General features: G+C 62.3%; 47 protein-coding genes, 1 tRNA gene and 1 pseudogene. 25 read left to right on the plus strand and 24 right to left on the minus strand.

From position 1 onward, the window contains the following. The 4 genes from trpS to KBY85_RS08470 all read right to left on the minus strand — a co-directional run. Positions 1–969: tryptophan--tRNA ligase (gene trpS / locus KBY85_RS08455; RefSeq protein WP_254961064.1), on the minus strand; the 969-nt coding region annotated here is incomplete at its 3' end. A 5-nt stretch (positions 970–974) separates the two neighbouring features. Further along, complete coding sequence (locus tag KBY85_RS08460; RefSeq protein WP_254961065.1) at positions 975–1,517, minus strand: hypothetical protein; 543 nt, start codon at positions 1,515–1,517, stop codon at positions 975–977. A 4-nt stretch (positions 1,518–1,521) separates the two neighbouring features. Next, positions 1,522–2,064, minus strand: coding sequence for a hypothetical protein (locus KBY85_RS08465; RefSeq protein ID WP_254961066.1), 543 nt, complete (start codon positions 2,062–2,064; stop codon positions 1,522–1,524). Then, complete coding sequence (locus KBY85_RS08470) at positions 2,057–2,968, minus strand: cation diffusion facilitator family transporter (protein ID WP_254961120.1); 912 nt, start codon at positions 2,966–2,968, stop codon at positions 2,057–2,059. Before KBY85_RS08470 ends, KBY85_RS08465 begins: the two co-directional genes overlap by 8 nt. A gap of 135 nt (positions 2,969–3,103) precedes the next feature. Here KBY85_RS08470 and KBY85_RS08475 point away from each other — a divergent pair, with 135 nt between their 5' ends. Genes KBY85_RS08475 through KBY85_RS08485 form a run of 3 tightly spaced genes read left to right on the plus strand, consistent with a single transcriptional unit; the run spans position 3,104 to position 6,526 of the window. Next, positions 3,104–4,519, plus strand: coding sequence for a YcjF family protein (locus tag KBY85_RS08475; RefSeq protein WP_254961067.1), 1,416 nt, complete (start codon positions 3,104–3,106; stop codon positions 4,517–4,519). Then, on the plus strand, positions 4,516–5,316 hold the full coding sequence (gene zupT, locus KBY85_RS08480) for a zinc transporter ZupT (RefSeq protein WP_254961071.1): 801 nt from the start codon (positions 4,516–4,518) through the stop codon (positions 5,314–5,316). Before KBY85_RS08475 ends, zupT begins: the two co-directional genes overlap by 4 nt. Before the next feature lies 1 nt (position 5,317). Continuing rightward, positions 5,318–6,526: a DUF4336 domain-containing protein gene (locus tag KBY85_RS08485; RefSeq protein WP_254961072.1), complete on the plus strand. Its 1,209-nt coding sequence runs from the start codon at positions 5,318–5,320 to the stop codon at positions 6,524–6,526. A gap of 38 nt (positions 6,527–6,564) precedes the next feature. Here KBY85_RS08485 and KBY85_RS08490 read toward each other — a convergent pair whose 3' ends face one another. Together KBY85_RS08490 and lepB are read right to left on the minus strand one after the other, a co-directional pair. Continuing rightward, the gene (locus KBY85_RS08490) at positions 6,565–6,924 is read right to left on the minus strand and encodes a DUF760 domain-containing protein (RefSeq protein ID WP_254941274.1); all 360 of its coding nucleotides are present in this window, start codon (positions 6,922–6,924) and stop codon (positions 6,565–6,567) included. 30 nt (positions 6,925–6,954) lie between these two features. After that, complete coding sequence (gene lepB, locus KBY85_RS08495; RefSeq protein ID WP_254961121.1) at positions 6,955–7,530, minus strand: signal peptidase I; 576 nt, start codon at positions 7,528–7,530, stop codon at positions 6,955–6,957. Positions 7,531–7,607: 77 nt separating this feature from the next. Here lepB and menD point away from each other — a divergent pair, with 77 nt between their 5' ends. Genes menD through murF form a run of 6 tightly spaced genes read left to right on the plus strand, consistent with a single transcriptional unit; the run spans position 7,608 to position 14,556 of the window. After that, complete coding sequence (menD, locus tag KBY85_RS08500) at positions 7,608–9,416, plus strand: 2-succinyl-5-enolpyruvyl-6-hydroxy-3-cyclohexene-1-carboxylic-acid synthase (RefSeq protein ID WP_254961073.1); 1,809 nt, start codon at positions 7,608–7,610, stop codon at positions 9,414–9,416. Then, on the plus strand, positions 9,413–10,273 hold the full coding sequence (menB, locus tag KBY85_RS08505) for a 1,4-dihydroxy-2-naphthoyl-CoA synthase (protein ID WP_254961074.1): 861 nt from the start codon (positions 9,413–9,415) through the stop codon (positions 10,271–10,273). Before menD ends, menB begins: the two co-directional genes overlap by 4 nt. After that, a complete protein-coding gene (locus KBY85_RS08510; RefSeq protein WP_254961077.1) occupies positions 10,270–10,833 on the plus strand; it encodes a L,D-transpeptidase in 564 nt (187 codons plus the stop codon). Before menB ends, KBY85_RS08510 begins: the two co-directional genes overlap by 4 nt. Positions 10,834–10,873: 40 nt before the next feature. Next, on the plus strand, positions 10,874–12,346 hold the full coding sequence (glgA, locus tag KBY85_RS08515; RefSeq protein WP_315859523.1) for a glycogen synthase GlgA: 1,473 nt from the start codon (positions 10,874–10,876) through the stop codon (positions 12,344–12,346). A 10-nt stretch (positions 12,347–12,356) separates the two neighbouring features. Then, complete coding sequence (locus KBY85_RS08520) at positions 12,357–13,133, plus strand: hypothetical protein (RefSeq protein ID WP_254961079.1); 777 nt, start codon at positions 12,357–12,359, stop codon at positions 13,131–13,133. 28 nt (positions 13,134–13,161) lie between these two features. Next, positions 13,162–14,556 (plus strand): UDP-N-acetylmuramoyl-tripeptide--D-alanyl-D-alanine ligase, encoded by a 1,395-nt coding sequence (murF, locus tag KBY85_RS08525; protein WP_254961085.1) that lies wholly within the window; start codon positions 13,162–13,164, stop codon positions 14,554–14,556. A 114-nt stretch (positions 14,557–14,670) separates the two neighbouring features. Here murF and KBY85_RS08530 read toward each other — a convergent pair whose 3' ends face one another. Genes KBY85_RS08530 through KBY85_RS08550 form a run of 5 tightly spaced genes read right to left on the minus strand, consistent with a single transcriptional unit; the run spans position 14,671 to position 19,817 of the window. Beyond that, entirely contained in the window at positions 14,671–14,916 is a 246-nt protein-coding gene (locus KBY85_RS08530; protein WP_254961086.1) for a chlorophyll a/b-binding protein, read from the minus strand. Between the two features lie 25 nt (positions 14,917–14,941). Further along, a complete protein-coding gene (glmU, locus tag KBY85_RS08535; protein ID WP_254961088.1) occupies positions 14,942–16,315 on the minus strand; it encodes a bifunctional UDP-N-acetylglucosamine diphosphorylase/glucosamine-1-phosphate N-acetyltransferase GlmU in 1,374 nt (457 codons plus the stop codon). Between the two features lie 44 nt (positions 16,316–16,359). After that, the gene (aroA, locus tag KBY85_RS08540; RefSeq protein ID WP_254961089.1) at positions 16,360–17,751 is read right to left on the minus strand and encodes a 3-phosphoshikimate 1-carboxyvinyltransferase; all 1,392 of its coding nucleotides are present in this window, start codon (positions 17,749–17,751) and stop codon (positions 16,360–16,362) included. A 3-nt stretch (positions 17,752–17,754) separates the two neighbouring features. Further along, complete coding sequence (locus KBY85_RS08545; protein ID WP_254961090.1) at positions 17,755–18,240, minus strand: Rrf2 family transcriptional regulator; 486 nt, start codon at positions 18,238–18,240, stop codon at positions 17,755–17,757. Then, on the minus strand, positions 18,240–19,817 hold the full coding sequence (locus KBY85_RS08550) for a UbiD family decarboxylase (protein WP_254961092.1): 1,578 nt from the start codon (positions 19,815–19,817) through the stop codon (positions 18,240–18,242). Before KBY85_RS08550 ends, KBY85_RS08545 begins: the two co-directional genes overlap by 1 nt. Positions 19,818–19,869: 52 nt before the next feature. Between KBY85_RS08550 and KBY85_RS08555 the strand changes: the two genes are divergently transcribed. From KBY85_RS08555 to sds, 5 genes are all read left to right on the plus strand, one after another. Further along, a complete protein-coding gene (locus tag KBY85_RS08555; RefSeq protein ID WP_254961093.1) occupies positions 19,870–20,625 on the plus strand; it encodes a 2-phosphosulfolactate phosphatase family protein in 756 nt (251 codons plus the stop codon). A 65-nt stretch (positions 20,626–20,690) separates the two neighbouring features. Further along, positions 20,691–21,509 (plus strand): carbon-nitrogen hydrolase family protein, encoded by an 819-nt coding sequence (locus tag KBY85_RS08560; RefSeq protein ID WP_254961094.1) that lies wholly within the window; start codon positions 20,691–20,693, stop codon positions 21,507–21,509. An 8-nt stretch (positions 21,510–21,517) separates the two neighbouring features. Further along, a complete protein-coding gene (locus KBY85_RS08565) occupies positions 21,518–22,606 on the plus strand; it encodes an N-acetylmuramoyl-L-alanine amidase (RefSeq protein ID WP_254961095.1) in 1,089 nt (362 codons plus the stop codon). Next, on the plus strand, positions 22,603–23,427 hold the full coding sequence (murI, locus tag KBY85_RS08570; protein WP_254961096.1) for a glutamate racemase: 825 nt from the start codon (positions 22,603–22,605) through the stop codon (positions 23,425–23,427). Before KBY85_RS08565 ends, murI begins: the two co-directional genes overlap by 4 nt. A 23-nt stretch (positions 23,428–23,450) precedes the next feature. Next, a complete protein-coding gene (sds, locus tag KBY85_RS08575; protein WP_254961097.1) occupies positions 23,451–24,422 on the plus strand; it encodes a solanesyl diphosphate synthase in 972 nt (323 codons plus the stop codon). 14 nt (positions 24,423–24,436) lie between these two features. Here the strand turns inward: sds and KBY85_RS08580 are convergent, their stop codons facing one another. After that, complete coding sequence (locus KBY85_RS08580; protein ID WP_254961102.1) at positions 24,437–25,099, minus strand: HAD family phosphatase; 663 nt, start codon at positions 25,097–25,099, stop codon at positions 24,437–24,439. Positions 25,100–25,232: 133 nt separating this feature from the next. Here KBY85_RS08580 and acs point away from each other — a divergent pair, with 133 nt between their 5' ends. Beyond that, positions 25,233–27,215, plus strand: a complete 1,983-nt coding sequence (gene acs / locus KBY85_RS08585) for an acetate--CoA ligase (protein WP_254961104.1) — start codon at positions 25,233–25,235, stop codon at positions 27,213–27,215. On the opposite strand, the gene KBY85_RS08590 is transcribed toward acs, so the two are convergent. From KBY85_RS08590 to KBY85_RS08610, 5 genes and pseudogenes are all read right to left on the minus strand, one after another. Then, entirely contained in the window at positions 27,212–28,939 is a 1,728-nt protein-coding gene (locus KBY85_RS08590; protein ID WP_254961106.1) for a bifunctional diguanylate cyclase/phosphodiesterase, read from the minus strand. The two genes, acs and KBY85_RS08590, sit on opposite strands and share 4 nt — an antisense overlap. Beyond that, on the minus strand, positions 28,939–29,439 hold the full coding sequence (locus KBY85_RS08595; RefSeq protein WP_254961122.1) for an FIST C-terminal domain-containing protein: 501 nt from the start codon (positions 29,437–29,439) through the stop codon (positions 28,939–28,941). The genes KBY85_RS08590 and KBY85_RS08595 overlap by 1 nt, the downstream gene beginning before the upstream one ends. Beyond that, positions 29,440–30,114: pseudogene (locus tag KBY85_RS08600) on the minus strand (FIST signal transduction protein); the annotation flags it as partial. 77 nt (positions 30,115–30,191) lie between these two features. Continuing rightward, complete coding sequence (locus KBY85_RS08605; RefSeq protein WP_254961108.1) at positions 30,192–30,926, minus strand: DUF1350 family protein; 735 nt, start codon at positions 30,924–30,926, stop codon at positions 30,192–30,194. A gap of 2 nt (positions 30,927–30,928) precedes the next feature. Further along, positions 30,929–31,384, minus strand: a complete 456-nt coding sequence (locus tag KBY85_RS08610) for a peroxiredoxin (protein ID WP_254961109.1) — start codon at positions 31,382–31,384, stop codon at positions 30,929–30,931. Between the two features lie 124 nt (positions 31,385–31,508). Here KBY85_RS08610 and KBY85_RS08615 point away from each other — a divergent pair, with 124 nt between their 5' ends. After that, positions 31,509–32,363, plus strand: coding sequence for a 3'-5' exonuclease (locus KBY85_RS08615; RefSeq protein ID WP_254961110.1), 855 nt, complete (start codon positions 31,509–31,511; stop codon positions 32,361–32,363). A gap of 84 nt (positions 32,364–32,447) precedes the next feature. On the opposite strand, the gene KBY85_RS08620 is transcribed toward KBY85_RS08615, so the two are convergent. The 7 genes from KBY85_RS08620 to KBY85_RS08650 form a co-directional block, all read right to left on the minus strand. Then, a tRNA-Pro gene (locus KBY85_RS08620) sits at positions 32,448–32,521 on the minus strand. A gap of 11 nt (positions 32,522–32,532) precedes the next feature. Next, a complete protein-coding gene (locus KBY85_RS08625; RefSeq protein WP_254931489.1) occupies positions 32,533–32,874 on the minus strand; it encodes a hypothetical protein in 342 nt (113 codons plus the stop codon). Further along, entirely contained in the window at positions 32,871–33,053 is a 183-nt protein-coding gene (locus KBY85_RS08630) for a hypothetical protein (protein ID WP_254931488.1), read from the minus strand. Before KBY85_RS08630 ends, KBY85_RS08625 begins: the two co-directional genes overlap by 4 nt. 13 nt (positions 33,054–33,066) lie before the next feature. Beyond that, on the minus strand, positions 33,067–33,357 hold the full coding sequence (locus KBY85_RS08635; protein ID WP_254931487.1) for a hypothetical protein: 291 nt from the start codon (positions 33,355–33,357) through the stop codon (positions 33,067–33,069). 8 nt (positions 33,358–33,365) lie between these two features. After that, positions 33,366–34,064, minus strand: a complete 699-nt coding sequence (msrA, locus tag KBY85_RS08640; RefSeq protein ID WP_254961112.1) for a peptide-methionine (S)-S-oxide reductase MsrA — start codon at positions 34,062–34,064, stop codon at positions 33,366–33,368. A gap of 26 nt (positions 34,065–34,090) precedes the next feature. Continuing rightward, complete coding sequence (locus KBY85_RS08645) at positions 34,091–34,369, minus strand: hypothetical protein (protein ID WP_254961114.1); 279 nt, start codon at positions 34,367–34,369, stop codon at positions 34,091–34,093. A 91-nt stretch (positions 34,370–34,460) separates the two neighbouring features. After that, positions 34,461–36,242, minus strand: coding sequence for an ABC transporter ATP-binding protein (locus tag KBY85_RS08650; RefSeq protein WP_254931485.1), 1,782 nt, complete (start codon positions 36,240–36,242; stop codon positions 34,461–34,463). Between the two features lie 75 nt (positions 36,243–36,317). Between KBY85_RS08650 and KBY85_RS08655 the strand changes: the two genes are divergently transcribed. The 9 genes from KBY85_RS08655 to dnaE form a co-directional block, all read left to right on the plus strand. After that, positions 36,318–36,650, plus strand: a complete 333-nt coding sequence (locus KBY85_RS08655) for a DUF3288 family protein (protein ID WP_254961115.1) — start codon at positions 36,318–36,320, stop codon at positions 36,648–36,650. A gap of 105 nt (positions 36,651–36,755) precedes the next feature. Then, positions 36,756–37,799 (plus strand): anthranilate phosphoribosyltransferase, encoded by a 1,044-nt coding sequence (gene trpD, locus KBY85_RS08660; protein WP_254961117.1) that lies wholly within the window; start codon positions 36,756–36,758, stop codon positions 37,797–37,799. 22 nt (positions 37,800–37,821) lie between these two features. Then, positions 37,822–38,958: a glutamine-hydrolyzing carbamoyl-phosphate synthase small subunit gene (gene carA, locus KBY85_RS08665; protein ID WP_254931482.1), complete on the plus strand. Its 1,137-nt coding sequence runs from the start codon at positions 37,822–37,824 to the stop codon at positions 38,956–38,958. A gap of 95 nt (positions 38,959–39,053) precedes the next feature. Then, positions 39,054–39,398, plus strand: a complete 345-nt coding sequence (locus KBY85_RS08670; RefSeq protein ID WP_254931481.1) for an STAS domain-containing protein — start codon at positions 39,054–39,056, stop codon at positions 39,396–39,398. Positions 39,399–39,414: 16 nt separating this feature from the next. After that, a complete protein-coding gene (locus tag KBY85_RS08675) occupies positions 39,415–39,822 on the plus strand; it encodes a ribonuclease III domain-containing protein (RefSeq protein WP_106501987.1) in 408 nt (135 codons plus the stop codon). 15 nt (positions 39,823–39,837) lie between these two features. Beyond that, complete coding sequence (rlmB, locus tag KBY85_RS08680; protein WP_254931480.1) at positions 39,838–41,583, plus strand: 23S rRNA (guanosine(2251)-2'-O)-methyltransferase RlmB; 1,746 nt, start codon at positions 39,838–39,840, stop codon at positions 41,581–41,583. 61 nt (positions 41,584–41,644) lie between these two features. After that, positions 41,645–41,884, plus strand: coding sequence for a DUF1816 domain-containing protein (locus KBY85_RS08685; RefSeq protein WP_254931479.1), 240 nt, complete (start codon positions 41,645–41,647; stop codon positions 41,882–41,884). Between the two features lie 57 nt (positions 41,885–41,941). After that, positions 41,942–43,426, plus strand: coding sequence for an Asp-tRNA(Asn)/Glu-tRNA(Gln) amidotransferase subunit GatA (gatA, locus tag KBY85_RS08690; RefSeq protein ID WP_254961118.1), 1,485 nt, complete (start codon positions 41,942–41,944; stop codon positions 43,424–43,426). 113 nt (positions 43,427–43,539) lie between these two features. Then, positions 43,540–45,777 (plus strand): DNA polymerase III subunit alpha (gene dnaE / locus KBY85_RS08695; RefSeq protein ID WP_254961119.1); only part of this gene is annotated, 2,238 nt, incomplete at its 3' end.

Genomic DNA, 45,777 nt, shown 5'->3' on the forward strand with positions numbered 1-45,777 from the left:
GGTCGCAGCCTTGTGTTGGCCATTGCGAAGCACCTCTGCCACCGCGCCTGGCTGCTGCCGCCACTCCTGATAACGCTGCTGCACTGGCCTTAAGGCCTCTACGGCAGCTTCTGCCAGCAGGGGCTTAAAAGTGCCCCAGCCCATGGCGCCGCACTGCTCGGCTGCCTGCGAGCGGCTTTTGCCGGCCAGCAGGGCGTAGAGCCCCAGAAGGTTGTCTGCTTCTGGGCGCTCTGGATTACCGAATTCCAGTCCCATGGTGGGGTCGGTTTTGGCCCGTTTGATTTTTTTAACCACCAGTTCCGGCGGATCCAGCAAGCTGATCCGCGAGCCCTCGTTGGGGTCGCTTTTGCTCATCTTTGAGCTGCCATCAGTGAGGCTCATCACCCGGGCCCCTTCGCGCAGGATCAAGGGCTCGGGCACCTTGAGCACTGGAATTACCTCACCGTCTGGCTTGCGCTTGCCAAAACGGGCGTTGATGCGCTGCTGGGCAATGTCGCGTGCGAGTTCAAGGTGCTGCTTTTGGTCCTCCCCAACTGGCACCAGATCAGCGTCGTAGAGCAGGATGTCGGCAGCCATCAGCACCGGGTAATCCAATAGGCCCACAGACACCTGGTCTCCCTGTTTAATTGCCTTTTCCTTGAACTGGATCATCCGCTCCAGCCAATTGAGCGGGGTGGCGCAGTTGAGCAGCCAGGCAAGTTCGCAGTGGGCGCTCACGTGGCTCTGCACGAACACGGTTGAGCGATCGGGATCTATACCGCAGGCGAGATAGAGAGCTGCTGTTGAGAGCGTGTCCTCGGCGAGCTGGGCTGGCTGATGGGGAACTGTGATCGCATGAAGATCAACCACACAAAAAAAGGTGTCGTGGCTGCTCTGGAGATCAACCCAATTACGGATTGCGCCCAGCCAGTTGCCGAGGTGCAGAGCCCCAGTGGGTTGCACCCCAGACAGAACCCTCGGCCGTGCCATGGGACTCAGCTCGCGGTGCTCTCAGGATTTTCGGTGCTCTCAGAGTTGTCGGTACTCACAGTGCTCTCGGGGGCAAGCTCTTCGGCGGCCAGATCTTCGGCAGCAGCTTCGATCTGCTCGTCAGCGGCATCCTCTTCAGAGTTGGTCTCGATGGGCTCAGCCACGGGAGCAGGAGGCTTGCTTGGGCGAGCAAAGGGATCGATCCGAGGTGCCCGCTCCTGGCGGATCACCCGGCTCTCGCCACCCCCCGGCCGGCGCTCTGCGCGTGGGGCATCACCCCGTGGACCGGCCTGGGCCCTTTGCTGAGCGACTAGTTCGTCGAGCTTTCCATCCTCAAGCAGCTGGGCCACCGTGCGAATGGCGAAGCCCAGGGCAGCAACCGTGGAGCGCAGCGCGAAGCCCTCCTGAATGGCTCTGGCGGCACGCATCTCGTTGTCGCTGAGCCGGATGCGGAATCCGCCGGGTTCGCGGTTGCCTGGCGGGCGTCCGCCACCGGCACGCCCCCCCTGGTCATCGTGAGATTGAGAGGGGGTGGTTTCGTCGGCCATCGCCTCAGCCTGTGCAGTCAGAGGCAAGTGTGCCGCATCGGCTGGCCAAGGGGGGGGTGAGCCAGTGCAGCCGATGGGGCTCCCGCTGCCCGCTGCGGGCAAGCACGATCAGGGGCAGGGCCCGCACGGCCCCTGGTCGAAACTGGTTTCGATAGGTTTCCAGCAGCTCCAGATAGGCAGCAAAGGTCCAGCCGTGGTTGCCTCGCTCCTGGTGGCCCCAGAAGTGGCGCAGCGCCTCCTGGCAGGCCGGTTGACCGAATTCCTGCCAGCAGCGCAACTGGGCTGACCAGGCCGGCTGTCCGGCGGTGATCCAGGCCCGATAGCGCACCAGCTCCGGTGCTTCAGCACTGGCATCTGGCGGCAGCACCAGGGCGAGCTGCTCCAGTGATATGCGGCGCAGCCTCAGCCAGCAGCGCTCAAGCAGGGCCACCGGCAGGCTGCCAACCCAGATGGGAGCAGCCTGAAGTTCCACTCCCCATTCCAGCAGCTGGGCCTGCTGCCTGAGTGTCAACTGCGGGAGTGTCAATTGCGGTAGCTCCTCAGCCATGGGTGCCCTTAAAGGTGATCGCGGCGCTGGCGTATTCCCGGGGTTCGAGGTGGATCGTGCAGCGCACCCGACCAAACCGGGCCTCTAGGTGCTCTTCCACCAATTCGGTGATCCGGTGCGCGGTTGGCAGGTCATTGGCGTCCACCACCATGTGCATGTCGATAAACACCTGCTGGCCGAGCACTCCGCGGCTGGCGATGTCGTGGCAGTTGAGTACCCCTGCCACCTCCATCGCGACCTGGTGAATGGCCTCCGGGGCAATGGCGATCTGATCAACCAACTGGGGCAAGTTGGTGCGCAGCACCGACCAGCACACGCGCACCAGCAGCAAGCAAAGCGGAATCGCTAGGGCGACATCGAGCCAACTGAGGTTGAGCCACACCGCTCCTGCCAGGCCCACCAGCACCACCGCTGTTGTCCAGATGTCGCTGCTGGTGTGGGCCGCATCGGCCTTGAGCAGGGGACTGCCAAGCCTGCGCCCCTCGGCCCGCTCGTAGCTAGCCAACAGAATGTTGATTCCGAGCACGAGCAGCAGTATCAGTAGCTCCCGGCTATCCATTCGCAAGGGCTGTAGTCCAGTGCTCAGCCTCCCGATGGCGGCCTGCAGGATCTCAAAGGCAGTGAACAGGATGAAGGCTGCGATAGCCAGGGCCCCCACCGCTTCGTACTTGTGGTGCCCGTAGGGATGGTCCCTGTCGGGTTCGGGATCCGAAAGTCCATTTGTCACCAGTCCCAACAGGCTCGAAAATCCGTCAGTGGCACTGTGCATGGCATCCGCCAGCACTGCTAGCGAGCCACTCAAGAGGCCCAGCAGCAATTTCAACAGAGTCATGCTGATGTTGACGGCCAGGGCCACCAGCAGCACTCGCTTCACCTGTTCGCGGGTGTCCTGGCGACCCTCCATTAGGTTGTCTCTTACTCCTGGAGCTGGCAAGGCAAACCCCCGACTCGCGCCCAAGCTATTGGCATTTGCCGCCTGCGCAGCGTCTCAAGCTGAGCTAAAGATGCTTCAGCTTTTACAGCGCCGTTGACGCCGCCGGTGACCCTCCCCCAGCTCGCCGGGTTAGCCATGGTCTGCCAGGCCATGCCCACGACCCTCAAACCTTGGCTTCCGGCTATCGGCACCGGGGTTATCGGCTGGTTTGCCCTCGATGGGTTGCTGCGGTTAAGCCACCTGCCCATCGCCTCTGGTCTCACCTTGGCTGGCCTGGGCCTGGGTGCTTTGCTGCTGCGCCGCCGCCAACCCCGGGGGCCAGCCCCCACGGATGTGTCCGGCTGGCTGGGTCGCCTGGAGCAGCTTGAGGCTCAGTTTTTACGGTTGGCAGGGGAGCCAGCTCCAGCCCAGGCTGAGCTTGATAGCCGGTTGCGTAAGGACCAACTGGCAGCCCTGCGCCAGGAGCTGGACCGGCAGGGCTTGCAGTTGGCCCTGGTGGGTACCTGCCCTCCGGCTCTGGCTCTTCAACCAGATCTGATCGGGGCCCTGCGTGGTCCCGAGACACTTCAGCTTCACTGGGCCCATCCCTTGCCGGCCTGGAGTGCCGATTGGTCTTGGCCTGAAGTATTTGCTGCCTGCGACCTGCTGATCCACCATCTGCGCACTCCTCTCTCCGCCGCTGATCTGCGCTGGCTCGAGGCCCTGCCCGCCGCCCAGCCCGCCTGGCTGCTGGTGGATTGCCCCAGTGATGACCAGTCTCGCCAAGCTTTGAGCGCTGAATTGCGCTCCCAGCTTGGGCAGGAGCTTTCCAGCCGTCTGCTTTTTTGGGATGGCCTACCCACGACCCTTGTAGCCAGCATTTCGCCCCTAGCCCGGCACCTCGCCAGTGGCGGAGCGGAGCTGCGCCGCGGACGCCAGCTGCGTCGTCTTGAGCAATTGCACGGCCAGTGGCAGTGCAATCTCGAGCAGCTGCGGCGCCAGCACTTTCTGCCGCTGCAGCGGCGCACCCAATGGCTGGTGGCGGCCGGGGTGGTGGCGGCGCCCCTGCCGAGCCTTGATCTGCTGGTGCTTGCGGTGGCTAATGGCTTAATGCTGCGCGAAATGGCTCGCCTCTGGGATTGCCCTTGGACTTTTGAGCAACTGCAGGCCGCCGCTAGCGAACTGGCCAAGGCAGCCCTCGCCCAGGGGGTAGTGGAGTGGAGCAGCCAGCTTCTGACTGGCCTGGTCAAGTTGCATGGCGCCACCTGGCTGGTGGGGGGGGCGTTGCAGGCCCTCAGCGCCGCCTATCTCACCCGGGTTGTGGCCAGGTCCATGGCTGACATGTTGGCCCTCTCGGCGGGGGTGAGCGAGCCTGATCTCGCCGAGATAAAACGCCAGGCACCCTTGTTGGTGGCCCGGGCAGCGGCGGCTGAAAAACTCGACTGGCCTGCGTTTATCGAGCAGGGCCGGCAATGGCTTTGCAACCTGCCCCCTGCCAGCATGATTTGCTCAGATCTGATGGCAGCGGAGCGAACCCCTTGATTGACCTTGATCAGCGGTTGTTGTTTGCCTTTCTGCTCACCCTGGCAGCCGGCCTTTGCACCGGGCTTGGCAGTTTGCTTGGGCTGGTGTCGAGGCGGTTCAGCCCCAAGTTGCTCAGTTTGTCGTTGAGCTTTTCGGCTGGCGTGATGATTTTTGTCTCCTTTGTGGAGATATTTCCCAAGGCTAGGCAAGCGCTGGCCCTCGGGCTTGGAGCCACTACCGGCTATGGGGTAACTGTGCTGGCTTTTTTTGCTGGCATGGTGGTGATTGCCTTGATCGACAACGCCCTACCAAGCCATGATCTGACCCTTCCTGAGGCCAACTTTCCCAGGACCGAGTCGCAGACCTTGCTGCGCACAGGTTTGTTTTCGGCTCTAGCGATTGCCATCCACAATTTTCCAGAGGGTTTGGCCACCTTTGTTGGTGCCCTTTCAAGTCCAAGACTTGGCATCAGCATCGCCATTGCGATCGCCATCCACAACATTCCCGAGGGCCTGGCGATTTCAGCTCCTGTGTATTACGCCACTGGCAGCCGCCGCACTGCTTTTTGGGTGTCTTTCGCCTCGGGACTTGCCGAGCCCATCGGTGCAGTGGTGGGCTACGTCTTTTTAAAAACATTTCTCAGCGACACGGTAATGGGATTGATTTTTGCCAGCGTCGCCGGATTGATGGTTTACATCTGCTTCGATGAATTGCTGCCTGCCGCCCAGCGCACCGGGGCCCATCATCACGTGATGATTGCTGGCCTCACGGCAGGAATGCTGGTGATGAGTGTCAGCTTGGTGCTGCTGGCCTGAGGTGAACCAGCTCCCCAGCCGAGATCCAGCTGCGCCCGGCGCAGATCAGAGCTGGCCCTGGTGGCCCCTGTTGCCGCTCTACCCCTACGGCCGCCGCCGCACCTTGGTGCGCGAATTAATCCCTGACCAGATCTGGAGTTTCGAGCAGCTCCAGGGCGTGTTTTACGTGGCAGTGCCGATCCGGATGACGGTGGTGCGTTTGCGGGCTGGGCTGTTGCTTTATGCCCCCGTGCCCCCCACTGGAGAGGTGCGGGCAGCGCTTGCCGAGCTGGAACACCGCTACGGGCCCGTTTGCACGATCGTGCTGCCCACCAGCTCTGGCCTCGAGCACAAGCTGCCTGTGCCGGCGATGGCAAGGGCTTTCCCTGCTGCCCAGGTGTGGGTAACACCAAGGCAGTGGAGCTTCCCCTTGCCGCTGCCGCTGGCCTGGTTGGGGTTCCCGGGCCAGCGCACCCGGGTGTTGTTTGAGCAGGGCCTTCCCCATGCCGATGAGCTGCACTGGCTACCGCTCGGGCCCCTAGACCTAGGCCTGGGCACCTTCATGGAGGCGGCCTGCCTGCACCGCGCCAGTGGTTGCCTGCTGCTCACCGATGCCCTGGTGGCCATCAGCGAGCAGCCCCCAGAGCTATTTGATGCCGATCCGACGCCGCTGCTTTTCCATGCCAGGGATCGCGGTGATGCGCCCTTGCTGGACACTCCTGATTGCCGCAGGCGGGGATGGCAGCGACTGGTGTTGTTTGCCTCCTATCTCCGCCCAGACCATCTGCAGGTTCCTGGAATCAGGGAGCTGCTTTCCAGCCTGCTGGCCGCTGGGGTGCGCTCGCCGCGGGCCTATTTCGGCCTCTACCCCTTCCGCTGGCAGGAGGGCTGGCAGGCTGAATTTCGGCGGCTGGTGCCCGGCCATGAAGCACTGCTGGTGGCGCCTGTCCTGGAGCGGCTGGTGTTTCCCCGCTGCCGGGCCGCCCTGGTGACCTGGATCCGAAATTTGGCTGGCCAAGCCGAAATCCGCTGGCTGGTGCCGGCCCATTACCAAGCTCCGGTGGCCTGCAGCCCCCAGCAATTAAGGGAGCTTGCAGACTGCCTAGAAGGGCGAGATTGGGCACCAGACAGCGGCAGCTGGGCTTACCTGAGCGGCATTGACAAAACCCTTCTGCGCTATGGAGTGGTGCCAGAGCAGCCCGCGGAGCCTGGACCAGGGTTTTTGGATTAGGGGATTCCGGACTAGGGGATTACTGAGTTTGAGCCAACTCAGAGCCTGAGCTCGCCTGGGTCGGCATCTAGGTCGCTGTCCAGATCTCCGCAGCCCAGCAGGCTCGTGTCCAGTTCCATGCGCTGTTCCATCTGGCGCAGGAAGTAACCGGTCATCATCGCCGAAGCCAGCAGGCCAGCCAAGTTTTCTCGGTTGGTCTGAATCTTGACTTCGAACTGCTCGCCGGGGAGCATCCCCAACAGCCCTTGGACGTTATGGCGAATGATGTCCTGGATGTCGCCACTGGCTGAGCGAGCAACCCTTTGCAGCACATCAGGAGACTGCTCCTGCAGGTACTGAATCAACGAGTTACCGCTGATTGCTTCGTTATCGGTGGTCAGGAACTCCGGGTTGAACATCGCCGGCGTGCGCTGCATCCGACTTGCACCTTACCCCAGCTCATTCGTAGTACCAGGGGGGTGGCCCATGGCGGAGATCCGTAACCAACCGAACCGATTGAGGGGCCAGTAGCGAAGCACCGCCGTGCCGATTAATGCCTTTTGAGGCAGGGGCCCCCAGATGTGGGAATCCAAGCTGGCATTGCGGTTGTCTCCCAAAACCAGCAGATGGTCTGGGGGCACCGTGAGGGGTTCCAGCTGGTAGTCCATCGGTTCAGCTGACCAATCGATCGCCGCTTTGCTGCCGTTGCGCCAAAGCACACCATCACGAACCTCCACTTCATCGCCCGCTTGGCCCACCACCCGCTTGATCAGGGCCGCCTTGGGGTCGTAGCCAGCGGCTATTAGGGCTGTGGGGGGATGGAAGACCACCACGGTGCCGATCGGTATGGGGCGATGCAGCCGGGCGCGCAGCTTCTCCACCAGCACCCGATCCTGCAGTTGCAGGGCCGGGAGCATTGATCCCGTGGGAATCCAACGGGGTTCCAGAACCGCCCAGCGCAGCACCAGGGCCAGCAACACCCAGACCAGAACTGGCACCACCTGGCGGCGCAGGGTTTCGACCAGGCTGGGATTGCTGCTGGGGGGCGAGGACGACAAGGGTGCAGGGGAGACTGGTCAAGTCCATCCTGAACCGCCCTGGCGTGGAGTTGGCCCGTCGCAATCTCGAGGCGGCGCTGCTGCTGCTGAAGGCCCTGATGGGCCAGGGGCTCAGCCGGGCTGTGTTGTGTCCGGGCAGTCGCTCTGGTGCCCTGGCCCTGGCCCTGGGGGTGCTTGAGCCGCGCGGGCTGGCGCTGTACACCGCCATTGATGAGCGCTCTGCCGCCTTTTTTGCCCTGGGATTGGCCAGGGCCACTGGAAAAGCAGTTGCGGTTGTAACCACCTCGGGCACCGCTGTGGCAAATCTGCTGCCCGCCGCGGTGGAAGCGGACTATGGCGCCATCCCTCTATTGCTGATCAGTGCTGATCGCCCCACCCGGCTCAAGGGCTGTGGGGCAAACCAGACCGTGAACCAGGAAAGCTTTCTGGCCGCCAGTGTGCGCTGGTTTGGCCAGGGCGATGGCACTGGACTGGCTGCCATGACGGACGCTGCCATCGCCGCCCTGGCTCGCCAGGCATGGTCTGCAACCCGGCCCCCTGGCCTGGCCCCGGGGCCAGTGCACCTCAACCTTCCCTTTGCCGAACCTCTACATGCGGACGGGCCGGCGCTGCTTGAGGCAATCGCCCACGGTTCCCTTGAGACAACTCCACCGTCATTGGCCGAGCTCGCCCTAGGGGCTGCTGGATCAGGAATACAGGCAACGCCCTTCAGCCCCGCTCCCGATCCAGGCCAGCCAGGCGTGGTTGTGGCTGGTCCCTGGCGCGGCCTGCCCCAGCACTGGCCTGGTTACGTGGAAGCTTTGCTGCGCTGGCAGCGGTGCACGGGCTGGCCCGTGCTGGCAGATGGACTCAGCGGGCTGCGGGGGTTGGCTGACCTCGATTTGATCAGCAGCTACGACCTACTGCTCGAGGCTCCTGAACCCAAGCTGCGATCAGCCCAGGTGCTGCGCCTTGGCCCCTTGCCCGCCAGCCGCCGCCTACAGCGCTGGCTGGCCGACCAGAACGCTCTCCAGTGGCTTGTCAGTGAGGGCGAGCCGAGATGTCTTGATCCGCTCGGCAGCGGATGGCACGGCAGCGGATGTCAGCAGAGCGCAGCCGGTTTGGCCGGCTGGAGCGCCAGCTTGCCACCATCTTTTTGGGCCGGCGGCCCCAGCGCCGAGGCCCTGCAGTTTGGGTCTCGTTGGCGCCAGCGGGAGCTGCAATTACAGCTCTGGCTAGATCAGCAGCTGGCCAGCGGTGATGGGGCAGAAAATTGTGTAAGTGAGCTTTGTTTGGCGCGCCAACTGGGGCTCCTGCTGCCTGCCGGCTTGCCGCTGGTGCTTGCCAACAGCAGCCCCGTGCGCGATTGGGAGAGCTTCGCCAACCCCGCTGCCCCCTGGCGAGCGGTTTATGGGTTTCGAGGGGCATCAGGCATCGATGGCACCTTATCGATCGCCTGCGGGGTCGCTGAGGCCCATGGCCAGGCGGTGCTGCTCACGGGTGATCTGGCCCTGCTCCATGACAGCCATGGCTGGCTCTGGCAGCGCCAGCTAAAGGGGCGACTCACCGTGATCCTGATCAACAACGGCGGTGGCGGCATCTTTGAGCAGCTGCCGATTCGCACTACACCTGAGCAGGCCCTGGATTTCGAGAGGTTGTTTGCCATGCCCCAGCAGCTTGATCACTTGGCCTTGGCTGCAGCCCATGGCGTGCCGGGGCGCAGGGTGGAGCAGCTTGCTGGCTTGCCATCCCAGCTGGACTGGGCGCTGAATCAGCCGCTGGCGCTGCTTGAGCTGGTCAGTGATCGCCGCGCCGATGCACTCAGGCGCCAGAGCTTGCGCAGAATGGCCGCCCAAGCCCTGATGCAGTCTTGAGCCCTTCCTCCCCGACCCCGTCAGCGGTGCAGTGGCAGCCCGCCGGCACCTACGAGGACATCCTTTTTGATCTGTGCGAGGAGGGGATCGCCCGCATCACGATCAACCGACCCCACAAGCGCAACGCCTTCCGGCCCCGCACCGTGCACGAGCTTTGCGACGCCTTTTCCCGTGTTCGCGACAACCCTCGGGTCGGGGTGGTGTTGTTTACCGGCGCCGGCCCAGCGGCTGATGGCGGCTGGGCCTTTTGCGCTGGCGGCGATCAAAGCGTGCGCGGCGATGGGGGCTATCTCGACGAGTCGGGTTTGCCCCGTCTCAATGTGCTGGATTTGCAGCGCCTGATCCGCAGCTTGCCGAAGGTGGTGATTGCCTTGGTGGCCGGTTACGCGATCGGTGGTGGCCAGGTGCTGCACCTGCTGTGCGATCTGAGCCTGGCGGCTGAGAACGCCGTATTTGGTCAGACGGGCCCGCGGGTGGGCAGTTTTGATGGGGGCTTTGGCGCCGGCTACCTGGCCCGGCTGGTGGGACAGCGCAAGGCACGGGAGATCTGGTTTCTCTGCCGTCAATACGGGGCCGACCAGGCTTTGGCCATGGGCTTGGTGAATGGGGTTGTGCCCCTTGATCAGTTGGAGCCGGAGGGGATCAGCTGGGCGCGCGAGGTGCTCCAGCACAGCCCCACGGCGATCCGCTGCCTCAAGGCTGCCTTCAACGCTGAAACCGACGGCATGGCAGGAATTCAGGAACTGGCCGGCCAGGCCACCCATCTCTTTTATCGAACAGCGGAGGGCCAGGAGGGGCGCAATGCCTTCCTTGAGAAGCGACCGCCGGACTTCTCCGATGCACCCTGGCTACCTTGAAAACAAACGGATTTCATCTCAGGGCAGTGGGTCGCTTGGGGCTGCTGCGATTGCTTCCGCTCCTACTTGTGGGAGCCGTCTTATTTGTGCCACCCCTTGCCGTTGCTGCTGTGGAGCCATCGCAGCAGCGTCGGCTCGTACTTGACCGGCGCCAGCGCCAGTTGTTGGTAATAGAGGGCAACCAGGAGCGCAAGCGCTTCCCGGTGGGAGTCGGCCGGCCGGGCTGGGAGACCCCGGTGGGTCAGTTTTCGGTTATCGAGCTAGCGGTAGATCCCACCTGGGAGCACCCAGCCACCGGCCAACGCATCCCGCCTGGACCTGCCAACCCCCTCGGCAGCCGTTGGATTGGCTTTCACCGCGACTGCAAGGGCCGCGCCGGCTTTAACGGCAGCGAGCACCTTGTGGTGAAGGGTTGCGTCAGCGCTGGCTTCCACGGCACACCCCAGCGGCACAGCGTGGGGCAGGCCGTATCGCACGGCTGCGTGCGCCTACTGGATGAGCATGTGCGGGAACTGTTCGACTTGGTGGAGATGGGCATGCCCGTGACGGTGCTGCCCTAGCGCCAACCGTAGAGTTGCGCCCACCACCGGTAACTCTGGGATGCGGGTCTTGTTTGCGGCGGCCGAATGCGCGCCGATGATCAAGGTCGGGGGCATGGGTGATGTGGTGGGCTCTTTGCCCCCGGCCCTAGCTGCCTTAGGCCACGACGTACGCATCATCCTGCCGGGATACGGCAAGTTGTGGTCGAAGTTGAAGGTTTCGCCCGAGCCCATCTGGCGCGGCCACACCATGGGCAATGACTTCGCTGTCTTTGAGGCCCGCCATCCCACCAACGGCCTAATTCTCTATTTAGTGGGCCATCCAGTTTTCGATCCGGAGCGCATCTACGGCGGTGAAGACGAGGATTGGCGCTTCACTTTCTTTGCCAGCGCGACTGCGGAATTCTGCTGGCATCACTGGAAACCTCAGGTGCTGCATTGCCACGACTGGCACACCGGGATGTTGCCGGTGTGGATGCACCAAGACCCGGAGATCAGCACCGTCTTCACAATCCACAATCTCAAGTATCAGGGCCCTTGGCGCTGGAAGCTTGATCGCATTACCTGGTGTCCCTGGTATATGCAAGGAGACCACACTATGGCGGTGGCCTTGCTGTATGCAGATCGGGTCAATGCGGTGTCTCCCACCTATGCGATGGAGATCCGCACGCCCCAATACGGCGAGCATCTAGATGGCTTGCTGAATTTCATCAGTGGCAAGTTGCGCGGCATTCTCAACGGCATTGATACCGAAGACTGGAATCCAGCCACTGATCCCAGCCTGCCAGCCCAGTTTTCGGCTGCGGATTTAGCTCCCCGTGCCATTAACAAGCAGGCCCTGCAGGAGCGCTTTGGCCTGGCTGTGAATCCCCGCTCCTACCTAATGGGAATGGTGAGCCGGCTAGTCGATCAAAAAGGTGTCGACCTGCTGCTGCAGGTTGCTGATCGGGTGTTGGCCTACACCGACAGCCAGGTTGTTGTTCTGGGCACGGGGGATCGCACCTATGAGTCGGGGCTTTGGCAGATGGCAGCGCGCCATCCCGGCCGCTTCGCCGTTTTCCTCACCTACGACGACGCCCTCTCACGGCTGATCTATGCCGGTAGCGACGCCTTTTTGATGCCGAGCCGCTTTGAGCCCTGCGGTATCAGCCAGATGCTGGCGATGCGCTACGGATCGATTCCGGTGGTGCGGATGGTGGGCGGTCTGGTGGACACCGTGCCCCCCAACGACCCCCTGGCTGGCAGCGGCAACGGCTATGGCTTCGACCGCTATGAACCCATCGACTTCTACACGGCGATCGTGCGCTCATGGGAGGCCTACCGCAATCAGGCCAGTTGGCAGGAGCTCCAGCGCCGGGGCATGGGCGTGGACTTCAGCTGGGCCCGCTCGGCGCTCGAATACGACGCCATGTACCGCGACGTTTGCGGGGTAAAGGAGCCAACGCCTGAAGCTGCCGCCGTTGAGCGTTTCTCCCAGGGTCAAGATGCGGACCCCAGCCGGCGGGGCCTGGCTTCCCTGCTGAAGCGTCGTTGAACCCCTTTTGGTGCCGCCACCCACCTCAGCCCCCGACAGATCGGGCCGTTCGGACCCGCCAGCTCCCTATCCGGCCCCTTACGTAGAACCTTGGGGCCGTCTTGCAGGGGACCTGCGTGCCGCCCTGGCCAGCACGGTGCTCAAGCTGAGGGAGCTGGTGCGCCGCAACCGCGAGGGGGACTTATCGGTGCCTGGCTTCTGGCCCCAAGCACTAGCTGCCTTTTTTTGGCCGGTGCTGTTAGCCCTGGGCTTGGCAGTGGTGGCGTGTTTGCTGACGCTGCTGATAAAAACTTTTGCCCCCACCCCCACCACTTTTGATATTGCTGATAGTTCAGCCTCTCAACCAGTTGTTGAACAAGTTGCTGAACGACTTGCCCCCCGTTCTGACCTGCCGCTCCCGCAGGCCCTAGGCCAGCCAGCTGCTCGATCTGTTGGTCCAGCGCCAAGCTCCCCTGAGCCTCCTGAGCTTGTAGAGCCTGCTCCTGCCGTGCGCCTCGAGCTCGACCCCCTGCTGGCCCTGCTCTCAAACGATGACCCCGATGGCAGCATTTCCTCGGCGCGCCCCCACCCCGAGCAGGGGCTGCTCGATCTGGAGCTGGTGAGTACCTGGGCAGGCTTGCCATTGCAGCGACGCCAGCAGCAAGCCGATCTCTGGCTGCAGCGCAGCCGCGAACTGGGTTACGAGCGTCTGCGCCTGCTAGCACCTGGCGGCAATCTGCTGGCTCAGGCCGCCCGGGTGGGTAGCGGCATGGTGCTGTTGGAGGGGGAGCCAATTCCTCAGGCATGATCCTCCGCATCGCCCCCGACTGCCGACGATGAGTCTGCGTTTAGCCCAGTTGCAGGAGCTCTGGGGTCAACCCGCCACCGGCCCCCTGGCCCTGGATCAGGCGGAGCTGAAGCTCGCCCCCCAGGCCATCTGCACCGATAGCCGCCAACTGAGCGGCGGCGACCTTTTTCTGCCGCTGATTGGCGAGCGCTTCGATGGCCATGGCTTCCTTGCCGCTGCCCTTGAAGCAGGTGCCGCCGCCCTCATAGCCCAGGCGGGCCACCTTGCGCCAGCCTCCCAGGCAAGTGTGTTGGCTGCTGCCGCCAAAGCTCACGTGCCCCTCTGGCTGGTGCCAGACACCCTGCAGGCTTACCAAGACCTGGCGGGTCTCTGGCGCCTGCAGCTTGCAGCGCCAGTGGTGGCGGTAACCGGTTCCGCCGGTAAGACCACCACGCGGGAACTTATCCGTAGTGCCCTGGCTCCACTTGGGCCGATTTGGGCCTCCAGCGGCAACGAAAACAACGACGTAGGCGTTCCCCTGACCTTGCTTGGCGCAGGCCCTGATCAGGCGGCCTTGGTTGTGGAAATGGGCATGCGGGGCCTCGGTGAGATCGAACGGCTGAGTCGCTGCGCCAGCCCCGATGTGGCGGTGATCACCAACATCGGCACAGCCCACATCGGCCGGCTTGGCAGTCGCGAGGCAATCGCAACGGCTAAGTGCGAAATCGTGGCTGGTTTAAGGCCCGATGGCTTGGTGGTTATCCCGGCTGGTGATCCCCTGCTGGACCATGCCCTGGCCAGGGTGTGGTCTGGCCGGGTAGTGCGGGTTGCCCTGCAGGGAGAAGGTCATGAAGCTGCCGCAGATCTGGTGGGCAGCCTTGATTGCCAGGGGGAGATTCTGGAGTTGGCCGGAGTGGCCCTGCCCGTGCCGCTAGAGGGAGTGCATCACGCCCGCAACCTGATGCTTGCCATGGCGGTAGCTCGGGAGCTCGGCCTTGAGCCTGAGCGTTGGCGGCCCCTGCAGGTGGATCTGCCCGGAGGGCGCAGCCGCCGTTTGCAGCAAAATGGCGTATTGATACTTGACGAGACCTACAACGCCTCACCGGAGGCGGTGCTTGCCGCCTTGGAGCTGCTGGCCCAGCAGCCTGGCCGCCGCTTCGCGGTGCTCGGCACCATGCTCGAGTTGGGCGAGCAGAGCCTGGCTCTGCACCGCAGCGTGGCCGAGCGGGCAAGGCAACTAGACCTTGATGGGCTGGTGATCGTGGACCAGGGCGAGGAAGGGGCGGCCATGGTTGCGGCGGCCACTGGCCTATCGCGTTTAAGGCAGGTGGATTGCCCGGAGGCTGCGGCAGAGCCTTTGCAGCAGTGGCTGCGGCCTGGAGATGTGCTTCTGCTCAAGGCCAGCAGGGGTGTTGCTCTGGAGCGCTTGATTCCGCTTCTCTAATAGGGCTCGCCGGGCTCGGCGCCATCGGCCATGATGGCTGCGGAGCAGCATTTCACGATGTTGTGCCTTCGGGCGAAGGTCCTGGGTGGTGGTTCACTCGGGGCCTTTCTGCTTTCAGCCCAAATACCAATGCAACATGGCAGTCAGCTGGCCCACCATGCCCTTGCCGGTGAGAAGCTCGCCGGCGATTGCTGCGGCAAAGCCCAGCATGGCCATCCGACCGTTTAATAATTCCACCCCGGCCAGGGCAGCCTTGTTCCAGGGTTTGGGGCTGGTCATGCTCTCGCCAAACCGTTCTACCGGCTCGTAGAGAAAGCCCTCCTTATCTGGTGAAGCCGCAGGACGCCGGTCGCGATTCATAAAAGCTGGGGAAGATTGGCGCAGCCTATGGGGCTGGAGGGCTTGGCTGGCTTAGCGGGGTGGACCAGTTTTCCTTGACGAGCTGGCGAGCACGGCCCAAGGCGAGCGAACCGTCCGGCACGTCCTTGGTGATAGTCGAGCCGGCACCAACGGTGACGTTTTCGCCCAGGGTCAGTGGTGCTACAAGCACGGAATTTGCCCCGGTTTTGCTGCCGGCGCCCACCACGGTGCGGTGCTTGCGCACACCGTCGTAATTGGCGGTGATTGTGCCTGCTCCCACGTTGACGCCAGCGCCCAGATCTGCGTCGCCGATATAGCTGAGATGGTTTACTTTGACGCCATTGGCAAGACTGCTGTTTTTGACTTCCACAAAATTGCCGATGTGACAGTGCTCTGCCAATGAGGTGCCGGGGCGTAGCTGGGCGAAGGGGCCAATGGCGCAGTGCTCAGCCACCTGCACTTGGCGCAGCACTGAATAGAGCACGGTCACCCCTGCTCCCAAACTGCTGTCTTCGATCAAGCAGCCGGGCCCGATGCGGCAGCCATCGCCAATGGAGCTGCTGCCGCGGAAGTGGCATTGGGGTTCAACAACAACATCTTGACCAAATCGGCAGTCCTCGCTGAGGGTGCAGCTAGCTGGATCGACAAAGCTCACACCCTCAGTCATCCAGTGGCGCTTTAGCCGCTCCTGCAGTGCCGTCTCGCATTGGCTGAGCTGAAGCCGGTCGTTGATACCGGCGATTTCGTCAGCATCTGCCACCTCTCGGTGCATGGCCGGCTGGAGCAGGGCCACCGTATCGGTGAGGTAGAGCTCGCCTTGGTCGTTGTCGGTGGTGAGCATGGGCAGCACCTCGGCCAACTTGGCCCAGTTGAAGCAGTAGATACCGGCGTTGGTTAGGTGGTTGAGACGCTGCTGGTCGTTGCAGTCGCGGTGCTCAACGATCGCGCTGACGGAGCCGTTGGCATCTGCAAATACCCGCCCGTAGCCACTGGGATCGTCCAGCCTGGCCGTGAGCAGGGTCACGGCAGCGCCACTGCTGCGGTGTTGCTCCAGCAGGGCCGCAAGGGTTTGGGGGCGTAGCAACGGCACGTCGCCATTGAGCACCAACAGATCGCCGCTGAAGTTATCTAGCGGTTCGAGCAGTTGCTGCACGGCGTGGCCAGTGCCGTTCTGGGGCTGCTGCAGCACGAATTCCAGGCCGCTTAGGCCCTGCAGCTGCTGCTCCACCCGCTCGGCCTGGTGGCCAACGATCAGCAGGCGCCGCTCGGGCTGAAGCTGCTCGCAGCTGGCCAGTACCCGCTCCACCAGGGTGGCCCCGGCTAAGGGCTGGAGCACTTTGGGCAGGGCGCTCTTCATGCGGGTGCCCTTCCCTGCGGCCAATACGGCGACGGCGAGCATGGTCAGGCGGTAACTACTGGCCGGGAATCTACGTGGACTACCTGTCAGCTTGCCTGCTGCTTGAGGCGGGCTAGGTCGTCCCAGAAGCCCGGATAGGAGACGGCTGCCGCTTCCGGCCGGTGCAGCAGGGTGTCACCCCGGGCGATGCCGGCAGCTACCGCCAGACTCATGGCAACCCGGTGGTCGGTTTCACTGTCGACCTCTGCACCGTGCAGTTCGGTGCAGCCATTGATAGTCATGCCGTCTGCGAATTCCTCGATGCGGCCGCCCATCGCACCGAGCTGCCGTGCCATGACCGCGAGGCGGTCTGTTTCCTTGACCCGCAGCTCTTCGGCGTCACGAATACGGCTGATGCCCTCGGCGCAGCAGGCGGCTACAGCCAGCACTGGGATTTCATCCACGAGCCGGGGGATCAGTTCGCCACCGATATCAAAGGCTTGCAGCGGGCCGTGGCAAACCCGCAGGTCACCCACCGGCTCTCCGGCCACATCCCGGTGGTTGAGCACGCTTATTTGGGCGCCCATCTGCTCCAGCACCTCGAGGATGCCGGTTCGGCTGGGGTTGAGCCCCACGTTCTGCACTGTGATTTCAGCGCCTGGGGTGATGGCACCGGCCACCAGCCAGAAGGCGGCGGAGCTGATGTCACCTGGCACTACCACGGCTTGACCTTTGAGCGTTTGCCCCGGGGTCAGGGTCACCACCGTGTTGCCCGCACCGCCCACAGACAACTCGGCGCCGAAGGACCGCAGCATTCGCTCGCTGTGATCGCGGCTCTGGGCCGGCTCGATCACGGTGGTGGGCCCGTCAGCGGTGAGGGCGGCAAGCAGGATGGCGCTCTTCACCTGGGCTGAGGCCACCGGGGTGTGAATGGTTGTGCCGCGCAGGGGCTGACCCATAACCGCTAGGGGTGCGTAGTTGCCGTCCCCGCGGCCATGGATCTGGGCACCCATTTGGGCAAGGGGGGCTCCGACCCGCCGCATCGGCCTGCCCCGTAGGGAGCCATCACCAGTGAGCACGAAGTGGCGGCCCACCCGGCCTGCCAGCAGCCCCAGCATCAGCCGCATGGTGGTGCCCGAATTGCCGCAATCGAGCACATCGCCAGGTTCCTGGAAGCCATCAAGGCCGGCGCCTTGCACAGTCACTGGCTGGCCGGCCTGAATCGGTGATACCTCCACGCCCATGGCCCGCAGGCAGGCGGCCGTACTGAGCGGGTCCTCCGCTGGTAGCAAGCCCTCGATGCGGGTTTCTCCTTCGGCGATAGCCCCAAACAAAAGGGCCCGGTGAGAGATTGATTTATCCCCGGGTACCTGCACGGTTCCCACCAGAGTGCTGCCGCCAGCCAGGCTGAGCGGGGCGGATTTAGCGGCGGAATGGGCCACGAAGCAGTGACGGCAGTTGGCCGATCCTATGGAGCGCGCCGCGGTGGGGAGGCCCATGGCTCAACCAAGCATCACACCCCCCTCGCCATCGGATCCGGCCACGGCGCTGCGCAGGTCGAACAGCAGGTCTTCGAGACTGAGTTCCGCCAGCGCCTTCTGCCGGACCCGCTCTAGCCGTAGCTGCAATGCATTGGTCACTTGATCGGCTGGTGAGCTGGCCGGCTCCGACGGTGCGGACCGATTCGCACTTTCTTTCGGAGCATCGCCAACTCTCAAAGCTTCGCCGACTATCAAAGCTTCGCCAAGCCCTGCAAAAATCTGCTCCATTGAAATGTCCCGGGCTGGCCTGCTAAGTCGGTACCCCCCCACCCGCCCCCGCCTCGCATCCAGCAGCCCGGCTCGGCGTAGGCGCAGGAGCAGCTGCTCCAGCATGGGTTCGGGTAGATCATGGATTGTGGCCAGCGTGTGGGTTGACTGCCACTCCAAGGGCCTTGCTGCCAGCTCCAACAGGGCCTTAAGAGCATGGCTGGCCTGGCGAGAAAGCATCACGCCTTAGCCGTTGCCCGCCCTGCCAGCCGCTCCAGCACGTGCTCCAGGGTGTAACCAAATAGGGCTGGATCTGGCTCCTCCTTACCGATATCTGCCAAGCCAAGCTCGGCCCAACGGGCATCGAGCCTGGACTCCAGCTCGGCGGGACGGCTAAGCGGTTCGCCCCAGGGGTGGCGCTTCTCTGGACCGATCTTGGTGGTGGCATCGATCGCCAGCCTGCCGCCCAAGCCCAGGCGCTCGCTGGCGAAATCGAGGCTGTCAAAGGGGGTGTCTTCGAGCACAAACAAATCCCGCTGCGGATCCACTTGGGCACTGATCGCCCAGATCACTTGGCGCGGGTCGCGGATGTTGATGCTTTTATCCACCACCACCACAAATTTGGTGTACGTGAACTGGGGCAAGGCGCTCCAGAAGGCCATCGCCGCCCGCTTGGCCTGGCCTGGATAGGCCTTATCGATGGCAATCACAGCCAGTTTGTAGCTGAGCCCCTCCATCGGCAGAAAGAAATCGACGATTTCAGGGATCTGTTGGCGCAGGATCGGCGTGTAGATGCGGTTTAGGGCGATCGCCAACATGGCGTCTTCCTTGGGGGGCCGGCCACTGAAGGTGGTGAAGTACACCGGATCACGTCGCTGGGTGACGCACTGGATCTGGACGAGGGGCGAATCTTCGACGCCGCCGTAGAAGCCCATGTGGTCGCCAAATGGTCCGTCAGCCAGCTCAGAGCCAGGGGTGATAGTGCCTTCCAGCACCACTTCACTGTGGCTCGGCACCTCCAAATTCACTGTTTTGCACCTAGCGAGCCGGACGCCCTCGCCGGCGTAGATGCCAGCAAAAAGCCACTCGCTCAACTGCACCGGGATCGGCGTGGCGGCCGCCATCACCAGCAGCGGATGCACGCCGATGGCAATTGCGATTTCAAGCTTTTTGCCCATCGCCGCCGCCTTGCGCAGGTGGCGGGCGCCACCGCGCACGCTCAGCCAGTGCACGGTCATTGAGTTCGCCGACTGTTGTTGAAGCCGGTACACGCCCACATTGGGTGTGCCAGTTTCTGGATCCTTGGTGATCACCAGGCCCAGGGTGATGATCCGGCCGCCGTCGCCGGGCCAGGGCCGCAGCAGGGGCAGGGCGTCAAGGTTCACTGCCTCGCCCTTAAACACCTGCTGGTGGCAGGGGGGGGTTAGGTCGAGATCGGGCCTGGCCTTGAGCACATCCAGCAGCACCGAACCAAAGCGCACCGCCTCCCGGACCCCCTTGGGGGGGCGGGGTTGCTGCAACAGCGCTAGGCGCTCGCCGAGCTGTTCCAGCTCCTCTGGTTGTTCCATGCCCATGCTCCACAGCACCCGCTCTTGGGTGCCCAGCAGGTTCACGGCCACCGGCATGGTGGAGCCAATCACATTTTCAAACAAAAGGGCCGGGCCGCCAGCTGCCAGCACCCGGTCGGCAATCGCTGCTAACTCCAGGTCTGGATCCACCGGCGCGGTGATGCGCCTCAGCCGACCCCGTTGCTCCAGGAGGTCGATGAAGCCGCGCAAATCCCGGCGACTGCGTTGACTAATTCCCTTATTCGGCATCGACTTTTATGAGCGGTGACTACTGTGACGCACCTGAACTGGGGCCGCGGCTGTGCAAATTTCCTACTTCCACTCCTCTGAATGCGTGCCACCCGTCAGGTCCCTGGCGGAGGGTGGGCCCGATGCGGCCGTAGTTATCGACGTTCTACGGGCAACGACCACGATTGCTTGGTCCTTGCAGAACGGAGCTGAGGCGATCGAGGCCTTCGCCAGCTTGGAGGAGCTTGAAGCTGCAGCGGCTGCCTGGCCGGCGCAGCAGCGACTGCATGCCGGTGAGCGTGGCGGCCAGAGGGTGGCGGGCTACGACCTGGGTAACTCTCCCCTTGCGGTAACCCCCGAGCTGGTGGGTGGCAAACGCATATTTATGAGCACCACCAATGGCACCCGCTCCTTAGCGGCCGTCAAGTCGGTGCCTCTGTTGCTGACGGCCTGTCTCCCCAACCGCACCGCCGTTGCACGGCGTCTGCTTGATCAGGAGTGCTGCCGGGTCTGGATCGTGGGCAGTGGCTGGGAGGGCGATTACTCCCTAGAAGACAGCCTCGCTGCTGGTGCCGTTGCTTCTGCGGCGATTGAGATGGCGGTGGCTCCCCATATCGGTGTGAGCTTCGGCAACGACGAAATGCTGGCGGCCCTTGCTCTCTGGCAGCAGTGGCACCTCGATACCGAGACCTGCCTGCGCACTGCAAGTCACGGCCAGCGCCTGATCAACCTCGGCGACCATGACGCCGATTTTGCTTGCTGCGCAGCTGTCGACACCCTGCAACTAGTGCCCTTCCAGGCCGAACCCGGGGTGCTTAAGGCCAGTTGATCCCAGCTGCGCGAACCGCCTCTTGGCACTTCCCTTAAAGTCTGATGGTCTGGTTGGGGCAATGAGTGGGCAGTTTTCTGGCGGCAGCTGTGCAACTCACCAGCACCCCGGATCCGGATGCGAATTTCGCTTCAGCGGAAGAGCAGATCGAGCTGGCTGCCCGTCGCGGCGCTGAGTTGGTTGGGCTCCCCGAAAACTTCGCTTTCATGGGGGAGGACGAGCAGCGCCTTGAGCTGGCCCCATCCTTGGCGGAGCGCTGCAGCAGCTTCCTTGTCACGATGGCGCGACGCTATCAAGTGACCTTGTTAGGTGGGGGCTTTCCCGTCCCAGCTGGACCGGGGCAAACCTTCAACCGCGCTGAGTTAGTAGGAACGGAGGGCCAGCTGCTGGCTCGCTACGACAAAATCCACCTCTTCGATGTCGACTTACCCGACGGCAACACCTATCGGGAATCGGCCACGGTGCAGCCCGGAGACCAACTGCCCCCTGTAGTTGATGTGCCCGGTCTTGGCAGGATTGGCCTGTCGATCTGCTACGACGTTCGCTTCCCTGAGCTTTATCGCCACCTAGCCCAGTCAGGGGCTGATGTTTTGTTTGTGCCCGCAGCATTTACCGCTTTTACCGGCAAGGACCACTGGCAGGTGCTGCTGCAGGCCCGGGCGATTGAAAACACTGCCTACGTGGTCGCCCCCGCCCAAACGGGCCAGCACTACGGACGCAGGCAGAGCCACGGCCATGCCTTGGTAATCGACCCTTGGGGCACGGTGCTGGCAGATGCCGGCGTAAGTGTCAGCGCTGCCATTGCCCCGATTGATCCGGGCCATGCCCAGAGGGTGAGGGCCCAGATGCCCAGCCTGAGGCACCGCCGGCCGGCCCTGTTCTGACTGTCCCGATGCCCTGGTCCGTCAAATTCCGCTGGAGTGCTGCTCTGGCAGCGGTTGCTTTGCTGATGGCCGATCTACCGGCCTGGGCTTCTTCCCTCGCGGCCTGGCGCGTTTCCCGCAGCGGTCAGCTGGAGTTGCGTACCAGTATCGATGTACGCCCCCAGGCCTTTTTTGAGGCTGGTACTGGCTTTAGGGGCCCCCGGATCTGGGTAGACCTGCCCGGTGCCCCATCGCGCACACGCACTGTGCGAGGCAGTGGTGCCTTGCGTGAGGTACGGATTGGTCGTCCAGATGGCTTCACAACCCGCCTGGTGCTGGAATTTGCGCCAGGTACCCAGCTCGATCCCTCTGGCCTGCGCCTGGTGGGCACCTCCCGCGACCGCTGGCGCATGGAGTTGCCGGGTCTTGGCAACCAAGCTGGGCTTGGCCTCGGCGAGGGAGACCTCGATGCTGTCGCCAGCTTTGGCGCCGATCAGCAGACCTTCTTCCCCACCGCAGCTACGCCCCTCTCCGCCGATGGCTTGCCGGTTGTGCCCCGGGGCCGCTTCAAGGTGGTGATCGACCCTGGCCATGGGGGCCCCGATCCAGGTGCCGTCGGCATTGGTGGCCTACGGGAAACCGACGTAGTGCTTGATGTTTGTCTGCAAATCGCCCGGCTATTGCAGGCCCGCGGCGTCCAGGTGTTGATGACACGCATCTCTGAGGTGGACGTTGACCTGCCTCCCCGGGTGGCCCTGGCCAACAGCAGCGGTGCCGATTTGTTTGTGAGCGTGCACGCCAACGCCTTGAGCATGGCCCGTCCCGATGTGAACGGCATCGAGACCTTTTTCTTTGAGGGTGCGGGATCGCCCTCCCGTCGCCTGGCTGCGGCCTTGCAGGAGCAAATGGTGGCCATTTCCCCTGGCAGTCCTGATCGCGGCGTGCGCACCGGACGCTTTTTCGTGATCCGCCGCACGGTGATGCCCTCCGCCCTTGTTGAGATGGGCTTTGTCACCGGTGAACTCGATTCCCGGCGCCTCGCCGATGCCAATTTTCGTCGTCGCATGGCTTTAGCTCTGAGCGCTGGGATTCTTAACGCCCTACAGGGTCAGCCATGAGCGCTTTGGTGGGGCTATTTGACAGCGGTTTGGGGGGCCTCACGGTGCTGCGGAGACTTCAGGAGCGCTATCCGCATTCCTCCTGCCTTTATCTCGGGGATACGGCTCGAGTTCCCTACGGTCAGCGCAGCGTCGCCGATATTCGCTCCATTGCCGCTGAGGTGGTGGGCTGGCTGCGGCATCAACAGGTCGGAGTTCTGGTGATGGCCTGCAACACCTCCAATGCCCTCGCTCTTGATGTGGCCGTGGCGGAGGCCGGCGTTCCTGTGGTGGGCCTGATCGACAGTGTTGCTGCCGACCTAAACAGCGAGTGCGTGGGGGTGCTGGCTACTCCCGCCACAGCCGCAAGCGGTGCCTATAGGCGGGCAATCCATGCCTGCCGGCCCCACACCTCTGTGCTCGAGGTGGGCTGTCCCACCTTCGTGCCCTTCATCGAGGCCGGTGATCTCCATTCTCCAGCCCTGATAGGGGAAGCCAAGGCATACCTGGAGCCCCTACTCGTAGCCGGTGTAGACACGGTGGTGCTGGGCTGCACCCACTACCCGATGCTGCGCCCCTTGCTCACGGCCCTGCTGCCTCCCCATGTGCGGCTTGTTGATCCAGCTGAATCGGCGGTACGGCGACTAGGGCCCCTTTTGGCAAGCATGGGCGGCATGCCGGAGGGCGAACTCGCAGCGGTGGAGGTGGTGACCCCAGCCGAGCGCACCCGGGTCTGCGTCAGTGGATCTGCGGAGGCCTTTGCCGACGGGGCTAGCCGCTGGTTGGGTTACAGGCCTGCCGTTGAGCGGGTGGACCTGCGGTCGATGGGGCAAGCCTTCTAGGATCACGCCACGGCGGAGGTGTTGTGGCAACGGTTGCAGAGCTGCTCCAGCCCGTAGAGGCTGACTTAGATGCCCTGCTGGCCGACCTGCGCAGCCTTATAGGAGCTGGCCATCCAATTTTGCAGGCTGCAGCAGAGCATCTGTTTGCTGCAGGTGGTAAGCGGCTGCGACCCGGCATTGTGCTCTTGCTATCGCGGGCAGTAGCCCCCGATGGTGAGCTGGGGCCCCGCCACCGCCGCCTGGCGGAGATCACTGAAATGATCCACACGGCTTCGCTCGTCCACGACGACGTTGTCGATGAGGCTGCAACCCGGCGCGGAGTTGACACGGTGCACAGCCGTTTCAATCATCGAGTGGCGGTGCTTGCGGGGGATTTCCTTTTTGCCCAGGCCAGCTGGCATTTGGCCAATCTCGATGATCTCGAGGTGGTGAAGCTGCTCAGCCGGGTGATCATGGATTTGGCAGACGGCGAGGTGAAACAGGGCCTTTTCCGCTACGACACCGGCCAGAGCTTCGAGACATACCTCGAAAAGAGCTACTGCAAAACAGCCTCGCTTATTGCAAATAGCGCTAGGGCAGCTGGGGTGCTTACCGGTTTGCCAGGGGCCCAGCTCGATGATCTTTATCGCTTCGGCCGCCAGTTGGGTTTGGCCTTCCAGGTAGTAGACGACATTCTCGATTTTACTGGCAGTGATCAGCAGCTCGGCAAGCCAGCTGCAAGCGATCTGGCCTCCGGTTATCTCACCGCTCCGGCCCTTTATGCACTCCAGGAGCGCCCTGTCCTGGCCGGCTTGATTGAACGCGAATTTTGTGAGGAAGGTGATCTCGAGCAAGCTCTTGCACTGGTGAGGGGTTGCGAGGCCATTCCCCGCACCAGGGCCTTGGCTGAAGGCTTCGCCCAGGAAGCAGCTCAAGCCTTGGAATGGCTAGTCCCCTCCGAACCGCGCAGCGCCTTGCGGGCCCTGCCTGATTTCGTCCTTAGTCGCCTCTACTGACGCTGTTCAGCCAGCTACCAGCGCACATCTCTGAGGGAATTGAGGCGGGTCACTCCGGCAGGTGTGGCTTGGGCATCTGCGTCGCTTGGGAGAAGGGCATACACCTGACAACCGGCGGCCACTGCGGCCTCGATGCCGGCGGCTGAATCTTCGAAGGCCCAGCAGTCGCTGGGATTGCGGCCTAGGCGTTTAGCTGCGAGCAGAAATGGGTCCGGCGCCGGTTTGCCCGCCGCCAGGGCTGGATCATCGCCGTAAACCCTTACCTGGATCAGCTCCAGCCATCGGTGGGGTGCAGCCTTACGCCGCACCGCGTCCTGGGTGCTGCTGGTGACGAGGGACATGGGGACCTGGTGATCCCTGCACATCTGCACCAGTTCGGCGGCGCCGTCCATTGCGGCAGCGGTGGGCACCAAGGCATCGGCCAGGGGTTGGCGCACGGCCAGCAAAGCCTCACAACTCGGGGGATTGGAGCCTGAAGCTTCGATCCAGCGGCATACCAAGGCAGCACAATCCAACCGGCGCTGGCCCCGCAGCCTGAGCAACTGTTCAGCACCGAGCTGGCAACCAAAGTGGGCGGCGGCTTTTTGCCAAGCCATGGCTTGCAGTGGTTCGGTGTCTAGAAGCAGGCCGTCGAGATCGAACAGGCAGGCGGCAGGACCCATGTATCTATCCTGCATCACGACGGCCCATTACATGCCGGTGCAGGGAGACTGGGACTGCGGCGCCAGCCGGTTTAATTTTTCTATGGCAACCGCCCGTTAGAGACCGCCTTTTAGAGACCGCCCGTCAGTAACCGCCTGTCTGCCACCTATGCCTGATGCCACAACGGGCCCGACGATCGAATCGGTGCTCCAGGAGCAACGGTTATTTGCGCCGCCTGCTGAGCTGGCCGCCTCGGCCCGCATTGGCTCTCTGGATGCATACCGGGCCCTATGCAGCAAGGCTGATCGTGATCCCGATGCCTTCTGGGGCGACCTGGCCCGTAGTGAGCTGCACTGGTTTGAGCCTTTCGAATCGGTGCTCGATTGGAGTAATCCGCCTTTCGCCAAGTGGTTTGCAGGGGGCACCACCAACCTGAGTTTCAATTGCCTCGATCGCCATCTCGATGGCCCTCGGGCCGATAAGACCGCCCTGATTTGGGAAGGGGAGCCCGGCGACAGCCTCAGCTTTACCTACCGCCAACTGCATGCCGAGGTGTGTAAGGCGAGTAATGCCCTCAAGGCACTTGGCATCGGCAAGGGGGACCTAGTTGCCCTTTACATGCCGATGGTCCCGGAGGCAGCCATTGCCATGCTGGCCTGTGCCCGCATTGGTGCCCCCCACTCGGTGGTGTTTGGCGGCTTCTCAGCCGATGCCCTGCGGGATCGGCTGATAGATGGCCAGGTGAAGGCGGTGATCACCGCCGATGGCGGCTTCCGTAAGGACAAGCCCGTGCCCCTTAAGCCCGCGGTGGATGAGGCACTCGCGGCAAATGGTGGTGCACCAAGCGTTGAGCATGTGCTGGTGGTGCAGCGAATCAAGGGCGACTGCGCCATGGCTACCGGCCGGGACCACTGGTGGCACGAGTTGGTGGATGGGCAGAGCACCGAGTGCCCCGCCGAGCCCATGGCCAGCGAGGACCGCCTATTTGTGCTCTACACCTCCGGCTCCACCGGCAAGCCCAAGGGGGTGGTGCACACCACTGCCGGCTACAACCTCTGGGTCCACCTCACCTTCCAGTGGATCTTCGACATCCGTGAGGAAGACATCCACTGGTGCACCGCCGATGTGGGCTGGATCACCGGGCACAGCTACATCGTGTACGGGCCGCTCTCGAATGGCGCCACCACGGTGATGTACGAGGGTGCACCGCGGCCCTCCAAACCCGGCGCCTTCTGGGAGGTGATCCAGAAGCATCGCTGCACGATCTTCTACACCGCCCCTACGGCGATCCGGACCTTCATGAAGAGCGGCCGAGCCGTGCCGGATCAATACGACATGAGCTCGCTGCGGATCCTCGGCAGCGTTGGTGAGCCGATCAATCCCGAGGCCTGGATGTGGTATCGCGACGTGATCGGCCATAACCGCTGCCCTGTGGTGGACACCTGGTGGCAGACCGAGACTGGCGGCGTGATGATCAGTCCCCTGCCCGGCGCCACCCCCACGAAACCCGGCTCCTGCACCCTGCCCCTGCCGGGAATCGCCGCCGACATCGTCGACATGGACGGCGTTTCCCAGCCGGCTGATGCCGGTGGCTACCTGGCGGTTCGTAGGCCTTGGCCAGGGATGATGCGCACCGTGCATGGCGATCCGGAGCGCTTCCGCAAGAGCTACTGGGAGGAGATCAGACCCGCAGATGGCTCCTACTTGTATTTCGCCGGTGATGGCGCCCGCCGTGACGTCGACGGTTATTTCTGGGTAATGGGCCGGGTTGATGACGTGATCAACGTGAGTGGTCACCGACTCGGCACGATGGAAATTGAAAGTGCTCTTGTGAGCCATCCCGCGGTGGCTGAGGCGGCGGTGGTGGGCCGGCCCGATGAGCTCAAGGGTGAGGGGATCGTGGCCTTTGTGACCTTGGAGGAGGGTCGCAGCGGCGACGACGCCCTGATTGCCGATTTGCGGGCCCATGTGGGCAAAGAGATCGGACCGATCGCCAAGCCCGATGAAATTCGTTTCACCGATTCCCTGCCCAAAACCCGTAGCGGCAAAATCATGCGCCGCATCCTGCGGGCCCTGGCCTCTGGCCAGGAAGTGACTGGTGACACCTCCACCTTGGAGGACCGTTCCGTACTCGATGCCCTAAGGGTTTAGGGGGTTAAGGGGGCCAGGCGAAGCGGTTCGATGAAGGCGACGTCCGTTGACTCAATGCTGATCGGACGTCCAAACCAGTATCCCTGGCCGTAATCACAACCCAATTCGCGCATGCGATTCATCTGGGCCTCCCTTTCCACTCCTTCAGCCACTACCTCCAGTTCGAGAGCCTTGGCGAGAGTGAGAATTGTGGTTGCAATAACCTCATCTTCTGGATTCTTTCCCAATCCGCTCACAAATGAGCGATCAATTTTAAGAACCCCTACCGGGAAGCGCTTTAGGTATAGCAATAATGAATACCCCGTGCCGAAATCATCAATCGCCAGTCGTAGGCCAAGATCTCGCAGTGCGTTGATAGTGGCCGTTGTCGATTCAATGTCATCAACAAGAGTTGTTTCGACAATCTCTAGGTAAACACTAGCCGGATTGATTCCTGTTGATTCTAGTATTTCTTTGATGCGTACCTTCACCCGTGGGTCGGCAAGACTGCGGGCAGACAGGTTTGAAGACAACCTCAGATTGCCTAGGCCATGAATCTGCTGCCACCTGGCGATAGCAGCGCAGGCGCTCGCAAACACACACATGTCGATCTCCTGGATCAGTCCACTGTCCTCGGCTTGTTCCAGAAAGGCGGCGGGCATCAGCACTCCCAGTTGGGGATGTTCCCAGCGAACCAGGGCTTCAAAGCCCGTGAGGGTATCGTCAACGAGGCGGAAGATGGGTTGTAAAAAGGGTTTGATTTCCCCGTTTTGCACCGCATTGCCGATGGACTCCTCTAGCGAGAGACGTTGTTGGGCTTGCAGACGCATGGTCGAATGAAAGGTTGAGTGGCGACCACGGCCTAAGGCCTTTGCCTGATACATAGCCATGTCCGCATTTTCCAGCAGAGTTGATGGGCTATCTCCTAGCTGGGCAAAGCTGATGCCGATCGATACGGTGTGGCTGAGTTCTGAGCCAGCAACCTTTAGGGGCTGACGGATTTCCGCGATAATCCGGCTGGCCAATTGACTGGCATCATCTCGGTGGCTTGTACGGGTGACAACGATAAATTCATCTCCCGATAGACGACCGACTAGATCGTCATGGCGAACCACGTGTCTTAGGACACGACTGACATGAATTAGTAGTTGGTCGCCGGCGCTGTGTCCATGGGCATCGTTGATCCACTTGAAGCGATCTATATCGATAAAAAGCACCGCTGTAAAAAGGGAGTTATCTACTGACAGATGATCAATCGCTGCCTGCAGCCGATCCAGCACCATGCGCCGATTGGGCAGACCAGTAAGGGCGTCATGAGTTGCTTGAAGAAGGGCGTCCTTACGCGCCTGTCTTTCCGATGTAACAGCCCTTAGTATTTTTATACTTAGTTCGATGCTACGGCCCATAGCTCGCAGCAGGGACCGTTCCTCCAAGTCAAAACGTTCACCGAGGCGGCCCACAAACAGCATGTCCATTGGACCCATAGGAGCCCAACAGGTGCGGAGGATGCCTGAACGAATAGTGATATCGCCTGGTTGGTTGATTAACTCCCCCAGAAGCTGTTGCTGATCCTCGTCTGATAGCCCTATGCACCAGTCTATTGATTGATCGCAGATGATTGCGGCCACCTCGGCATCAACTGATTCAGCCACCCGGTTGAGCACATTGCGGAGATTGTCTGGATCCTCCGTGGAGAAAGCTGAGAGGATCTCCGAAAGCATGTGCAGGGACCAGGAGGTCTCCATTAGCCGATCGCCAGTGTTACGAGGGTTTGGTTATGAAAGCCTCCTGCGCCTTTGGTGCGGGCAATTTCTCCATAGGTATAGAACCCTGCCATCGGTACGGCTCCGCAACTGCTGGTGATTAAATCAGTTTCTTCATGTACGCGCTCTTCTGTAAATACTGCCCTTCGTGAGACGCAGTCGAATAGCAGTAAGCCAGCCGGCGGAAACCCGTTTAGGGCCTCGACAGCCGAAATGCAGGACTGGGCTGCCGCATTAAGAACAGAGTCGAAATTGCCTTCAGTGAGGAAGGCCAATGCTCCCTGGGGAACCTCTGCCACCAAGATCAGTTCTCGCCTATCGAGGTTGAAGCCGGTGATGTGACGCATCTCGATTTTATCGCGCCGGCGTATTCCAATGGGGTGAGTCGCGGCAAAATTGGCGAATGCGGCAGGGTCGGTCCGAACAATATCTTCCGGATTGAAGAAATCGAGGTATACATCTAGTGCTGGCTTATCTTCCAAAGTCGACAGAATGTTTCCCTTGCTCCCAGTGACCAACATAGGGTCACTTGCTGGGGTCCAGCCGTGGCTTACGCCGATGCCTAAGGGGCGGTCGGAACTAACTGCTGCTGCCACCACTGCCTGAGTCATTACCCTACGGCCATGGATCTGCCGGGTTCAGCTCATCGCTAGATAGTCGCCGGCGCAGCCTCCCACCAGGGGAACGTCTATTCCAGCTACGTCGTAGGCGCCGCGCACCACATCCATTTGATCACCGCAAAGGCCATCGGAGAGCACGATCAAGACCGTATTGGCCCGTTGCTCAAGATGGTCCAGGCAGTGGGCGGCCTCGGTTGCAGCCTGGCGCAGGCCCTGCGCATCACCCTGGCCGGAACCAGTACTTACTTCGATTGCCGAGCCTCCCAAGGCCCACAGCACCAGGGCATTGGCCACCGCACCGCCAGGGGTGATTTCACCAGATGTTGTGCAACCAATCACCTGCGTATGGGGAAAGGTCCCATGGAGCTGCTCGGCAATCGCCGCCAGATTAAAATTTGGCGCAAACAGGGCTACGATCAGCTTGGGATCCTGGGGGCAATGCAGAGCCTGTAGTGACTGCTCAAGGGCCTGGCCGGTGTCGTTTAACGAAGAGGCGCCTACCTGGACCCAGCTCTCAGCAACCATCGAAGTGACCATTGAGGCTGGCTCCTGCGTCGGAGTATGCCCCCGACTGTTACCCACAATTGTCTACCCCCGTAGGGACGGCTCAGCATCTAGGCCGCGCTGGCCCAAGCATCAACCGCGGCTGCGATGCCATCCAGGGATCTTTTTTTAGCGGGATCGTCGGCCCACTGGCCCAGCAGGCTCTTTCGCAGCCCCGCGCTAGCGGGGGCGAGATGATCCCCCGGGAATTCCCTCAGCAGGCTGGCATCTCCACTACGACCTTGCAGAACCCCCAGCAGCCGTTTGCTTTGGTCGATCTGATCCCGGTTGAAGCGCACCACTAAGTTGCGGGGTTGGAGATAGGTTCGAGCCACCTGCTGCAGGGTTTCCTCCGGTGAGGGGCTGAACTCGCTGCGAAAGTTGAACTGCTGACCGAGTTCCGCCAGCAGTGGTATCGAGCGCTCGGCTGAGAAGTTGTTGAAGCTCAAGGCCACAAGGCCGGCGCCCCCCCGCCCCCCATCAGGTGCCAGCAGGTGCAGCTTGCAGCCCAGGCTGTGGCCAAGTCGCAACACCAGCCTGCTGGAGTCGCCCCCTTCACCATCCGCATCACGCAGCTGACGGAACCGCCGCCAGGCGGTATTGGCCTGATCCTGGTGGTCGAAGCCAGGCACATAGGTCCAGGCCCTAATCCGCCAGCCCCTAGCCGCCAGTGCCTCCAGAAGCCGGCGGTAGCTGAGCTGGGGGGTCGCCGCCAGGTAACTGCCGCCGATGAATTCGACCGTGCCGCGGTTGGGTCGCTCGGCCTCCAGTTGCCAGATATCGCCGCGCTGCCGCCAGAGCGTCATGGTCAGAGGGCGAGGCGTTGTAAGGCCGCCCGCGCTTCGTTGCGATGGGCTGCGCCATCAAGGAGGTTGTTAAACACATGGCGGATTACGCCTTCGCGGTCGATCACGTAGGTGACCCGGCCTGGCAGCAACCCAAGCACATTTGGCACTCCGAAGGCTTTGCGTAGGGCGTTGCCTTGGTCCACCAGGAGCGGGAAGGGCAGGTCGTGACGACTGGCAAAGCGCTGGTGGCTGGCCCGGTCGTCGCCACTGACACCCCACACCTCAGCTCCCAGGGACTGAAGGTCGGCGTAGCTGTCACGGAAGGCACAGGCTTCAGCGGTGCAGCCTGGGGTGTCGTCCTTTGGATAGAAGAACAGCACCAATGCCTTGCCGGCTAGCTGATCGCTGCGGTGCCCCTCACCATTTTGATCATTAAGGGCAACTAGGGGGGCTCGATCTCCGGCGGCAAGTGCCATCTAAATCAAATTGGGCAACTGTTTTCACCCTAGGCAGCTGTCCTGGTTGCCGTAGTCGTAGTCCAGGTCGTAGCTGGTTTTCTAGCGGTGGGCTAGGACGATGGGTTGAGCGACGCAGGCAGATGTGACTGGCCCGATCGAGGAACAGCCAAGCCTCTGGCAGCAGAGCGACCTGCTGAGCCTGGTGAGTGCAACCCCGGCCTTGAGCCCAGCGGCCCAGCCCAAGCAGGTTGTGGCTCGTGATCCCAGCCCTTCCAACCGCGATCCACAACCGCGATCAACACCTATCAACCTGCTGATCCTGGACACGGAGACCACGGGTCTGGAGCCGGTTTCAGCCCAGTGCATCGAGGTCGGAGCAGTTTTGTTTCATGTACCCAGCAGGTCGGTATTGAGCCAGGTTTCCTTTCTTTTGCCAGCTGCTGCCAACCCGGCGGAACATGTCAATGGCATTGCTGCAGAAGTGACCAGACTTTCCCAGCCCTGGCAGGCCGGCCTCCAGCATTTCCTTGCCCTGCTCGCCGGGGCCGATGCGGTGCTCGCCCACAATGCAGCCTTTGATGCCAAGTGGTTTGGGCTGGGACCGCTGCCGGCTATTGACAAGCCATGGATCTGCTCGATGGACGATATCGAGTGGCCGCCTGAGCGACACCTGAGGACGTCCCCTTCGGTGCGCGATCTGGCCTTGGCCTACGGGGTGCCGGTGTGGGCTGCCCATCGGGCCCTTACCGATTGCACTTACCTAGTTCAGGTGTTAGAGCGCTGCGACAACCTCGAAGGCCTACTGGCTGCAGCTACGGAGCCGAAGCTGCTCTATCGGGCAAATCTTCCCTATGCCGAACGGCATAAGGCCAAACAGGCAGGCTTTCGCTGGAATGAACCGGTGCGAGGTGCCTGGAGTCGTCGACTAAGCGAGCGCCAGGCCCAGGCCCTGGCTTTTGAGGTGCAGAGGGTGAAGGCCGATTCAGAAGCGGCATGAGCGCCCGGGAATGGCGCATAAAAAAACCGGCTGGGGAAGCCGGCATGGAAGAAGGTCACCTTGGTAATCGGTGAAATGTCGAAATCGGAGCGACAGGATTTGAACCTGCGACCCCCACTACCCCAAAGTGGTGCGCTACCAAGCTGCGCTACGCCCCGGCAGATCGAAGTTACCACAGCGCTTTGCGCTGTTTCAGCCGGCGTATCAGCCGTTCTGTGAGTCGCTCCCGTCCCAAAACTGCATACCCAGGAACCCGCAGGCGACGGGCTAGTTGCCGCAGTTCACCGACCCCCAGGCCTGCCAGCCGCAATTCGGGCAAGCGGCTCCATACGGCTGAGGCCGCAGGCAGGTCCGAACCTTTGCGATTGGCTGAGAAGCTCAGAAGGGCGCCGCCAGCCATCCACTCAGGCACCAGCACAAACAACACGGCCAGCAACCCATAGAGCTCCACAAGCCCCTTAGGCAGAGGATGCAGGGGGCGGTTGCGTGGCCTGGGCTCGAGCTTGCTCACAGCAGGGGGGCCTTGGGGTCGTTCAACCTGCCGGACGGCTGACCGGAGGGCCTATCGCGCCATTGCAGCTGGGGTTCGGACTTCGGGTTCAGTTTGACGCTCCAGAAGATCAGGGCAAAGCAGAGCCCCAGGGTGATAAACAACCCAAGAATCACCAGGCGATCCGGTAAGGGGTTCACAGCGCTGTCCTGCTCATACCTGGTCCGTGCGCAGGCACTCCAACCTTCTGAATTGCTGCTCCATAGTCAGCACATCGCCCCTGAGCACCAAGGTCAGTTGCTCGTTGCGATAACGGATGCCTGGTAGGTCTGAGGCCTCGCGAAACACGGTGGAGCGGAAGCGTCCGGTGAGCAGGGAGGCTTGGGCGTCATTGCGCTCCAGGGTGACCCGGCTCTGATCGGGGCAGATGAATTGTTCGGTGATGCCGTAGTCCTCCCACCAGGGCGACCCCATTGAGAGCAAGGCGAGGGCAAGCAGCGGCATGGACATGCTCAGGCCAGCTGAATTGGGGCATTCTCCCCCCGCAACACGCAGTGGGCCACCGTCCAGTCATAGGAAGACCACACCCGTGGATCGAGCTTGTAGGCCGAGCCCGCAAATTCCCCGAGCCTTTGGCCGCTTGGCTGGGCCGAGCAGTAAGGACGGCTGCCGGGTTTGGCTAAATATTGCTGGTGATATGGCTCCGCGTACCAAAGGGTTTGGTTGCTGCGCAGCTCAGTGGTGATCTCCCCAAAGCTAGCGCTGCTCAACAGGGCCTGGTAGGCGTCGCGGCTGGCCTCTGCTAGGGCCACCAGACCAGGATCATCCGCATAAATCACCGAGCGGTACTGGCTGCCCCGATCATTGCCCTGGCGATTCCCCTGGGTGGGGTCGTGGCATTCCCAGAACAGCTTCAGCAAATCGCTGAAATCGATTAGGGCCGTATCCCAGACCACCCGCACAACCTCGCTGTGGCCCGTGCGTCCAGAGCAGACTTGGTCGTAGCTGGGTTGCTGGATTGAGCCACCGGCGTAGCCCACGGCTGTTGTAACCACGCCAGGCAGGCGCCAAAAGCCCTTTTCGGCTCCCCAAAAGCAGCCGCAACCGAAAACCACCTCTGACTGGCCGCCCTTTATGGCTGCATCAATTGGGGTGCCCAGTACAACGTGGGGAGCTTGGGCCTGAGGGGTGCCCTGAAACAGGCCGAACACGCTGCTAATTGCAATGAAATCGGAGCCTAGAGAGTCCCTTTAGTTGCCGCGTCGGGCTCAAAGGCAATGTGATTAAGGAGAGTGGTGGTGAAGGCGAACAGCAGGAACGGCAGGGAAAGCACCAGGATCAGGCCCACACCCACAAGGGCAAAGATCGGCTTGCTGGCCCCCATCAAGGCCAAGCCAGCCGCCAGGCTGGCGAAGATCACCAGCATCCAGATCAAAATCTGCCCGTAGATATCGCCAAAGGTCAGGGTGCAGCGCAGCCGGTAGGGCAAGCCGGTAATCGGGGCAACTGGCTCCATGGATCCTCCTAGGCGTGGAACGCAAATGGCGACACCATCCACCTAAGCCCCATCTAGGTCACTTGGCTGAACAGCTCAACAAGTATTGAGATCAGCCGGCCGACCTCAGCTGTTCCTTTGCCTGCTCCCTATCCCAAAGGCGACGGTAGGTGCCGCGCTCAGCCACGAGCTTGCTGTGGTGGCCCTGCTGCACTAGCCGGCCCTCTTCGAGCACCAGCACTCGATCACAGGCGGCCGCCGCCGACAACTGATGGCTGATCATCAATACGGTGCGACCCAGACCTTGGTCATTTGACTGGGCATTGGCCTGCTCACTGCGAATCGTGCGAAGGATCTCGGCAGCGGTGGTGTTATCGACGCTGGCTAGGGCGTCATCAAGCACCAATAGCGGAGTGCGAACCAGTAGGGCCCGCCCCAGGGCTGTGCGTTGTCGCTGGCCGCCGCTAAGGGTGATGCCTCTCTCCCCCACCAGGGTCTGGTAGCCGTCGGGAAATCCCTTGATGTCGCCCTCAAGCCTGGCCTGGCGAGCTGCTGCCTCGACCCGCTCAAACGGCGCATCCGGCTCGCCATAACGCAGGTTGTCGGCCAGGCTCGCTGTAAACAGATAGCCCTCTTGGGGTACTAAGCCCACCTGGCCACGCAGTTCAGCCAAATCCAGAGCGGTGATGTCGACCCCATCGAGCCAAAGTTGGCCGGGATCTACCTCGACCATGCGCCCCAGGGCACGGGCCAGGGTGGTTTTGCCGCAGCCCACGGGCCCCACCACTGCCACAAGTTCGCCGGGATGAAGCTCAAAACTGACGTCCACCAGGGCTGGTCGAGGCGCGTTGGGATACCGCACGGTGAGGCCGCGGGCCTCCACAGCCCCCCGACCGGGCTTGGCTGGGGGAGTTGGTGAAGCTGAAGAAACGATCAAGGGCCGCCGTCGCAGCAGCTCCTCTACCCGCTCCAGGCTCACCTGGCCGGTTTGGAAGGTGTTGAGGGTGAACCCCAACAGGGCAGTGGGGAACACCAGCCGCTCCACAAACAGAATCAGGGCGACCAGGTCGCCGATGCTGAGGCGGCCACTTTCAAGCTGGCCACTGCCCAAGGCGAGTAGCAGGAGCAGGCTGATGGACGAGATGCCTTCCAGCAGCGGGAACAGGGTGCTGCGGGTGCGGGCCAGATTCAGGGCAGCATCCCGGTAGATGCGGTTGCGACCGGCGAAGGCGGTCTGCTCGGTGCTCTCCTGGCCGTAGATCTTGATGGCGCTGATGCCGGAGAGGTCCTCCTGGATCAGGTCGCTTAAGGAGGCCAAGGCCTCCTGCTGGCGGCGTTGCTGGCGCATCATGCGACCGCCAAACAGGCGCACCACCATCAACATCAGGGGGTAGAGCCCCACCGCCGCCACGGTCAACCAGCCGTCGATGGAGAGCATCGCTGGCAAGGTGAGCGCGTAGGCCAGCACCGTGTTGGTGAGGCTCAGCACGGCGAAGCCCAGGAGCCTGCGCACGTTTTCGACGTCGGAGGTGGCTCGGCTGATCACCTCGCCGCTGCCTGTGGTCTGAACCCAGCCGGGTTCCTGCTTGAGCAGGTGATCAAAAATCTGTTGTTTGAGCTCGGCCTCCACCTGCCGGCCTACCCCGAACACCAGCATGCGTGAGTAGAGCCGCACCGCCCCCATCACCGTTGCCAGGGCGACGATCAGCGCCGCCTGAGCCAGCACGTCTTGAAGAGCGAAACCATCCTGCAGGTCGTCGATTACCCGCCGCACCAAAAGGGGAATGGAGACGCTCAGCAGGTTCACCACCACAAGGGCGGCGACGCCGATTAACACCACCTTGCGATGGGGCCGCAGGTAGCGACGGATCAGATCCAGCCGTATGGCTCCCATCAGGGGCCGTTTTCACAGGTCCACCAACCTAGGCAGCTGCTTTTCCGGCAGGCTGGCCTCAGCAACAGCTGCGCCATGGCTTCCGCTCCTTCCCAATCCGGCAGCAATGATCAAAGCCATCCGCTTTACGCCACGGATCGCGAGGTGGTGGATCGGCTGCTTGCCGCTGAGGTGCCAGCCGACCACCACCTGGTTGATGCTGCCCGTTTGTTGATGCGCTACGAGGACTTTCCCGGTGCCCGTGATCTCAGCTCAGATTTGGCCAAGACCCTGCGCTTGTGGGGAATTAGCCGTGAAGATCTGCACAGCCGCACCCAGGCAATCTGGGCAAAAGGTTTTCGGCCCGCACCAGCGGCGAGTGAGGCGGTGGGCTCCAGCTTTGACACCGCTGACCAGGAACAGACCTGACATTTTGCCAAGGCAGTCATCGCCATTTACCCCTTCTTCGGGTGATAGTGGATAGGTCCCCATCACCCGGCCCGGAGTGCTTTGCACCCGGGCTTTTTACTAGCTATGCCCACTGTTCAGTCCTGGCCTGCCCTGTTGGACCAGCTGCTCAATGGCGAGTCGCTGTCGGCCCAACAGGCGACCGCGCTGATGCAGGGCTGGCTGAGCGAACAGATCGATCCAGTGCTTACCGGAGGGTTGCTGGCCGCCTTGCGAGCCAAGGGAGTTAATGGCGAGGAGCTGGCGGCCATGGCTGAGGTCTTGCGAGAAGCTTGTCCGCTGCCGGCTTCCCGCCCTTCTATCGCGCTTGTAGATACCTGTGGCACCGGTGGCGATGGGGCCGACAGCTTCAATATTTCAACGGCTGTGGCGTTTGTGGCTGCCGCCTGTGGCGCCCACGTGGCCAAGCACGGCAACCGCAGTGCCAGTGGTCGGGTGGGATCAGCCGATGTGCTGGAGGCACTGGGCATTCATTTGCAGGCCCCCCAGGAGCAGGTGATTGGTGCCTTACCAAGTGCGGGGGTGACTTTTTTGTTCGCCCCTGGTTGGCATCCGGCGCTGGTGGGGCTGGCCCCCCTGCGCCGCAGCCTGGGGGTGCGGACTGTTTTCAATCTGCTGGGCCCATTGGTAAATCCCCTGCGGCCTGAGGCCCAGGTGCTCGGGGTGGCCCGGCCTGATCTGCTCGATCCGATGGCTGAGGCTCTGGCCCGGCTAGGGCTGCGCAGGGCTGTGGTTGTGCATGGTCAGGGCGGCCTTGATGAGGCCTCCCTTTCTGGAGTTAATTCGCTGCGACTGGTGAAATCTGGTGTTGTGAGCAGCGACCAGCTCGACCCTGAGGCATTGGGCTTGCAGCTTGCCCCGATCGCCGATCTGGCAGGTGGAGATCTCGCCACCAACCAAGCCATCCTCGAAGCCGTGCTCCAGGGCCGAGCTAGCCGCGCCCAGGCTGATGTGGTGGCCCTCAACGCAGCGCTGGTGCTGTGGGCCGCTGGTTTGACCGACTCAGTCGCCGCTGGTCTGAGCTTGGCCCAGCAGGCCATTGCCAATGGAGCTGGCTGGCAAGTTCTAGAGCGGCTGCGCGCCGCCCTGCCAGCCCCCGTTGCGGGATGATCAAAGCAACTGCCCTGAACCCGTGAGCGAGTCCGCTGCCACTGCCTTGCTGGTGTTGGCCGACGGCACCGTGCTGAGGGGTGAGTCCTTCGGGGCCCGGGGCACAGCCATCGGAGAAGTGGTGTTCAACACCGGCATGACCGGCTATCAGGAGGTCATGACCGACCCGAGTTACTCCGGGCAGTTGGTCACCTTTACCTACCCCGAACTGGGCAATACCGGGATCAACGCCGCCGATCAGGAGGCGGATCGCCCCCACGTGCGTGGGGTGATTGCCCGCCAGCTTTCACCTTGTACCAGTAGCTGGCGCTCAGAGGGTGATCTAGATGGCTGGCTTCTACGCCATGGAGTAGTTGGAATTCGAGCAATTGATACGCGAGCTCTGGTGCGTCATTTACGTGATGGCGGCGCGATCAACGGCGCAATTTGCAGTGATGGCACCTCGGCTTCGGCCCTGCTTGATCAAGTCCGCTCGGCCCCTTCGATGCAGGGCCTAAACCTGGCGGCATCAGTTACTACCCCTAATCCTTATCACTGGGATCAAACCTGTGGGGTCGCTTTTGATGCCCGTATGCAATCCCAGCCCGATTGCCCCTACCGGGTGGTGGCCATTGATTTCGGCATCAAGCGGGCGATCCTCGAGCGTCTTGCGGCCCACGGCTGCGAGGTGACCGTGCTTCCAGCCGATGCCAGCTTGGAGCAGGTTCTCAGTTACAAGCCCGAGGGAGTGTTCCTGTCCAATGGGCCCGGCGATCCGGCCGCCGTTAGCTCCGCTATTGAGCTCGCCAAAAGTCTTATCGCCCTGCCCAATCTCCCCCTGTTTGGCATCTGCCTTGGCCACCAGATCCTGGGGCTGGCCCTTGGAGGCACCACTTTTAAACTGGGCTACGGCCATCGCGGTTTAAATCACCCTTGCGGCAGCCCAGGGCAGGTGGAGATCACCAGCCAAAACCATGGTTTTGCCCTCGTGCCCGAATCCCTGCCCGCCGATCGAGTGCGGGTAACCCACCACAACCTCAACGACCAAACCGTGGCTGCACTGGAGCTGCTTGAGGCACCGGTGTTTGGTGTTCAGTACCACCCGGAGGCCAGTCCCGGTCCCCACGACGCCGACCATCACTTCGCGCGCTTCGCCGCCCTGATGGCCAGCCGCCGCTGAGGCATTTTTGTTGCGTCTTCTGCAGCGGCAAAATTGCTCCCTACACTTCGCCCCAGAACGGATCGAGGACTGGAGCCATCAACGACCTGCAGCGATTGACTGTCTCCCTGCGAGGAGGCTTCGAGCAGCAGGCCCACTGCCAGCTGTTCAGCTTCACTGGCCAGCTGGATGCCTACTCCGACAAACAGTTCGGCGAATTTGTGGCCTCTCACCGCGGCAATGGTCAGCCTTTGGTGATCGACCTCAGCCACATCGACTTCCTCGACTCGTCCGGTCTTGGCGCCTTGGTCCAGCTTGCTAAGCAGTGCAACAGCGATAAGCAGAAATTTTTGGTGGTGGGTAATGCCCGGGTTGTTCAAACCGTGAAGCTGGTGCGCCTAGAAGAATTTCTGCACCTTCAGCCCGACCTCGAAACAGCCCTTGGCAACCTCGCCGCTTGAGCAGGGAAAGGCTGAGCTGCGGCCCGCTTCGAGCTGGCTAGCTGGCCTTGCCCCCCATCCTCCCCAAGCCGAATTAGGCCCGCTACAGCTGGCCTGGCTGGGTGATGCGGTCTGGGAGCTTCATCACCGCCTGCAGCGCTGTCAGCGTCCAGGCCGCTCCCATACCCTGCACCAGGAGGTTGTGCAGGTAGTGCGTGCCGACGCCCAGGCTCTGGCACTGGAGAAGCTTGATCAGCAGCTCACTGATGCGGAGCGAGACCTTGTGCGCCGGGGCCGCAATCGGGCTGGCAGGGGCCCCCGGCGGGGGGATGCGGCGGCCTATGGCCAGGCAACTGGCCTTGAGGCCCTGCTTGGTTGGTTGTTTCTCCACGAGCCTGCCCGGTTAGCCGAGCTGCTAGATCACTTGCAGGAGATCGATCCATAACCTGCAGACAACGCCATGAGCCCACGATTTGAACGCCGTCCCGAGAAGCGGACGGGGGGCGGCGCCCGTGGGGCTGGCCGTCCTCCCCGCTTCAGCGGTCCCAAGCCTGAATGGCGCCGCGATGGAGCTGGTGAAGGCCGTGAGGTCCGTGAGGGAAGAGAAGGCCGTGAGGGCCGTGAAGGCCGTGAAGGGCCAAGAGATCGGGAGCCCCGGCGAGAGACCGGTGCACGACCCGCCCCCCGGGGTGTGTCCCGCTTCCAGCCCCGCCGCGATGGGCCAGCCGACCGCCCCAGTAGTCGCGGCGAGCGCCGCCCATTTGAACGGCGTGGTGACAGCGAGCGACCTTCGTTCGACCGTCCGCCTGCTCCCCGTTTTTCCAGCGATCGCTCCGGCTCAGACAGCAAGCCCTACGAGCGGCGACCCGGCGGCCGCTTTGAAGGTCGTCCCCAGGGCCGCCGTCCCGACTCTGGTCGCCCAGATAGCCGTCGTTTTGAGGGTGGGGGTCGCTTTGAAGGGGCCGGTCGCCCTGTTGGCCGACGTTTTGACACGGGGAGCCGCCCAGCGCCTGGCAGGTTTGCTGGCAAGCCGCTGATCGTCGACGCCGATACCCTTCCCCCCAGCGGTGATGCGGAGCGTCACAGCGTCGATCCCAGCGCCGATTTGATCTGGGGCCGGCATCCAGCCCAGGCGGCACTTGAGAGCGGTCGACCGATTCATCGCGTCTGGTGCACTCCAGAAATGCGCTTCAGCCCCAAGTTTCTGCAGCTGCTGCGAGAAGCCAAGGCATCGGGAGTACTGGTTGAGGAGGTCACCTGGGCGCGCCTAGGTCAGCTCACCGGAGGTGCCGTGCACCAGGGCATCACCCTGCAAACAGCGGCAGCTGAGACCCTTGATCTACAGACCCTGATGGAGGGCTGCGCAACCATTGGTGAGCCGGCCTTGCTGATGGCGGTCGACGGTCTTACTGATCCCCAGAACCTCGGCGCAATTGTGCGTAGTGCCGAAGCCCTGGGTGCCCATGGCCTGGTTTTGCCCCAGCGCCGCAGCGCTGGACTTACCGGCTCGGTGGCCAAGGTTGCGGCAGGTGCTCTTGAGCACTTGCCCGTGGCTAGGGTGGTCAACCTCAACCGGGCCCTCGACACCCTCAAGCAGGAGGGTTATCGGGTAGTGGGTCTGGCAGCCGAGGGCACCGTCAGCCTGGAGGAGGCCGATCTAGCTGGGCCTTTGGTCATAGTCACCGGTTCTGAGGGTGATGGTCTCTCCATGCTCACCCGCCGCAACTGCGATCAGCTGGTGCGCATCCCCCTGCGTGGCGCCACACCAAGCCTTAACGCCTCTGTGGCTACCGCCCTACTGCTCTATGAGGTGGCACGGCGTGGCTGGATGAAGGGGTTGAGCGGTTCCCAGCCCGCGCCCCGCTTGGTGCGCCCCCAGCTGCCCGCTCCAGCCGCCAGCCCCGAGCCTGAGGAAGAGCCCACGGCAACCGAAGCGAGTTCTGCAGAAGCCCAGCAACTGCCCACAAGCCAGCCTGATAGCTCCCCTGAGCTTCTTCACGATCAGGAGCCCCAGCCGGAGCAAGAGGTAATGCCGGAAATCGAGCCAGAGGACCAGTCAGAGCTATCGGCAGAGCAGCAGATTGCTGCAGCGATCACGCTCAACCAGGAACTGGCCAACCAGGAACCGGTCAACCAAGAACCGGTCATTGGCCTGGGTATGGAGCCAGCCGCCAAATCTGGTTTCCTTGGGGATATTCAACTGTGACTCAACTCTCAAGCCACGGTACCGACGCCGGGCAGAATGGATTACAAGCCGCTCCTGCCTCATGAATCCCCTGCTGTGGCCAGTGCGCAGCTGCGCTAATGGTCTGGGCCTGGCCTGGTGGGCACGGGTAGAAACCCACTCTCCCAACTCTGTTTATTGGTTTGGCCCCTTCGTGCGTCGCGGCACCCTGGAAAGCCATCTGCCGGCTTTCTTGAACGATCTCCGGGCCGAATCTCCGGGTTCTCTGGATCACCAGTTACTGCGCACCCGACGGGGCGAACCGCTCACCGAGTTCGACTGAGGGCTAGTGGCCGTTGCCGCTGGCTGATAGCGTCCAATCCAACTGGCAACAGGGTTGATGGGGATCGCTGATTCGCGCGAACAGGGGATTGCTCAATGGCGTCAGCAACTGCGCAATGGTGAGGTTTCAGCCCGTGAACTCACCGATCACCATCTGGCACGCATCCAGGCGGTTGATCCCACCGTTCACGCCTATCTGGAGATAACTGCCGAGCGGGCCAGGGCAGATGCGGATCGCATCGACGCCAGCCGCGCTGCTGGAGAAGATCTGCCACCCCTGGCAGGTATTCCTCTGGCAATCAAGGACAACCTCTGCACTAAGGGGGTCCCTACCACCTGCTCCAGTCGCATGCTGGAGCACTTCGTTCCCCCCTACGAGAGCACTGTTACCGACCGCCTCTGGCAAGCGGGAGCTGTCTTGCTTGGCAAGACAAACCTCGATGAGTTCGCCATGGGCAGCTCCACCGAGACCTCAGCCTTCGGCCCCAGCCGCAACCCTTGGAATCCAGAGAGGGTGCCTGGTGGTAGCTCCGGTGGCAGCGCCGCCGCGGTGGCTGCAGGCGAGTGCATCGCCGCCCTTGGCTCCGATACCGGCGGGTCGATTCGCCAGCCCGCCTCCTTCTGCGGGGTGGTGGGATTGAAGCCCACCTACGGCCGCGTCAGCCGCTACGGCCTGGTCGCCTTTGCCAGCTCCCTCGACCAGGTGGGCCCGTTCACCAACTCGGTGGCGGATGCGGCCGAGCTGCTGCAGGTGATCGCCGGTGCGGATCCGCGCGATGCCACCTGCCTGCAGGCCCCCGTGCCCGATTACGTCGCCGCCCTTGATCAACCTGTTGCTGGTTTGAGGGTGGGCATGGTGCGCGAGTGCTTCGAAGCTGAGGGCCTTGATCCCCAGGTGAAGGCTGCGGTGCTGGCCGCTGCCGCCCAGTTGGAGGCCCTGGGCTGCGAGCTGGTGGATGTGAGCTGCCCCCGCTTCAACGACGGCATCGCCACCTACTACGTAATCGCGCCATCAGAGGCCTCTGCAAACCTGGCCCGCTACGACGGTGTCAAATACGGCTACCGGGCCCCGGATGCCACCAGCCTTGCCGAGATGACGGCCCGCAGCCGGGCTGAGGGTTTTGGCGACGAGGTGCAGCGCCGCATCCTGATCGGCACCTACGCCCTCTCGGCCGGATATGTGGATGCCTACTACAAGAAAGCCCAGCAGGTGCGCACCTTGATTCGGCGCGACTTTGACCGGGCCTTTGAGGCAGTGGATGTGCTGCTCACCCCCACCTCGCCCACCACGGCCTTTGGCTTTGGCGCCCACAGCGACGACCCCTTGGCTATGTACCTCGCCGACCTGCTCACCATCCCGGCGAACATGGGTGGCCTGCCTGCCATCAATGTGCCCTGCGGCTTTGATCTCGAGGGCCTGCCGATTGGTCTGCAGCTGATCACGGGAGTGCTTGAAGAGCCGCGCCTGCTTCAGGTGGCCCACCACTACGAACAGGCCGCCCAGGTGATGCAGGCTCGGCCAGTGGCCCCATTGGTGCCCTAGGGACTGACCCCAGATCTAGTGGTTTTGCGCCGGTCTGACGCGCAAATGACACTGGATCTTGCGTGGTCGCCTAGCTTGGGGAGGCTTCCGATGCCTTCCGGCTAGACCTGCCCTTGGCCTTCGTTCCGCTCCACAACCACAGCGACTACAGCCTTTTAGACGGGGCGAGCCAGTTGCCGGCGATGGTGGATCGGGCTGTGGAGCTGGGCATGCCAGCCCTTGCACTCACCGATCACGGCGTCATGTATGGCGCCATTGAGCTGCTCAAGCTTTGCGCCAAGGCCGGGATCAAGCCGATCATCGGCAATGAGATGTATGTCATCAATGGCTCCATTGATGACCCTCAGCAGAAAAAGGAGCGCCGCTACCACTTGGTGGTGCTGGCCAAAAATGCGGTCGGCTATCGCAACTTGGTCAAGCTCACCAGCATCAGCCACCTACGCGGCATGCGCGGCCGGGGCATCTTTGCCCGTGCCTGTATCGACAAGCAATTGTTGAGCCAGTACAGCGAAGGTTTGATCGTGGCTACTGCCTGCCTGGGAGGCGAAATTCCTCAGGCGATTTTGCATGGCCGGCCCGATGCGGCGCGCGAGGTTGCCAGCTGGTATCAACATACTTTTGGCGACGACTTCTACCTGGAAATCCAGGATCATGGCGGCATCGAAGACCGCATCGTTAACACCGGGATTGCCCGCATCGGTGCCGAGCTGGGCATTGAACTGATCGCCACCAATGATGCCCATTACTTAAGTGCCAACGACGTCGAAGCCCATGACGCGCTGCTTTGCGTGCTTACGGGCAAGTTGATCAGCGACGTGAAGCGTCTGCGCTACACGGGTACCGAATACATCAAGGGGGAGGCAGAGATGCTCTCCCTGTTCAATGACCACCTTCCTGCCGAGCTGATTGAGCGGGCTGTTGCGAACACAGCCAAGGTGGCTGAAAAGGTCGAGGCCTACGACATCCTCGGCCGCTATCAGATGCCCCGCTTCCCCATCCCGGCTGGGCACACAGCGGTGAGCTATCTCACTGAGGTGGCCGAGCAGGGTCTCCGGCAGCGCCTACGCCTGACTGATGACGTTAGCTTCGAGCCCCAATATGGCGATCGCCTCGCCTTTGAGCTCCAGGTAATTGAGCAGATGGGTTTTCCCACCTACTTCCTGGTGGTGTGGGACTACATCCGCTTCGCCCGGGACAACGGCATACCTGTGGGGCCGGGTCGTGGTTCAGCTGCGGGTTCCTTGGTGGCCTACGCCCTGGGGATCACCAACATTAACCCGGTTACCAATGGCTTGCTTTTTGAGCGGTTCTTGAACCCTGAGCGCAAGTCGATGCCGGATATTGATACGGACTTTTGTATCGAGCGGCGTGGCGAAGTTATCGACTATGTAACTAAGCGCTATGGCGAAGAAAAGGTGGCCCAGATCATCACCTTCAACCGCATGACATCAAAAGCGGTGCTCAAGGATGTGGCCCGCGTACTTGATATTCCCTATGGCGATGCTGATCGCCTGGCCAAGTTGATCCCTGTGGTGCGGGGCAAACCTGCCAAGCTCAAGGAAATGATCGGAACCGAATCACCGGCTCCAGAATTCCGCGAGAAATATGAAAAGGACCCAGTCGTACAGCGCTGGGTTGATATGGCAATGCGTATTGAGGGCACAAATAAGACCTTTGGCGTACACGCGGCTGGCGTGGTTATTGCAGCGGAGCCCCTTGATGAATTGGTCCCCCTGCAGCGCAACAACGATGGCCAGGTGATTACTCAATACTTCATGGAAGATGTGGAGTCGATGGGTCTATTAAAAATGGACTTTCTCGGTCTCAAAAACCTGACAATGATCGATAAAACTGTCGATCTTGTGCAGCAATACAGCGGCATCAAGGTTGATCCTGATGATCTGCCTCTTAACGACGCAGGTACATATGCCCTGCTTGCTCGTGGTGATCTGGAGGGCATCTTCCAGCTTGAATCTAGTGGCATGCGCCAGATTGTGCGCGATCTCAAGCCTTCATCGCTTGAGGATATCTCTTCTATTTTGGCCCTATACCGGCCCGGTCCGCTTGATGCAGGTCTGATCCCTAAATTCATTAATCGCAAGCACGGTAGGGAGGTAATTGATGTAGCCCACGAGAAGCTTGAGCCGATCCTTAAGGAGACTTATGGAATCATGGTTTACCAAGAGCAGATCATGAAGATCGCTCAGGAATTGGCTGGCTACTCCCTTGGCGAAGCAGATCTGCTGCGGCGGGCTATGGGTAAGAAGAAAAAGAGTGAGATGGAGAAACACCAGGGACTTTTTGTAAGTGGCGCCACGGAACGTGGCGTCGAACCGCGAATAGCGGAGGCA

The organism is Cyanobium sp. BA5m-10, assembly GCF_024346255.1.
GTDB lineage: Bacteria > Cyanobacteriota > Cyanobacteriia > PCC-6307 > Cyanobiaceae > Cyanobium_A > Cyanobium_A usitatum.

What these genes read in the sequence shown, in the direction of transcription:
- KBY85_RS08460 (WP_254961065.1), bottom strand. Translation starts at nt 1,517, where the DNA reads ATGGCCGACGAAACCACCCCCTCTCAATCTCACGATGACCAGGGGGGG.
- KBY85_RS08465 (WP_254961066.1), bottom strand. Translation starts at nt 2,064, where the DNA reads ATGGCTGAGGAGCTACCGCAATTGACACTCCCGCAGTTGACACTCAGG.
- KBY85_RS08470 (WP_254961120.1), bottom strand. Translation starts at nt 2,968, where the DNA reads ATGGAGGGTCGCCAGGACACCCGCGAACAGGTGAAGCGAGTGCTGCTG.
- KBY85_RS08490 (WP_254941274.1), bottom strand. Translation starts at nt 6,924, where the DNA reads ATGTTCAACCCGGAGTTCCTGACCACCGATAACGAAGCAATCAGCGGT.
- glgA (WP_315859523.1), top strand. Translation starts at nt 10,874, where the DNA reads ATGCGGGTCTTGTTTGCGGCGGCCGAATGCGCGCCGATGATCAAGGTC.
- murF (WP_254961085.1), top strand. Translation starts at nt 13,162, where the DNA reads ATGAGTCTGCGTTTAGCCCAGTTGCAGGAGCTCTGGGGTCAACCCGCC.
- KBY85_RS08530 (WP_254961086.1), bottom strand. Translation starts at nt 14,916, where the DNA reads ATGAATCGCGACCGGCGTCCTGCGGCTTCACCAGATAAGGAGGGCTTT.
- glmU (WP_254961088.1), bottom strand. Translation starts at nt 16,315, where the DNA reads ATGCTCGCCGTCGCCGTATTGGCCGCAGGGAAGGGCACCCGCATGAAG.
- aroA (WP_254961089.1), bottom strand. Translation starts at nt 17,751, where the DNA reads ATGGGCCTCCCCACCGCGGCGCGCTCCATAGGATCGGCCAACTGCCGT.
- KBY85_RS08545 (WP_254961090.1), bottom strand. Translation starts at nt 18,240, where the DNA reads ATGCTTTCTCGCCAGGCCAGCCATGCTCTTAAGGCCCTGTTGGAGCTG.
- KBY85_RS08550 (WP_254961092.1), bottom strand. Translation starts at nt 19,817, where the DNA reads ATGCCGAATAAGGGAATTAGTCAACGCAGTCGCCGGGATTTGCGCGGC.
- KBY85_RS08565 (WP_254961095.1), top strand. Translation starts at nt 21,518, where the DNA reads ATGCCCTGGTCCGTCAAATTCCGCTGGAGTGCTGCTCTGGCAGCGGTT.
- murI (WP_254961096.1), top strand. Translation starts at nt 22,603, where the DNA reads ATGAGCGCTTTGGTGGGGCTATTTGACAGCGGTTTGGGGGGCCTCACG.
- KBY85_RS08580 (WP_254961102.1), bottom strand. Translation starts at nt 25,099, where the DNA reads ATGCAGGATAGATACATGGGTCCTGCCGCCTGCCTGTTCGATCTCGAC.
- acs (WP_254961104.1), top strand. Translation starts at nt 25,233, where the DNA reads ATGCCTGATGCCACAACGGGCCCGACGATCGAATCGGTGCTCCAGGAG.
- KBY85_RS08590 (WP_254961106.1), bottom strand. Translation starts at nt 28,939, where the DNA reads ATGGAGACCTCCTGGTCCCTGCACATGCTTTCGGAGATCCTCTCAGCT.
- KBY85_RS08605 (WP_254961108.1), bottom strand. Translation starts at nt 30,926, where the DNA reads ATGACGCTCTGGCGGCAGCGCGGCGATATCTGGCAACTGGAGGCCGAG.
- KBY85_RS08610 (WP_254961109.1), bottom strand. Translation starts at nt 31,384, where the DNA reads ATGGCACTTGCCGCCGGAGATCGAGCCCCCCTAGTTGCCCTTAATGAT.
- KBY85_RS08635 (WP_254931487.1), bottom strand. Translation starts at nt 33,357, where the DNA reads ATGCCGCTGCTTGCCCTCGCCTTGCTCTCAATGGGGTCGCCCTGGTGG.
- KBY85_RS08645 (WP_254961114.1), bottom strand. Translation starts at nt 34,369, where the DNA reads ATGGAGCCAGTTGCCCCGATTACCGGCTTGCCCTACCGGCTGCGCTGC.
- KBY85_RS08650 (WP_254931485.1), bottom strand. Translation starts at nt 36,242, where the DNA reads ATGGGAGCCATACGGCTGGATCTGATCCGTCGCTACCTGCGGCCCCAT.
- KBY85_RS08655 (WP_254961115.1), top strand. Translation starts at nt 36,318, where the DNA reads ATGGCTTCCGCTCCTTCCCAATCCGGCAGCAATGATCAAAGCCATCCG.
- trpD (WP_254961117.1), top strand. Translation starts at nt 36,756, where the DNA reads ATGCCCACTGTTCAGTCCTGGCCTGCCCTGTTGGACCAGCTGCTCAAT.
- rlmB (WP_254931480.1), top strand. Translation starts at nt 39,838, where the DNA reads ATGAGCCCACGATTTGAACGCCGTCCCGAGAAGCGGACGGGGGGCGGC.
- KBY85_RS08685 (WP_254931479.1), top strand. Translation starts at nt 41,645, where the DNA reads ATGAATCCCCTGCTGTGGCCAGTGCGCAGCTGCGCTAATGGTCTGGGC.
- gatA (WP_254961118.1), top strand. Translation starts at nt 41,942, where the DNA reads ATGGGGATCGCTGATTCGCGCGAACAGGGGATTGCTCAATGGCGTCAG.